General features: G+C 50.3%; 44 protein-coding genes and 2 rRNA genes (2 of these 46 running past the window's edge). 25 read left to right on the top strand and 21 right to left on the bottom strand.

Translation table 11 applies throughout. The features are described 5' to 3' along the window. The 3 genes from ACJJIE_RS15890 to ACJJIE_RS15880 form a co-directional block, all read left to right on the top strand. Nucleotides 1–1,076: ribosomal RNA gene (locus ACJJIE_RS15890) — 23S ribosomal RNA — on the top strand (it extends 1,806 nt beyond the left edge of the window). Nucleotides 1,077–1,283: 207 nt separating this feature from the next. Beyond that, nucleotides 1,284–1,399 (top strand): 5S ribosomal RNA (rrf, locus tag ACJJIE_RS15885). 809 nt (nucleotides 1,400–2,208) lie between these two features. After that, nucleotides 2,209–3,201 (top strand): YncE family protein, encoded by a 993-nt coding sequence (locus tag ACJJIE_RS15880; protein ID WP_444892301.1) that lies wholly within the window; start codon nucleotides 2,209–2,211, stop codon nucleotides 3,199–3,201. 32 nt (nucleotides 3,202–3,233) lie between these two features. On the opposite strand, the gene ACJJIE_RS15875 is transcribed toward ACJJIE_RS15880, so the two are convergent. Next, complete coding sequence (locus ACJJIE_RS15875; protein ID WP_444892300.1) at nucleotides 3,234–3,764, bottom strand: GNAT family N-acetyltransferase; 531 nt, start codon at nucleotides 3,762–3,764, stop codon at nucleotides 3,234–3,236. A gap of 109 nt (nucleotides 3,765–3,873) precedes the next feature. After that, entirely contained in the window at nucleotides 3,874–4,311 is a 438-nt protein-coding gene (gene dtd, locus ACJJIE_RS15870; RefSeq protein WP_413663730.1) for a D-aminoacyl-tRNA deacylase, read from the bottom strand. Between the two features lie 87 nt (nucleotides 4,312–4,398). Between dtd and ACJJIE_RS15865 the strand changes: the two genes are divergently transcribed. The 5 genes from ACJJIE_RS15865 (at nucleotide 4,399) to ACJJIE_RS15845 (ending at nucleotide 11,361) form a co-directional block, all read left to right on the top strand. After that, nucleotides 4,399–6,507, top strand: coding sequence for a prolyl oligopeptidase family serine peptidase (locus ACJJIE_RS15865; protein WP_444892299.1), 2,109 nt, complete (start codon nucleotides 4,399–4,401; stop codon nucleotides 6,505–6,507). Nucleotides 6,508–6,736: 229 nt separating this feature from the next. Then, nucleotides 6,737–7,726: an SDR family oxidoreductase gene (locus ACJJIE_RS15860; RefSeq protein WP_282930799.1), complete on the top strand. Its 990-nt coding sequence runs from the start codon at nucleotides 6,737–6,739 to the stop codon at nucleotides 7,724–7,726. A gap of 107 nt (nucleotides 7,727–7,833) precedes the next feature. Next, nucleotides 7,834–8,427, top strand: a complete 594-nt coding sequence (locus ACJJIE_RS15855; RefSeq protein ID WP_444892298.1) for a DNA-3-methyladenine glycosylase I — start codon at nucleotides 7,834–7,836, stop codon at nucleotides 8,425–8,427. Nucleotides 8,428–8,458: 31 nt separating this feature from the next. After that, entirely contained in the window at nucleotides 8,459–9,280 is an 822-nt protein-coding gene (locus ACJJIE_RS15850) for a mechanosensitive ion channel family protein (RefSeq protein WP_444892297.1), read from the top strand. A gap of 188 nt (nucleotides 9,281–9,468) precedes the next feature. Continuing rightward, nucleotides 9,469–11,361, top strand: coding sequence for a DUF885 domain-containing protein (locus ACJJIE_RS15845; protein WP_444892296.1), 1,893 nt, complete (start codon nucleotides 9,469–9,471; stop codon nucleotides 11,359–11,361). 140 nt (nucleotides 11,362–11,501) lie between these two features. Here the strand turns inward: ACJJIE_RS15845 and ACJJIE_RS15840 are convergent, their stop codons facing one another. Continuing rightward, a complete protein-coding gene (locus tag ACJJIE_RS15840) occupies nucleotides 11,502–12,719 on the bottom strand; it encodes a patatin-like phospholipase family protein (protein WP_444892295.1) in 1,218 nt (405 codons plus the stop codon). A 218-nt stretch (nucleotides 12,720–12,937) separates the two neighbouring features. Between ACJJIE_RS15840 and ACJJIE_RS15835 the strand changes: the two genes are divergently transcribed. Genes ACJJIE_RS15835 through ACJJIE_RS15825 form a run of 3 tightly spaced genes read left to right on the top strand, consistent with a single transcriptional unit; the run spans nucleotide 12,938 to nucleotide 15,017 of the window. Then, the gene (locus ACJJIE_RS15835; protein WP_282930804.1) at nucleotides 12,938–13,717 is read left to right on the top strand and encodes a hypothetical protein; all 780 of its coding nucleotides are present in this window, start codon (nucleotides 12,938–12,940) and stop codon (nucleotides 13,715–13,717) included. Nucleotides 13,718–13,752: 35 nt separating this feature from the next. After that, nucleotides 13,753–14,235, top strand: coding sequence for a GNAT family N-acetyltransferase (locus ACJJIE_RS15830; protein ID WP_282930805.1), 483 nt, complete (start codon nucleotides 13,753–13,755; stop codon nucleotides 14,233–14,235). Between the two features lie 11 nt (nucleotides 14,236–14,246). Further along, nucleotides 14,247–15,017, top strand: a complete 771-nt coding sequence (locus tag ACJJIE_RS15825) for a VIT1/CCC1 transporter family protein (RefSeq protein ID WP_282930806.1) — start codon at nucleotides 14,247–14,249, stop codon at nucleotides 15,015–15,017. A gap of 3 nt (nucleotides 15,018–15,020) precedes the next feature. On the opposite strand, the gene ACJJIE_RS15820 is transcribed toward ACJJIE_RS15825, so the two are convergent. Beyond that, a complete protein-coding gene (locus tag ACJJIE_RS15820; protein WP_444892294.1) occupies nucleotides 15,021–16,103 on the bottom strand; it encodes a GGDEF domain-containing protein in 1,083 nt (360 codons plus the stop codon). 178 nt (nucleotides 16,104–16,281) lie between these two features. On the opposite strand from ACJJIE_RS15820, the gene ACJJIE_RS15815 reads away from it, so the two are divergent. After that, the gene (locus ACJJIE_RS15815; protein WP_444892293.1) at nucleotides 16,282–16,803 is read left to right on the top strand and encodes a macro domain-containing protein; all 522 of its coding nucleotides are present in this window, start codon (nucleotides 16,282–16,284) and stop codon (nucleotides 16,801–16,803) included. A gap of 535 nt (nucleotides 16,804–17,338) precedes the next feature. Beyond that, entirely contained in the window at nucleotides 17,339–18,100 is a 762-nt protein-coding gene (locus ACJJIE_RS15810) for a hypothetical protein (RefSeq protein ID WP_444892292.1), read from the top strand. Nucleotides 18,101–18,213: 113 nt separating this feature from the next. On the opposite strand, the gene ACJJIE_RS15805 is transcribed toward ACJJIE_RS15810, so the two are convergent. The 3 genes from ACJJIE_RS15805 to thiI form a co-directional block, all read right to left on the bottom strand. Beyond that, a complete protein-coding gene (locus tag ACJJIE_RS15805; RefSeq protein WP_444892291.1) occupies nucleotides 18,214–20,166 on the bottom strand; it encodes a glycosyl hydrolase family 18 protein in 1,953 nt (650 codons plus the stop codon). Between the two features lie 534 nt (nucleotides 20,167–20,700). Continuing rightward, on the bottom strand, nucleotides 20,701–22,509 hold the full coding sequence (gene typA, locus ACJJIE_RS15800) for a translational GTPase TypA (RefSeq protein ID WP_282930811.1): 1,809 nt from the start codon (nucleotides 22,507–22,509) through the stop codon (nucleotides 20,701–20,703). 200 nt (nucleotides 22,510–22,709) lie between these two features. Continuing rightward, complete coding sequence (gene thiI / locus ACJJIE_RS15795; RefSeq protein WP_282930812.1) at nucleotides 22,710–24,191, bottom strand: tRNA uracil 4-sulfurtransferase ThiI; 1,482 nt, start codon at nucleotides 24,189–24,191, stop codon at nucleotides 22,710–22,712. Between the two features lie 325 nt (nucleotides 24,192–24,516). Here thiI and glnA point away from each other — a divergent pair, with 325 nt between their 5' ends. The 5 genes from glnA (at nucleotide 24,517) to ACJJIE_RS15770 (ending at nucleotide 30,075) form a co-directional block, all read left to right on the top strand. Continuing rightward, complete coding sequence (gene glnA, locus ACJJIE_RS15790) at nucleotides 24,517–25,923, top strand: glutamate--ammonia ligase (RefSeq protein ID WP_108734896.1); 1,407 nt, start codon at nucleotides 24,517–24,519, stop codon at nucleotides 25,921–25,923. Between the two features lie 184 nt (nucleotides 25,924–26,107). Further along, nucleotides 26,108–26,668, top strand: coding sequence for a DUF4124 domain-containing protein (locus ACJJIE_RS15785; protein WP_282930814.1), 561 nt, complete (start codon nucleotides 26,108–26,110; stop codon nucleotides 26,666–26,668). Nucleotides 26,669–26,998: 330 nt separating this feature from the next. Further along, complete coding sequence (gene glnL / locus ACJJIE_RS15780) at nucleotides 26,999–28,081, top strand: nitrogen regulation protein NR(II) (RefSeq protein ID WP_282930815.1); 1,083 nt, start codon at nucleotides 26,999–27,001, stop codon at nucleotides 28,079–28,081. A gap of 3 nt (nucleotides 28,082–28,084) precedes the next feature. Beyond that, complete coding sequence (gene ntrC, locus ACJJIE_RS15775; protein ID WP_444892290.1) at nucleotides 28,085–29,491, top strand: nitrogen regulation protein NR(I); 1,407 nt, start codon at nucleotides 28,085–28,087, stop codon at nucleotides 29,489–29,491. 245 nt (nucleotides 29,492–29,736) lie between these two features. Continuing rightward, nucleotides 29,737–30,075 carry a PAS domain-containing protein gene (locus tag ACJJIE_RS15770; RefSeq protein WP_282930817.1) on the top strand — a complete coding sequence of 113 codons (339 nt, stop codon included), beginning with the start codon at nucleotides 29,737–29,739 and terminating at the stop codon, nucleotides 30,073–30,075. A gap of 68 nt (nucleotides 30,076–30,143) precedes the next feature. On the opposite strand, the gene ACJJIE_RS15765 is transcribed toward ACJJIE_RS15770, so the two are convergent. Continuing rightward, nucleotides 30,144–30,665 carry a peroxiredoxin family protein gene (locus tag ACJJIE_RS15765; RefSeq protein WP_282930818.1) on the bottom strand — a complete coding sequence of 174 codons (522 nt, stop codon included), beginning with the start codon at nucleotides 30,663–30,665 and terminating at the stop codon, nucleotides 30,144–30,146. Between the two features lie 155 nt (nucleotides 30,666–30,820). On the opposite strand from ACJJIE_RS15765, the gene ACJJIE_RS15760 reads away from it, so the two are divergent. Together ACJJIE_RS15760 and ACJJIE_RS15755 are read left to right on the top strand one after the other, a co-directional pair. After that, entirely contained in the window at nucleotides 30,821–31,024 is a 204-nt protein-coding gene (locus ACJJIE_RS15760; RefSeq protein WP_444892289.1) for a hypothetical protein, read from the top strand. Between the two features lie 267 nt (nucleotides 31,025–31,291). Next, on the top strand, nucleotides 31,292–31,882 hold the full coding sequence (locus ACJJIE_RS15755; RefSeq protein ID WP_282930820.1) for a bestrophin-like domain: 591 nt from the start codon (nucleotides 31,292–31,294) through the stop codon (nucleotides 31,880–31,882). A 73-nt stretch (nucleotides 31,883–31,955) separates the two neighbouring features. Here ACJJIE_RS15755 and ACJJIE_RS15750 read toward each other — a convergent pair whose 3' ends face one another. The 10 genes from ACJJIE_RS15750 to ACJJIE_RS15705 form a co-directional block, all read right to left on the bottom strand. Next, nucleotides 31,956–33,035: an AI-2E family transporter gene (locus ACJJIE_RS15750; RefSeq protein ID WP_282930821.1), complete on the bottom strand. Its 1,080-nt coding sequence runs from the start codon at nucleotides 33,033–33,035 to the stop codon at nucleotides 31,956–31,958. Between the two features lie 82 nt (nucleotides 33,036–33,117). After that, complete coding sequence (locus tag ACJJIE_RS15745) at nucleotides 33,118–33,828, bottom strand: D-Ala-D-Ala carboxypeptidase family metallohydrolase (RefSeq protein WP_282930822.1); 711 nt, start codon at nucleotides 33,826–33,828, stop codon at nucleotides 33,118–33,120. A gap of 16 nt (nucleotides 33,829–33,844) precedes the next feature. After that, nucleotides 33,845–34,525, bottom strand: coding sequence for a hypothetical protein (locus tag ACJJIE_RS15740; RefSeq protein WP_444892288.1), 681 nt, complete (start codon nucleotides 34,523–34,525; stop codon nucleotides 33,845–33,847). Between the two features lie 186 nt (nucleotides 34,526–34,711). After that, the gene (locus tag ACJJIE_RS15735; protein WP_282930824.1) at nucleotides 34,712–36,259 is read right to left on the bottom strand and encodes a phosphoenolpyruvate carboxykinase; all 1,548 of its coding nucleotides are present in this window, start codon (nucleotides 36,257–36,259) and stop codon (nucleotides 34,712–34,714) included. A 279-nt stretch (nucleotides 36,260–36,538) separates the two neighbouring features. After that, complete coding sequence (gene hslO / locus ACJJIE_RS15730) at nucleotides 36,539–37,417, bottom strand: Hsp33 family molecular chaperone HslO (protein ID WP_282930825.1); 879 nt, start codon at nucleotides 37,415–37,417, stop codon at nucleotides 36,539–36,541. 110 nt (nucleotides 37,418–37,527) lie between these two features. After that, a complete protein-coding gene (locus tag ACJJIE_RS15725) occupies nucleotides 37,528–37,968 on the bottom strand; it encodes a DUF4124 domain-containing protein (RefSeq protein ID WP_282930826.1) in 441 nt (146 codons plus the stop codon). A 25-nt stretch (nucleotides 37,969–37,993) separates the two neighbouring features. After that, nucleotides 37,994–39,487: a S1C family serine protease gene (locus tag ACJJIE_RS15720; RefSeq protein ID WP_282930827.1), complete on the bottom strand. Its 1,494-nt coding sequence runs from the start codon at nucleotides 39,485–39,487 to the stop codon at nucleotides 37,994–37,996. Nucleotides 39,488–39,572: 85 nt separating this feature from the next. Continuing rightward, nucleotides 39,573–39,950: an Hsp15 family ribosome-associated heat shock protein gene (locus tag ACJJIE_RS15715; protein WP_282930828.1), complete on the bottom strand. Its 378-nt coding sequence runs from the start codon at nucleotides 39,948–39,950 to the stop codon at nucleotides 39,573–39,575. Between the two features lie 15 nt (nucleotides 39,951–39,965). Further along, nucleotides 39,966–40,649: a GMP/IMP nucleotidase gene (gene yrfG / locus ACJJIE_RS15710; RefSeq protein ID WP_282930829.1), complete on the bottom strand. Its 684-nt coding sequence runs from the start codon at nucleotides 40,647–40,649 to the stop codon at nucleotides 39,966–39,968. A gap of 78 nt (nucleotides 40,650–40,727) precedes the next feature. Continuing rightward, nucleotides 40,728–41,393, bottom strand: coding sequence for a lysoplasmalogenase (locus tag ACJJIE_RS15705; RefSeq protein WP_444892287.1), 666 nt, complete (start codon nucleotides 41,391–41,393; stop codon nucleotides 40,728–40,730). Between the two features lie 202 nt (nucleotides 41,394–41,595). Between ACJJIE_RS15705 and cysK the strand changes: the two genes are divergently transcribed. The 5 genes from cysK (at nucleotide 41,596) to ACJJIE_RS15680 (ending at nucleotide 44,826) form a co-directional block, all read left to right on the top strand. Continuing rightward, nucleotides 41,596–42,513 carry a cysteine synthase A gene (cysK, locus tag ACJJIE_RS15700; RefSeq protein WP_282930832.1) on the top strand — a complete coding sequence of 306 codons (918 nt, stop codon included), beginning with the start codon at nucleotides 41,596–41,598 and terminating at the stop codon, nucleotides 42,511–42,513. A 38-nt stretch (nucleotides 42,514–42,551) separates the two neighbouring features. Further along, nucleotides 42,552–43,388 (top strand): 3'(2'),5'-bisphosphate nucleotidase CysQ, encoded by an 837-nt coding sequence (cysQ, locus tag ACJJIE_RS15695; protein WP_282930833.1) that lies wholly within the window; start codon nucleotides 42,552–42,554, stop codon nucleotides 43,386–43,388. 104 nt (nucleotides 43,389–43,492) lie between these two features. Next, nucleotides 43,493–43,696 (top strand): hypothetical protein, encoded by a 204-nt coding sequence (locus ACJJIE_RS15690; protein ID WP_282930834.1) that lies wholly within the window; start codon nucleotides 43,493–43,495, stop codon nucleotides 43,694–43,696. Between the two features lie 219 nt (nucleotides 43,697–43,915). Continuing rightward, a complete protein-coding gene (locus ACJJIE_RS15685; protein WP_282930835.1) occupies nucleotides 43,916–44,173 on the top strand; it encodes a type II toxin-antitoxin system HicB family antitoxin in 258 nt (85 codons plus the stop codon). Nucleotides 44,174–44,220: 47 nt separating this feature from the next. Further along, nucleotides 44,221–44,826: an outer membrane beta-barrel protein gene (locus ACJJIE_RS15680; protein ID WP_413663699.1), complete on the top strand. Its 606-nt coding sequence runs from the start codon at nucleotides 44,221–44,223 to the stop codon at nucleotides 44,824–44,826. Between the two features lie 113 nt (nucleotides 44,827–44,939). On the opposite strand, the gene ACJJIE_RS15675 is transcribed toward ACJJIE_RS15680, so the two are convergent. The 3 genes from ACJJIE_RS15675 to ACJJIE_RS15665 form a co-directional block, all read right to left on the bottom strand. Next, nucleotides 44,940–47,174 (bottom strand): TonB-dependent copper receptor, encoded by a 2,235-nt coding sequence (locus ACJJIE_RS15675; protein WP_444892286.1) that lies wholly within the window; start codon nucleotides 47,172–47,174, stop codon nucleotides 44,940–44,942. A gap of 122 nt (nucleotides 47,175–47,296) precedes the next feature. After that, nucleotides 47,297–47,764 carry a hypothetical protein gene (locus ACJJIE_RS15670; RefSeq protein ID WP_444892285.1) on the bottom strand — a complete coding sequence of 156 codons (468 nt, stop codon included), beginning with the start codon at nucleotides 47,762–47,764 and terminating at the stop codon, nucleotides 47,297–47,299. A gap of 328 nt (nucleotides 47,765–48,092) precedes the next feature. Then, nucleotides 48,093–48,501, bottom strand: partial view of a DUF58 domain-containing protein gene (locus ACJJIE_RS15665; protein ID WP_444892284.1) — the end only. Its footprint extends 989 nt past the window's final position; the window shows 409 of its 1,398 coding nt (coding positions 990–1,398); its start codon lies off the right edge, out of view; it ends in the stop codon at nucleotides 48,093–48,095.

Below are 48,501 nucleotides of genomic sequence, written 5' to 3'. Positions count from 1 at the left end.
ACGCCTGCCCGGTGCCGGAAGGTTAATTGATGGGGTTAGCTTCGGCGAAGCTCTTGATCGAAGCCCCGGTAAACGGCGGCCGTAACTATAACGGTCCTAAGGTAGCGAAATTCCTTGTCGGGTAAGTTCCGACCTGCACGAATGGCGTAACGATGGCCACGCTGTCTCCACCAGAGACTCAGTGAAATTGAAATCGCTGTTAAGATGCAGTGTACCCGCGGCTAGACGGAAAGACCCCGTGAACCTTTACTACAGCTTTGCACTGAACTTTGAGCCTATTTGTGTAGGATAGGTGGGAGGCTTTGAAGCAATGACGCTAGTTGTTGTGGAGCCGTCCTTGAAATACCACCCTGGTATGTTTGAGGTTCTAACTCTGGTCCGTTATCCGGATCGAGGACAGTGTATGGTGGGTAGTTTGACTGGGGCGGTCTCCTCCCAAAGAGTAACGGAGGAGTACGAAGGTGCACTCAGCATGGTCGGAAATCATGCAATGAGCATAATGGTATAAGTGCGCTTGACTGCGAGACAGACATGTCGAGCAGGTACGAAAGTAGGTCATAGTGATCCGGTGGTTCTGTATGGAAGGGCCATCGCTCAACGGATAAAAGGTACTCCGGGGATAACAGGCTGATACCGCCCAAGAGTTCACATCGACGGCGGTGTTTGGCACCTCGATGTCGGCTCATCACATCCTGGGGCTGAAGCCGGTCCCAAGGGTATGGCTGTTCGCCATTTAAAGTGGTACGCGAGCTGGGTTTAGAACGTCGTGAGACAGTTCGGTCCCTATCTGCCGTGGGCGTTGGAGATTTGAGAAGAGTTGCTCCTAGTACGAGAGGACCGGAGTGAACGAACCTCTGGTGTTCCGGTTGTCACGCCAGTGGCATTGCCGGGTAGCTATGTTCGGACGGGATAACCGCTGAAAGCATCTAAGCGGGAAGCCTCCTTCAAGATAAGATCTCCCTGAGGCCTTGAGCCTCCTGAAGGGCCGTGGAAGACTACCACGTTGATAGGCTGGGTGTGGAAGCGTTGTGAGGCGTTGAGCTAACCAGTACTAATTGCCCGTGCGGCTTGACCATACAACAGAGATGGTTACTAACGACTAGCTAAGCTAGCGGATTGTGGAATGAAAGACACACAATGATCGCTTGCGGTGTATTACTACAGATTATTTTACCGACTTATTTGGGGTTATCGCCGGTCAATAATATGACCGAGGCAAACAGCGATAACGCGGCAGGCCAAGCACTTTGCTTATAAGACCAACGCCAACCCAAGCCAGTTTGCCTGACGACAATAGAGTTGTGGAACCACCTGATCCCTTGCCGAACTCAGAAGTGAAACGCAACATCGCCGATGGTAGTGTGGGGCTTCCCCATGTGAGAGTAGGTCATCGTCAGGCTTCTAATCCGAAAAGGGCCACCCAACAGGGTGGCCCTTTTTTTTTATGGCTGAAAAAATATTTTAAAAAAACAAAAATAAAAAAACTAAGAAAGGGAAGAGAGAGCAGAAAGTACTTGGCAAAAATTAAATAGAAAAAATAAAAGTAATTCTGAAAAACTTTAATGCTCAACTTTCTATTTAAAAAATCAGTCAGTAATTAAAAAAAAGAAAAACCTAAAACTACCTGAGCACCTTAAACAGACGCTCTCCTAAAAAGCCTATAAAAATAGGTCTTTACCGACCTCCGTAGCAAACGCCTTTGCGTTCACTCAAAAAATAATCCAACAAAAATAACTCGCGTAAAAACCAGAAAAGTACCCATGCCACTCCCGCCAAAAATTAAATTTAGCCGGTAAAAATATCGGTGATTTTTTAGTCTCTGCAGTAACCCCCTGTAACCACGGGGCTTGTAGCCCGTTTATTAAAGTTATGCACAACTCTATCCAGACTTTCTGTTAGTAACGTTCTGATCCTACTTTTAGTGGATAACCTGACACTTTTTCCGTTGGTTTTTTAATCGAATTATTTCATTGCACGAAATTAAAGGCTTCCAGACCTCTATCCAAAAGTTATGCACAGTACTATCCAAGAATTCTGTTAGTAACATCCCTGTAATGAAGAAAACATCTAAAAAGTTCCATTTTTACGATCTATTATCCAGTGTTGCAGTGTATAACCAGGACTGACTTTTCAGTTCTAAAAAGCTCGCTGGGGTGTGCTGTTAAGGAAGCATTCTATTAGCGACAAATTCGTCCGGGAGGCTTGCTAATGAGAGTTCTACTTTTAATTTCCATGTCATTAGTACTTTTAGCTGCTGGATTGCTAAGGGCGCAGACGTTGGTAGTAGGAAATAAATATGAGGGCACGGTGAGTTTTATTGACCTGGCTTCCGGCCAAGAGGTTAAGAAACCGGAAACTGGAGGTTCGCCCCATGAATTAATAGTGTCGCCGGATAAATCTAAAGTTGTGGTAGTTTCTTACCTTGAAGATGGCTACGTGGGAGAAGAGCTGAATGTATTCGATATCGCGAGCGGTAAGCGCCTGAAAAGAATTGATATCAGTCCACACAAAGGCCCTCACGGTATCGCTTGGCTGGGCGATAGCAATAATGTGATTGTTACGACAGAAGAAACCAGCGACGTGATAAAGGTGGATGTGGCTGAAGGAAAAGTATTGGGCGTTGCCCGTACTGATCAGGTAGGTAGCCATATGCTTGCACTATCACCTGATCTGAAGACCGCCTACGTTACTAGCCGGGGGTCGGATACGTTCAGTGTAATTGATACAGAGACTATGGAGTTGAAATCTACAATACCGGCAGGGGACGGGCCGGAGGCGGTGTGGGTAAGCCCCGATAATAGCGAGCTATGGATAGGAAATAATCAGTCAGAAAATATCTTTATTTTTGATACTGAGACGTTAAAGCAAAAAGAAACGATAGATGTTGGTTTTCTGCCTATCCGAATTAGGTTTCACCCTGATGGCGAAGTGGTAGCTGTAGCAGACTTAAATGGTAATCGTATACTCGTGTATGACGCCAAGACCCGTAAACAGTTACATGAGATTGATATCGGCAGCGCAGGGGCCAGACAGCCAGCATCGCTATTTTTCTCTCCGGACGGAAAGTTTTTATTTGCCGGTTCTCAGAGAGACGGAAAAGTTGTTGAAATAGATACCGCAACTTGGAAAGTTAAGCGTATATTTAATGCGGGACAAGGGTCAGATGGTATTGAGTGGAGCCCAGTAAATATTCAGAAATAAATATTCCTAAACTCCACAATTAAAATAATGAATCAGGTAGGAACTGTGTAGATTTTTAAGTCCTGAAATATTCCATCAATTGAATAATAATTTGGAATAGTTTCACTATGCACTCCACCTACGCGTTCTGCTACGGCTATGCTGGCCCTGTTTTCAGATAAGCAGTGAATTTTCAACGTTTGAATATCGTGCAGATCTTTCAAGTAGCTAGATATTTTATTTATGATTCGAGTCACGATTCCATTGCCATGGCAGCTTTTACATAACCAATACCCTATTTCTGCATTTTGTTTTTTAAGGTCAATTTCCTTGATACCAAAGATCCCGACTACCTTGTCTGAATAGTGGATCTTGTACCAGGATGCTCCGAAACTATTGCTAAATACTCTGTCGGCAATATATTTTTCTGTGGTTGGGAGGTCGACAACAAGCTTTGCCCAATAGAGATATTTCTCTAGTAGTGGTCTGTTATTTTCAATTAAGGTGAAGATGATTTGTGTGTCACTATCCAAAAGTGGATCGAGTTTGATATCTCTGTTTACTACTATAGGCTTCTTAGTCATCCTTTTGCCTCTCCATTTTTTAGCGATATTTTTTAGTCATTAGCAACCTAACCAACTGGTAGAGTTTTCCTGATTAGGTGAAACAACAGAAAGAGCCTGTGGAATGTCTCTAGGTTTCCAGCATAAAAGTTACCGGGCCGTCATTGACTAGTGAAACCTGCATATCCGCTGCAAATATTCCAGTGGCCACTGGCGTAAATTGGGCTTTGGAACTTTTAACGAAATAGTTGTAGAGCTCCTCCGCGTATTCTGGTGATGCGCCGCGACTAAAGCTCGGGCGTAAACCTCTATCAGTTTCGGCAACTAGTGTGAACTGACTGACAATCAGGAGGCCACCTCCGGCCTTCTGGAGGTTGAGATTCATACGCCCTTTATCATCGGGAAAAATACGGTAATTCAGGACTTTGTGCAGCAGCTTATCTGCACTATCGGTAGTGTCCTGGGCTTCGATACCTAGCAGCAGGAGGATACCTTTATCTATGGCCCCAACGGCCTCTCCCGCTACATTAACCTGGGCATGGCTTACCCTTTGGATCAATCCTTTCATCTCACTTCTCTCTGCTGCTCTGGAACCGATCGTCTAAATCGCCTAGATTAGCGGACTGTTCCCAGTAGAGAAACCGAGAATAACGGTATGAAGAGACAGCTAGTGGCACTGGTTGCCGGTGCACTTGCTGCGGTGAGTGTTCACGCAGCTGATAGCTATCCGGATAGTAAGCCGGGTGCTCAAATTGATGAATATTTTGGTCAAAAGGTGGCTGACCCCTATCGTTGGATGGAAAAAATGTCCAGTGATGAGGTAAAGAGTTGGGTGGCCAAACAGAATGACCATTCATTACCGCGTTTGAAGGAGCTGCCCGGGTGGCAGAAAATCAATGACCGGCTTGCAGAACTATGGCGCTACGAGCGCTACGGTGTTCCGTACAAGAAGGGCGATAGCTATTACTACAGCTACAACACCGGTGATTGGGATCAGAGTGTTTTCTATAAGGCCTCTAGCCTGTCTGCTGAAGGCGATACGGTTTTAGATCCACGCACCCTAAGTGAAGATGGCACTATTGCTGCCAAGCGCCTCAAAGTCAGTCCAAAGGGCCGCTATCTGGCTTACGGTATCTCGGATGGTGGCACTGACTGGACCGACTATCGTATTCGCGACCTAAAGACAGGCAAGGATCTGAAGGAACAACTGACCGGTATCAAGTTTAGTGATGCCAGTTGGGCGCCGGATGAGTCCGGTTTTTACTATAGCCGGTACCCGTTTAACAGAGATGGCACGGCGGATGATAGCAAACAGGTAGCCGTATATTTTCACCGACTGGGAGATGCCCAGGAGAGTGATCAACTGGTCTATGAAATTACTGATCATCTCACCCGTAATCCAGGCGCGACGGTGAGTGACGATGGCAACTATCTCCTGTTTGGCATCTTCGACGGCTATGACTCGAACGGCTTTTACTATCGCGATTTACGCGATGAAAGCGGCAAGGTAGTTAAGCTTCTGGATGACTGGGATGGCCTATACCAGTATCTCGGAAATAAGGGGAGCACCTTTTACTTTGAGACCAGTGCAGGGGCGCCGCTGGGCCGTGTAATCGCTATTGATCTGAATAAGCCGCAACGCAAACACTGGCGCGATCTGGTGCCGGAGACGACTAGTGCCCTGCAGAGTGCCAGTTATATCGGTGATCGCTTTGTGCTTCACTACCTGGAGGATGCGAAATCGCGAGTGCTGGTGACCGATACTAACGGTAAGAAACAGTACGAGCTGAAGCTGCCAGGGGTGGGCTCAGTGAAGGGGTTTTATGGTGAGCCGAATGAAGTTGAGACCTTCTACGCTTTCTCTAATTTTATTACCCCGCCGAGTATCTACCACCTGAATGTACAGACTGGTGAAACCAAACTGTTCAAGCAGCCAAAATATGCAGCAGACTTTTCCGATCTGACGGTGAGTCAGCATTTCTATAAGAGTAAGGACGGTACCCGGGTACCTCTATTCCTCGTGCATAAGAAGGGAATGAAGCGAGATGGCTCCAACCCCACGCTGCTTTATGGATATGGTGGTTTTAACTCCGCTCAGTTACCGCGATTCTACAACCGCTTTGTCGGTTGGTTGGATATGGGCGGCACCCTGGCACTGGCCAACTTGCGCGGTGGTAGCGAGTACGGCAATGCTTGGCACCAGGCGGGTACCAAGACGCAAAAGCAAAATGTCTTCGATGATTTTATCGCTGCAGCTGAGTGGCTGATCGAGGAGAAAGTCACTTCTCCTGAAAAGCTTGCTATTAGTGGTCGCTCCAATGGTGGACTCTTGGCAGGGGCAACGCTGGTACAACGACCGGATTTGTTTGCGGCGGCATTACCGGTAGTCGGTGTCCTGGATATGCTGCGATATCATACCGCTTCCGCTAATGCCCGGCAGTGGTCGAGCGATTATGGGCTTAGTGAAAATCGCGATGAGTTCAAAGCGCTGCATGCCTATTCTCCGGTCCACAACACCCGTGAGGGCACCTGCTATCCGGCCACGCTGATCACCACTGCCGATCGCGATGATCGAGTGGTTCCCTGGCACAGCTACAAATTTGCGGCAGCCCTACAAAAAGATCAGGGCTGTGACAAACCAGTCTGGCTTGCCGTAGAGACTCGGGCTGGGCACGGTGCAGGCAAGCCGGTATGGATGCAGGTGGAAGACTTCGCCAATCAGTGGAGCTTCCTTGCCTACCAGCTGGGCATGAAAATCGAGTAGCCTTTCCAGCTAACCCAACAAAAGTAATAGCGGGAATAATCAATAAAACTCCCGGTAGGACGATTGCAAAGGGGTTTAGTTTTGCGGCGGTGTCACTAATGAAGTTAGTGTGCCGCCCACTCTGTCGGAGTGGTGGTATCACCAACCGGTCTGCCCTTCCGGAAGGAGGTGGCTTCGATAGAGCTAATCACTGGGTATGAATAATGATAACAACTCATCCGGTGGATTTATGAAACACGCATTTGTAACCGGGGGAACCGGTTTTCTCGGCGCTAATTTGGTAGAGCAATTGGTTGGTGATGGATGGAAAGTTACCGCCATGCATCGGCGCACCTCCAATACCGATATGTTGCGCTCTCTGGGCGTCAACCTGGTTGAGGCCTCTCTGAATGACCCTCAGTCCCTTCAAGCTGCAATCCCAGATAATGTCGATGCGCTTTTCCATATGGCGGCTAATACCAGTATGTGGCGCGGCGGTAATGCCCAGCAATGGAAAGATAATGTTGAGGGGGCGGCGAATATTGCCAAAGTTGCCAGGGAGAAAAATGTAGGGCGTATGGTGGTGACCAGCTCAATTTCTGCTTATGGCTACCATAAGGAAAGAATTACTGAAGAAAGTGATAAGCTGGCAGATGACCCTCATCATCACTATCTGTACACGAAAAAAAGAGAGGAAATTGCAGTTCGCAAGGAAATTGAGCGGGGCCTGGATGCGGTATTTCTTAACCCTTGCGCAATTGTGGGTAAATACGATACCACCAGCTGGGCGCAGACCTTTTTTCTGATTGAGAAAAATCAATTACCAGGTGTTCCACCGGGCTGGGGTTCTTTTTGCCATGCCGGTGCAGTAGCGCGAGCCCATATCGATGCGGTTGAAAAGGGGCGGTGCGGCGAAAATTATATCTTGGCCGGAACGGATGCCAGTTTTTTAGAATTCTTTGGAAAGATCGCTGAGTTATTGCATAAACCTGTACCAAAACGCACCACACCGGCATTCCTAATTCAATCTATCGCCTGGTGTTCCGACCTCTGGTCTCGTGTGAGTGGGCAAGAGCCGGTTATTACTCCTGAAAAGGCCACGTTGGTAACGAGGAGAGTCGTTGCTAGTAGTGCGAAAGCTGAACGTGAACTCGGATATCAATCGGGTGTGGCTTTGGATATTATGTTGTGCGAATGTCGCGATTGGTTAGTACAGAACAATTTATTGGAGTCGAAGTGAACCGTAATAATATTATTTTTGGGTTGGTTGCTTTACTTTTGGTTTTACAAATTATTCAGCACTACTTTTTTTCCGGCGCAAACTAGTCATTAATTTGAGAGATAAATATGGCAGAAAAGCGTTGTGATTGGTGCCTGTCTACACCGCTTTATCAAAGTTACCACGATGAAGAGTGGGGTAGGCCGGTTACCGATGATCAAACCCTGTTTGAGTTTTTGTTGTTGGAGGGGGCCCAGGCGGGCTTATCTTGGATTACAGTGCTCAATAAGCGGGAGAATTACCGTAAATTGTTTAATAATTTTGATGCTGAAAAAATTGCTCGGTATACCCCTAAAAAGGTAGAGAAACTACTTCTCAACCCGGGAATTATTCGCAACCGGCTCAAGGTTGAATCGGCCATCAAGAATGCACGGGCAACCCTCGAATTGCGCGATCGCGGTATATCCTTAAGGGATTTTCTCTGGCAGTTCACCGGTGGAAGAGTGATTGTTAATCGCCCCCGCTCCATGAAGCAGGTGCCGGCCACTACAGCAGAATCTGATGCGATGAGTAAGGCGTTAAAGAAAGCGGGTTTTAGTTTTGTGGGATCAACCATTATGTACGCGCATATGCAGGCAACTGGAATGGTCAATGATCACTTGGAAACTTGTCCGGCTCATCAGCGTTGTGTCGATGAGGCGCAGAATTTAGGTTTGGCTTGAATTTAAAATAGGGATTTATTTTCGGGGATCGATGAATATTAATAGCTTACTCAATGAGTATTGGCCCCAAGTAACTGCATTATCCCTAAAGTTGGCGGCCGCACTACTGATAGTTTTGGTGACGCTGTTTGTGGCCCATCTTGCTCGGCGAGCGGTTGATCGTATGCCGGACCGGTTTGATATTACCTTGCGCCCGGTACTGCGCAGTATTTCGAGCTGGGCGGTTTATATTGTTGGCGCACTGCTGGTATTGGATGTCTTTGGTATTAACACTACCAGCTTAATTGCTCTACTCGGCGCTACTGGTGTGGCAGTAGCCTTAGCGTTGAAAGATACCCTGCAAAATATTGCTTCGGGGTTCCTATTGCTGGGATTGCGGCCGTTCCGCGTTGGGGATGTGATTCAGTTCGGTACCATAATGGGCACTGTTCGCGAGGTAGGGCTATTTACTACGGAGCTGGATACCACGGATGGGCTGCGTATTACCGCACCCAACAGTGCTATCTGGGGGCAAGTGCTCACCAATTTCAGTCGCAATAAGACTCGCCGTATCGAGATTGTGGCGAGTATTGCCTATGGCGATGACATTGATCGCGGTCTAACAGTATTACGTCGCTTGGTAGAACAGGAACCCCGTATTCTCGCTGAGCCGGAGCCAAGTTTCGCTGTTAAGGCGCTTGCTGACAGCGCGGTCAATTTACAGTTGCGGGCCTGGGCTGCCAATGATCAGTACTGGGATGTTTATTGGTCCCTGATGCAAAAGCTTAAGCCTGCACTGGAGGCAGAAGGCTTGACGGTACCCTTTCCCCAGCGAGAGCTACATATCGTGGACCGGGTCACAAGCCGGCGTTAGTCCATTACCACAGGGTCACTTGTGGCAATATCCTGCTCCAGGTATTGGGCCCACCTAGTCCAAAATCTCCGATTTGCCTCAACTCAACGCAAACATATGGCGTTCTGGGGGGCATGAATCGACACCTCACCGAATTCGTGTCAAAGTTAGCGGCGTTTTTTTGTACAACTTTTGATCGAGATAGGAAGATGCCGATAAAGCTGAACAACCCACTGATCCCCAGCCTGCTGGCTGTCGCTATCCTTGCGGGCTGTCAGGGTGACAAGAGTACCCAGACTGTAGCCAACGCAGATAAGCCCCAAAATGCGGTTGCCGAGGCCTCAGTAACTGTAGATGCGGTTGCCGAAACCAAGCGCCTGACTGAGTGGCTGGATGAGCGTTATGAGGAACAGCTGCAGTTCAGCCCGATTCAGCTGTCCTACCTGGGCCGTAAAGACCACTACGACCAAATCGACGATATGAGTGAGGCCGCAGAGGCTCGCCGCTTGGTTTGGCAAGAGAAAAGTGTTGAAGAGCTCAAGAAGAATTTCGACTACAGCAAGCTGACTCAGGAAGGGAAAACCTCCTACGATATCTGGATTTATCAGTTTGAACAGGCCAAGGCCGCTGCGCCGTTTATCCGTCACGGCTACATCTTTGAGCAGATGGGAGGTGCACAATCGCAGTTGCCCAACTTCCTGCTGAACTTCCACAAGGTCGACAACGTTGAAGATATGCAGGCGTATATCACCCGTATCGGTGGTATCTCGCGCGCGATCAACCAGTTGCTTGACCGCGCCAAGCTGTCGTCCAAAGAAGGTATCCGACCCCCGCGCTTTGCCTATGAGGGTGCGATTGATCAGTCCAGTAAATTGATTGAAGGCGCGCCGTTTACCGATGGTGAAGACGCGCCTCTGTGGGCCGGTGCCAAAGGGAAAATCGCTGAGCTGCTCGAAGCCGGTACTATTGATCAGAAGCAGGCAGACAAGCTGACTGCGGAAGCGCGCAAGGCATTAGAGACTGAGTTCTTCCCCGCATATCAAGGGCTGGTTACCTGGCTCAAAGCGGATATGCAGAAGGCCTCAGCAGAGCCTCAAGGTGCTAGTAGCCTGCCCAATGGTATGGCCTACTACAATCAGCGCCTGGCCAACACCACAACTACGGACCTGACTGCCGACCAGATCCACAATATCGGCCTGGAAGAAGTGGCGCGTATCCGTGGTGAGATGGAAACTATCAAGAAGCAGGTTGGTTTCGAAGGTAGCCTGCAGGACTTCTTCAAGTTTATTCGCGAAGATGGTCAATTCTACTATCCGAATACCGATGAAGGTCGCCAGGGCTACCTGGATGACTCAACCGCGTTCCTGGACAACATTACCAAGAAATTGCCGGAATACTTTGGCCTTCTGCCGAAAGCTGAGTTGGTCGTAAAGCGGGTTGAGTCCTTCCGCGAGCAGGATGGCGGTGCCCAGCATTACTACCCCGGCACACCCGACGGTTCCCGCCCGGGTATTTACTATGCGCACCTGTCCGATATGAGTGCCTATTCCACGACTGATATGGAAACTGTGGCCTACCATGAAGGTAACCCCGGTCACCATATGCAGATCTCAATTGCTCAGGAATTGGAAGGTATCCCGCAGTTCCGCACTCAAGCTCACTTTACTGTCTATGTAGAGGGCTGGGCGCTGTACTCTGAGAAGCTTGCTAAAGAAATGGGGGCCTTCGAAGATCCCTATAACCTGTTTGGCCACCTGACGGCTGAAATGTGGCGAGCCATTCGCCTCGTTGTTGATACCGGCTTGCACGCCAAAGGCTGGAGTGAAGAGCAAGCGGTGGAGTATTTCCTGCAAAACTCCGCAATTCCCGAGACTGCAGTTCGTTCCGAAGTGCGTCGTTACCTGGCGTGGCCGGGCCAGGCGACCGCTTACAAGATCGGTATGCTGAAGATTCAGGAGCTGCGTAAGCAGGCTGAAGATCAGTTGGGTGATAAATTCGATATTCGCGGATTCCACGATACCGTACTGGGTGGCGGTGCTTTGCCAGTGCCTGTATTGGAGAGCCGCGTAGCCTCTTGGGTGGAAACAGTTAAACAGTCTTAAGTAATCCTGTTGATTCTATTAAATTAGCCGGGCATAGTCCGGCTAATTTTTTACCTTTACTCCTTGCGAAGAGCAGAAGATTTTAAAAATCTGATCATGCTACTTTGAGAGCGTAGTACGCAATAAAATCTATATTATATCTAGTCTAAATCATGTAGGTGTTTAATTATCTTTGCCAGGCTTTTCTCGTTGTCCTTAATGAGCTTGTTAGAGTAATTCTTAAGATGATGTAATAAGTCGTGGTCAAATATTCCTACAAAAGGTTTATTGATATCAACGTTTAGAAAATCGTATTCAATTCGTCCTTTCTCTGAAATGATTTTAGCAACTTCCAGCATATAAAGTTGATTTTTGTCCATTGATCTTTGAATATTAGCCATGGCATCACGGGCCCAGTGAATACGTCCCCATTTCCTTAAAGAGTGATATTTCATACTCGAGCTCAATAATCTTGGGTAACCTGAGCACAAGACCAGAACATAATATTTCTTATCGGGAAAGTCTTGAATAATATCCCTTAATATCAAGCTAGCTGGATTGTTTAGGGCGATTGCTGCATCAGCAAATACACTGCCAAAAATATTTTCTTGTGGCGCTGCGATATCTAAGTGGGATGACTGAAAGTTGGCATTCATTTCTTCAAATGCCACAGGGGGGAATGCGGTTTCTGCACTTGCTGCCGCTGTCATTAACTGATAAAGACTGTTTGTCGGTAAGTTGTATACATTTTCCCCTCTATTTTTAAATAGACATACTTCCCCGCTTTCAATATTGAGAGCGGGGATGATCACGTAATTATCTAGGTCGGTAAAATTTAATTCCTTTGTGTAGTACTTTTCCATGATTTCATGCAAACGTTTTCCAAAGTAAGAGGGTGAAAAAAGCCCCGCACCTGTTAATACTATGTGGTACCACGGAGACTTGAATAGGTAGCCAGTTACACTCTTATATATATTTATTAAATAGTCTAAATGGGATATTTTTTCACCAAAATGATTAGGTATAGCATTACCCGGTATATTAATTCCGGTTACAATAACTGCTCCAGTAGAAACACCTGTGAAAATATCAAATACCTCATTAATGGGCTTTTTAGAATGTTTCTCGATATGCTTTAGTACATATAAGGGGATGAGGCCGCGGACACCACCTCCAGTCACAATAAGAATTTTTATCGTTTCTTTGTTTTTTAGATAATCTAGATTTTTTGTTGATCGTCTTGAGGCCGGGTTCCTACTGAAGGTTACTGATTGAGGAAATTGGGTGTTGTATATATAAGAAATTAGGGCGTAAGCGCCAGATGCTGCGGCCAGGATTAAAACCACTTTTTTCGTTAGTTTGGTGGCCAGTTTTAGCATGCGTACGGCCCTGTTTACTAATGTGGCATGTATTTGGCTGGTAACTAATACCTATGCGTTATTGTAATGTGAGATGTAAAAATCACTTGCTTTAATTTTTGCCGGTGAAGGGAAGAGTAAACCTCTCTGAGGGATTAAAAAGAACTATAGAGTTGCATTTGCAAGGTTAAGAGAATTATAGTTATTTTCAGAATTATTTAAATTTAGTAGAAATATAAATGAAAAATATTATTTTTTACCTATGCCTCTTGATTGCGCAAATAGTCACAATGCCGATTTGCGCTAAAGCTCTCTCTGAGGGCACGCCCACCAATATTACTATCCGCGCCAAGGCCATGGATGCCAAGTTTATTGGCTCCTCCATCGGTGGTGCCATGGTTATTATTCGCGATGCAGATTCAGGGGAAATTCTTGCCAAGGGGCTAACCCAAGGGAGCACCGGTGATACCACCAAAATAATGAAAACGCCCCGAGAGAGATTCCAATCTATCGCCGATGGCGCTGCACATTTTACCGCTACACTGAATATCAGTGAGCCGGTGTTCCTGACGGTGGAAGTTCTTGCACCGTATATTAAAAAACAGGCTCGAGTGATGGCGCAGACACAGACTTGGCTGGTTCCGGGAAAGCCTATTTCTGATGATGGGCTGATTGTGGAAATTCCGGGGATGTTGGTAGATTTACTTAGCCCACAGACCCATCTCTATACAGGTTTGGACCAGAGTCCCTTTGAGATTCGCGCTAATGTGGTAATGATGTGCGGATGCTCTCTTACCGATGGTGGTCTTTGGGATGGCAGTAAGATTGAAGTTGTGGCATTGGTTAAAAGAGATGGCAAATCATTTGCTCAAGTGCCGCTGGAGATACAGGAGGCTATGAATACCTTTAGTGCGCCCTTTGCGACGGATTTACCAGGTGTTTATGAAATTGTGCTATATGCCTATGATCCCATGACTGGAAATACCGGTGTGGATCGGGGGAGCTTTATTGTGCGTTAGGCAAGTGCAGCAAGACATCTGAGATATGGATTTCTATGGATATTCGGCAGGCTATAGAGAGTGACCTTGAAGGCATGTGGAGCCTCTTTTTTGTTGTGAGAAACAGAGGGGATCTGCCTTTCTCGAATAAGATCAGTCGAGAAATATTTTCTGCTCAATGGCTTAATGACGACTTACAGACTTATGTTGCCGAAGAGTTACCTCACTTGCTGGGGGTGTATAAACTAGGAGTTAATTTTCCAGGTATTCATAGCCATGTCGCGACAGCTAACTTTCTGGTGCACACAAATGTGCGCGATCGCGATGTAGATCGTGCATTGATCCAGCATGCAATCGCCAGGGCCCAGGACGCCGGCTATTTGGAAATGCAGTTCAACTACGTTCCCAGTGACAATGAGACCGCAATTTCCCTTTATACCGAGCTGGGCTTCACTATTATCACGACGCTTAACAAAGCATTTACTGATCCTTTGGGAAGGTTGCGAGATGCTTATGTTATGCAGCGATTTTTACAGTAGCTCGCCGGATTATGGACCGGCAAAACTCCAAACGCGTACAAGAAAGCCGGGAAGCCCTGATTGAGGAGCATCGACCAGAGCGTATTGAGGCGCGCCTGCGGAGTCGTCCACAATCACAGTGGCTCTCTGATTTTGTTTTGGGGGCGATAGATGGCTGCGTTACTACCTTTGCTATTGTTGCAGGTGCTTTTGGTGCAGGTTTTTCTGAAGCGGTTGTGCTTGTGATGGGCTTTGCCAATCTTATTGCGGATGGCTTTAGCATGGCAGTAAGTAATTATGAGGCTGCCAGTGTGGAGCGCGAGCAACGGGCCGCGGCTATGCGTACAGAGCGTCAGCATATTGCTTTAATTCCCGAGGGAGAACGGGAAGAGATCAGGCAGATTTTCTATCGAAAGGGATTTCGAGGTGAAGTTCTGGATAACATTGTTGCTACTATCACCACGAACCAAAAGTTGTGGATAGAGACAATGCTGGCGGAAGAGTACGGTATAAGTAGTGCAGAGCATAAGCCTCTGGGGGCGGCACTGATAACCTTCGCCGCTTTTTTGTGTGTAGGTGCTATTCCCTTGTTGCCCTACCTATTCCACAGCCTTAACCCCGCTGAACAATTTTATGCAAGCGCCGTCCTATCGGTTTGCACATTTTTTGCGATTGGTTTGTGCAAAGGTCTGGTGTTTTCCCATCACTTGCTAATGGCGGGCCTAAAAACTCTGATATTTGGCAGTGGAGCAGCGGCCTTGGCTCTCGCCGTTGGTTATCTACTGCGCCACTTGGTGAGCTAACGTTTAAGCTGCTACCACCTTATTGCGCCCGCCGTTTTTAGCTCGATACATACGTTTATCTGCTTCAGCTAATAGCTGATTGAGTGGCTTGCCACTGGTGTTGCCTTCGACGACTCCCAGGCTGATTGATATTTTAGCCGGGCGCGTATAGCGGCGGCTCAGAGCCGAAACTCTACGACGCAGTTTTTCCGCAAGGACACTACCGCCTTTCAAGTCAGTATTCGGCAGTAGTAACAAAAATTCTTCACCGCCCCAGCGCGCCACAATATCTTCGGACCGGGTGTTACTTTTCAAAACTTTCGCAACATCTTGCAATACCCGGTCTCCAAAGGAGTGTCCGTAGGTATCGTTGATTGTTTTGAAGTTATCCAAGTCTCCGATAAGAATGACATATTGATTCTGGAGCTCGCCATTGCGGCGTTCGAGTTCGCCAATTGCGCGAAAAGCCTCTCGGCGGTTGGCTAACCCTGTTAGCGTATCCGTCGCCGCGTAACTTTCCAGTTCACCAGTCAATCGCTGCAGCAATTGTTGGGTTTGGTGACGGCTGCTATCCAGTAAGGCTGTCAGGGCTGTGAGAGCGCCAAATACGGCAATAAAACGAGCACGATAGGCCGTATCGTATTTGGCCGTAAGCCCTGGGAAGTCCGGATAAAACAGGATTGCTGCGGTGGCTAAGCCTATGCCCAATAAGGCCGTTGTCCCGGTTTTATAGCCGTACAAGTTGATAAAGCCAGGGACCAGCATAACCGCCCACATTAAGCCGGTATTGTTTACGCCACCGGTCAGCAGTAAGTAGAAATAAAGTACCAACAAGAGAATGCCAACTAGCATCGGCGTTTTTTCGGTGGGGCCAATGACATTGACGGTAATATATGCGAATAAAATAACCACAGCGACGATGAAGAGTGTCGATGCTTGTAGGATATTAGTGGCGGTGAGGGCAATAATTGCCATAGCCCCGGTGATAGCCATAGCGAATATCAGCATATAAGAGGAGGCCAATATCCGTCTGCGCAGATCTATGCGCTGTACCTCATCAATAGAAGTGGATATTGCGGGGTTTTGATTGTTATACCCTGAGCTCATAGTCATTCCCGTTGCTATACCGACTGCAACCTTCCGCTTGCTCGGGACCGTCCTGCATCATACAACTATGCTGGTAGTCACTGCCGGAGTGAAGCAATGCTGAGTATAGGGGGAATCTGTCACCGACCAAAGTAGCAAGCTACAGTATCAGTAACTCAAACTTTAGAACTGAGAAATCGTGACACAAATTCAGCTGACTTGTGGTGATATTTTGACGATGCGTGGAGATGCGCTGGTATGCCCGGCCCACAAGCACCTAATTCGGGGGCGGGGGCTCTCGGCACAGATTTATGCCCATTGTGGGACTCGATTACCCCCCCAGTGTGCCAATCAAAGAGCCTGCCCAGTAGGTGAAGCTCGTTTGACTCGAGCCTATGATTTACCGGTCGATTACCTATTGCATACTGTTACGCCCCAATGGAGCAGTGGCGATCAATGGGGGAGCCAGGCCATAGTGCTGTTGAAGCACTGCTATGAGAGCGTTTTGGAGTTGGCGAAAGAGCGCGGCTGCAAAACGATACTGTTTCCGGCATTGGGAGCTGGCACTAACCGCTTTCCTCATGAGATTGCGGCACATCAGGGATTGGCCGTTTTACGCGCTTATGCTCCAGTATTCGAGAGACTTACAGTTTGTTTGCACTCACAAACTGCATTGGCTCAGTGGCAGAAAGTTGAGCAGCGCTTTTATGGTCATCATTGATGTGTTGCGGGTGATTGAATGGGCAAAAGCCTTTTGAGTTTATCACCTAGTAAATCACTATTGATACTACAGTTAATGGTTCCTTCAATAACCTAATGTCGCGTATATAAGATAGTTCTGCTGTGCAGGCATATTGAGCCATGGCATTTCAGTCTAACAAGTAACAACTTACCAAGTTATCTTCTGATCTCATGAATTGAGATGTATTCATATGTTATACAGCCTTTTCTAATTCTTCCGTTGATTATTAAGTGCTATACCACCATCTAATTATTTAGCTCTAATGTACTAAATGTTACTTTCGTTGGTTGTAAAGAGCCATCTATTCGCTAAAGGTAGTTATTAATGATTTAATAAATACGTCCGGTTTCTATGTGTATTTTTTAAATCTAATAAATTTTTAGTAGCTATGAATTATTGTAAAGTCTGCATACAGGAGCAAGAAATCTATGAAGATTTAGGGCATAGATGTGCTTTGTGTCTAGGGTGGGAGTCCCCTAAAGTAAAAAATAGATCCTCTTTTTTACAGTTCCCAATGCCGTTGCTGAATAGAAAGCGCGTTATTATTCGCTGCAAGTGGGACTGGTTTGTCATCGTGCTTTCCCTTTTATTAGTGGCTATTATAGCTATTTCTTACTTTAAGTTTTTAGTATCTCGGCGAGTAGAGTCTTTATCTGAGGGCGCTATCTTGGCAGACCTTACTAATGAGGGATATATTTTATCAATACTGACAGTAATGTTTATTTCTATAATATTATTTGCGACCCTCTCTAAGCTGATTTCATACTTAATCCCTGCGGCAAGAGTAGAACTTGATAGGGAACTCAGTCTAAGATATTTTGAGGGCTATGGGTTAAAGCAGTCAATTCGTAACAATTTAAGAATTCTCTCGTTTTTTTTGGCTTGTTTTTTACCTTTGATGGTTTTGGGGCTAAATAGTTATTATGTTGTCAGCTCCAACGAGGTGAAATTTAATTCATTATTTTCCCTTTTTCCTAAAGAGTATAATTGGAGCCAAATTCAGGCGGTTGAAACAGTTACTGGTACTGGCGCGGCACGTAGCCGTTGGGTTCCAAAATACATTTTAAGAATGGATGATAATATAAAAATTAATTTAATTAATTATAAGTTGCAGAGATTTATTGCCTCTTACCCCAGTCTCAGAATTTATCTGCGAGATCAAAAGCACATTAAGTACGAGCAAAATTTGACAGATAATGGTATTCGTTGGCTGAGATATAATTTGTCAAAGGATGACTTTGGTGAAGTGATGCATATCTTACAAGATACGCCGTAATAATTAATTTAAACGCAGACTAAATAATAAATAGAAAGGACCCGATAAGGGCCCTTTTATTAGAAGAAACATTCAGCCGCCTTCCTTGAGATGGCGGCCAAAGTGTATCCAGATTACTGGCAGGAACTCGCTTCCCAGTACTGGGGGGCGTTAGCCGGGGACCACCAGTTGGGTCCAAAGGTAGACACGTAAACCTGGCCTTCAAAGGTTACTAGGTCGCCAACTTGATAGCCTTCGTCACCAGCATATGGCTGCTGGAATTCGGGGCAGGAAGCGGTCTCACCTGAACCTTGATCGCTGTCGGTGTTGTCATCGGAACCGTTATCGGCGTTGTCGTCAGAACCGCTATCGGAGCTATTGTCGTTGCTATCGCCAGAGCCGCTGTCGGAGCCTTCGCCCTCAGTTTGACAGGTGGTTTCGGTCCACAGCGATGGCGCGGAACCTGGAGACCACCAGTTTGGCTCGTGGGTGGACTCGTAGGCGACTCCTTCAAAGACAACAACGTCACCGACTGAATAACCTGGGTCGCCGGCATAGGGCTGTTCAAACGCGACGCAGGCGCTGCTTCCGCCATTATTATTGCCACCGCCACTTCCGGTGTCGCCAGTATCTCCAGTGTCTCCAGTGTCTCCGGTATCTCCGGTGTCTCCGGTGTCTCCGGTGTCTCCGGTGTCTCCGGTATCGCTATCACTGGAGCCACCCTGTCCGAAAACTTCGAGTGCGGCATCGAGTAGTGGATACTGGTATTCATTGTTCTCCAATAACATTCCGCCGCGTAGCTGCCAGATCATCACGCCACCAAGGCCCTGGTCGAGCACATATTGGGCGCGTTCGGCAATAGAGGTGGTATCTTCGAACGAGATAAAGCCGCCATCTTCGAACCAACCGTAGTGGGTGACAGCCTCCGCATCGTAAGCGGTCTGGAATGAAGAGTCGCTCTGCATTTTCTCGACGATCTGGTAGTAGCGCGTCTCGGTGTCAGAGCCCCAGTGCGCCACGTCTTGTCCGGATGCAGCTTCACCGATTGCGGTGGCGCCAGCCACGCTGCGGCCGTAGTGGGACATACCCAGGGTGATCTTCTCAGCAGGAATATTGCCCTCAGTCATCCACATATTGCGGCAGCTGTCTGCGTCGAAGCCTTCGTTGACCTGGCCTTCATAGGGGTACAGCGGCGAGGTGTGCTGGGCTACGGTATCCCAGTCGCCACCAAAGTCATAAGTCATCAGGTTGACATAATCGAGGACTTCGCCCACAGCAGCAAAATCATAACCCTCTTCTGCAATCGAGGGGCCACAGGCCACGGCAGCGGTCAGTTCCAGATTTTTGCCGGTCTCCGCTTCAACCTCATCGAAGCGCGCGCGCAGCTCTTGCAGCAGGGTGGTGAAGTTTTCTTTGTCGATCGAGCGGCCGCCGTTCGGCTCATAGCCGGGGTATTCAAAATCGAGATCGAGGCCATCGAAATCCCAGTCAGTAAGCAGTGTCACTGCATTTTCGATAAAGGCTGCACGCGCGGTGTCGCTCTCCATCATCTCGGAGACTTTATGGGAGAGGGTCCAGCCGCCCATGGATAGGATTGCCTTGGCGCCGTCGTCGTGTACCGATTTTACGAAACCTGACTCGTGGTCATTCCAGCCTTGGCAGACCGCAGGCTGAATACTGGAATCGTATTGGCTGTAGGGGTGCCAGAATTGCGGCGAGCATTTTACGGGACCATCACCGGCGCCGCCGGAAAATGATTGGGCGCCCAGGCCGTAGAAAACGTAGGGATCGGTAAAGTAGATGTTGCCGTTTTCGTCATTCCAGGCAAAGGCGTACTGAACGTGAGTGAGCTTGGAGAAATCCACGTTGTCATGGGTGAAGGACGAGTCGGCCCAATATTCCCAATCGGCCCAATAGGCAGATACACGTTTTTCAGTTTCTTGTGCGCTGACATTTCCGCTGATGGCGATTGCTGCTGCGAGAGCTGCTGCTGCTTTTAATTTAAACCCAAGTTTATTAAATCCGCGCTCACTGCGGCTGCCCTTCAACATCCCTGTTCGATCCTGGGATTGCAGGAAAGAAAACATTAGATTGACCTCCCATAGGTCTTATTTATGTATGAAGAGATTTGTCGTTATATTTGAAAAAATTGGAATAAATAGCGGGGTAAAAGTTCCGCGGGAAAATGTGAAATAAATGTGCAAGCCACGGAGAACAGTGGCTGAGTGGCTATATTTATTTCTGCTGTAATTTTGTGAAGGGGACAATAAAAAGTGCGTGCATAAATTTAATTGCACCTTCCGGGAATAAATATTTGAGCAGGTAAGCGATAAAAATGGTCGATTATTTAATATAAAAATAAAATAAATTTCCCATTCATGTTTATTTGCGGGGAAAAAATAGCGAATGCTGACGAGTGCTATTTGAGGCCTCTTGCAGGCAGTCTCCCCCGCAGTTTAGTACAGCACGGTCGCTGTCGAGTTAATCAATCACCTCTTCACTATGTAATGTTTTCATGGAGCAGTTCTTGATTGTCTCTCTTCGGGGTTCGAAAATGTCATGAAATGGTAAAACAAAAAAAGGGCCCAGAGGGCCCTTTTTAAAGTTGAAGAAAATACTAATTATTTCTTCGCGCGCTTGCGCATATTTTCCTGCAAAATTTTCTTGCGCAGGCGGATAAAGTTAGGAGTCACTTCTACCAATTCATCGTCTTCGATAAATTCCAGAGCCTGCTCAAGGGTGTGACGAATGGGTGGTGACAGAGTTAGTGCATCGTCGGTACCTGACGCGCGCACGTTGGTGAGCTGTTTGGCCTTGGTAGGGTTTACTACCAGGTCGTTGCCACGGGAGTGAATACCGACGATTTGGCCTTCGTAGACCTCTTCGCCGTGGCCCAGGAACAGGCGACCACGATCCTGCAGTGCGAACAGACCATAGGCGAGGGTTTTGCCCTTGACCATGGAAACCAGTACACCGTTGATGCGCTTGGCCACCTCACCCTGCTTCACCGGACCGTAGTGGTCGAAGATACTGGTCATAATTCCAGAACCACTGGTGATGGTAAGGAATTGGGAGCGGAAGCCGATCATGCCGCGCGAGGGCACGATAAAGGTTAGGCGCACGCGACCTTTGCCGTCGGGCTCCATATTGGTGAGATCGGCCTTGCGCAGACCCAGCTCTTCCATAATGGGCCCCTGGTGGGGTTCCTCAACATCGATAACCACTTCTTCATAAGGCTCGTGGATTTCTCCGTCGACCTCTCTCTGCACCACTTCGGGGCGGGAAACGCCCAGCTCGAAACCTTCTCGGCGCATGGATTCGATCAGGACAGACAAGTGCAATTCGCCTCGGCCGGAAACCTTGAACTTATCAGGAGAGTCGCCTTGCTCTACACGCAGGGCCACGTTGTGAATTAGCTCCTGGTCAAGACGCTCTTTGATGTTGCGCGAGGTAACGAACTTGCCATCCTGGCCGGCAAAGGGAGAGTCGTTGACCTGGAAGGTCATGCTCACGGTGGGCTCGTCCACGCTCAGGGCGGGCAGGGCCTCTGGAGTATCCAGGTCGCACAGGGTATCGGAGATATTTAGCTCACCCACACCGGTGATACACACGATATCGCCAGCACTGGCTTGCTCCACTTCTACACGCTCCAGGCCGAGGTAACCCATAACCTGCAGGACCTTGGCTTTGCGCGAGTTGCCCTCGCGATCGAGAACCACCACTTGCTGGTTCGGCTTCAGGGTACCGCGAGTGATACGGCCAACGCCGATTACGCCTACGTAGCTGGAGTAGTCCAGAGCGGAAACCTGCATCTGGAAGGCGCCGGTGGGGTCAACCTTCGGGGGCTCAACCTTGTCCACAATCATCTGGAACAGCGGCGTCATATCGTCGGCCAGGTCGGTGTCGTCGAGACCGGCGATGCCGTTCAGGGCGGAGGCGTAGACAACCGGGAAGTCCAACTGCTCGTCGGTGGCGCCGAGGCTGTCGAACAGGTCGAATACCTGGTCCATCACCCAGTCGGGGCGAGCGCCGGGGCGGTCGATCTTGTTAATCACCACGATCGGGTTGAGGCCCTGCTCAAACGCCTTCTGGGTTACGAAGCGGGTCTGCGGCATGGGGCCATCTACTGCGTCTACGAGCAGCAGAACTGAATCCACCATGGACAGTACGCGCTCTACCTCGCCGCCGAAGTCGGCGTGCCCTGGGGTGTCGACAATATTGATGCGGTAGTCATTCCAGCGGATAGCGGTGTTTTTCGCCAGGATGGTGATGCCACGCTCACGCTCTTGATCGTTGGAGTCCATGACGCGCTCGGCGCCTTCGTCGCGGCGGTCGAGAGTGCCGGACTGGGACAACAGCTTGTCCACAAGGGTGGTTTTGCCATGGTCTACGTGGGCGATAATCGCAATATTGCGCAGATTCTCTATCACTGGGGGCCTCTGGGCGTTAAATCTTGGTAAGTCGGGGCGGGGGCCTGCGGGGTTTCTACAGCAGCATTCCGGCCAAAGGCGGCGATTATAGGGGGGCCGCATGACAATTGGGAGTGATTTTGAGTAAAAAATCACCGCCCCGGGGCGGTGATCGCTTTAAAACCCGCGCGGGCGGTGGTTGCCTGCGCCTTGAGCAGAAGTTACTTCTTAATGGTTTCCGGTCTGTGGGGAATCAGCGGGCGCAGCACGCCCACATTGCGAAAACCTTCATCCAGCAGGTGTGAGGCGTGCAGGCGGCTCATAACGCCTTTGGAGCAATACAGGAGGTACTCACGTTCCTGGTCCAGGTGGGCGAAGCTGTTGTTGAGGCGGTAGAAGGGAATAGTCTGCACCTCACAGCCTAGCTCCAGTGGGTCCAGCTCCTCTTCATCCGGGTGGCGGATATCGATTACCACGGCGCTGCCCGGCTCCTCGCGGATCTCCACATCCGGCGCTTCGCCATCGACTTCTTCGATCACCTGATCAATATTCTGCATCACCCGATTGCTGATAGCGCGATCGAGGACAGTGAAATCGAAGCGGTTTTCCTCGGACTCCACCTTTTCAATCTTGGCGCGGGTGGTGGGTTTAACCGAGATAACGCCGCAGTACTCCGGCATATTTGCGGCGAACTCTTCAGTGCCGATGGCCCGGGAGGTGCGGATAATATCGGTCTTGTCGGTGGTGATCAGTGGGCGCAATACCAGGGTATTGGTAACACTGTCGATCACCGACAGATTTTTCAGGGTCTGGCTGGAAACCTGGGCGATGGCTTCACCGGTGACTACGGCGTCCACCTCCAGTTCCTTGGCGATTACATCGGCGGCGCGCAGCATCATGCGTTTCAAAATGACGCCCATATGGGAGTCGTCGACCCGCTCGAGAATCTCTGCCACTACTTCGTCAAACGGCACGGTGATAAAGCGCACCCGATGGGAAGCGCCGTATTTGTTCCACAGGTAGTAGGCGACTTCTTTCACGCCCAGTTCGTGCTGGCGTCCGCCCAGGTTGAAGAACAGGAAGTGGGTGCGGATACCGCGCTTCATGGTCATGTAACTGGCCACGGTAGAGTCGAAGCCACCGGATACCAGTGACAAAACCGGGTCTTGCGTGCCCAGGGGGAAGCCGCCAAGGCCGGGATGTTGCTCTTCGATCACGTTGAGCTTGTCGTGGCGGATCTCCAGTTTAACGGTGATGTCGGGGTTTTTCAGTTTGACTCCGGATGCCTCGGTATTCTTGTTGAGGCCGCCGCCCACATACTGTTCCACATCCAGGGACTGGAAGTCGTGTTTGCCGGTGCGTTTAACCCGTACACAGAAAGTCTTGTCTTTCAGGGCTGCGCCCCAAACCGACAGGGTTTTCTCGTACATGTCGTGCAGGTCACCCAGGGGGAACTGGCGCACGCGGGAGAAGTTGGCGATGCCGGGGGTGTGAGAGAGCACCTCCTCGATACGTCCACCCAGGTGGGACACAGCATCGGGCGCGATCACATCGATCTTTTCCCAATCCTTGCGCACCTGGATACGGTCGTCCAGCTGGCGCAGCAGGCGCTGCAGGTTGTCCTTGAGCTGGCGCGACATGCGCTTGCGCACAGGGTTGCTCTTGATGGTGATCTCTGGAAAAAACTTGACGACAAAGTGCATGGGAATCCGTGGGGTACCGCATGTTGATAGAAGGTGCGGCATTATAAACTAGCCGGAGCCAAGTTGGTTGTGCACTGTTTGCGGGCGAAGCGAGAGCAAATATGATCTATTTTGGTGCGTATTTATGTGGCTGCTCGGCCACAATACATCTATCCTGGCTGCGTCAGCACTTTGCTGGGGCTCGCACCGGCGCCAACCGGGACTATGAGGCGATTGCCCTAATTTGGCACACTCCTTGCTTTATTTCACGCCAGGTAGAGAGTGAATGCCGGCAGCGACAGCAAGGCATAGCGACCAATTACTTTTCAAGACCTGGAGGACTGCAATGTCAGCGAAAACGCTCGGTTTGATTAATGAAAGTGAAGCGAAATGGATAGACCTGCGCTTTACCGATACCAAGGGTAAAGAACAACACGTTTCCATCCCTGCGTCGGAAGTTGACGGTGAGTTCTTTGAAGAAGGCAAAATGTTCGATGGTTCTTCCATCGCCGGTTGGAAGGGCATCAACGAATCCGACATGATCTTGATGCCGGACGACGAGACAGCTTTCCTCGACCCCTTCACCGATGAGAGCACTGTTATCATTCGCTGTAACATCGTCGACCCAATTACTGGTCAGGGTTACGAGCGCGATCCTCGCTCCATCGCATTGCGCGCTGAGGAATACCTGAAGTCCACTGGTCTGGGTGACACCGCTCTGTTCGGTCCCGAGCCCGAGTTCTTCGTATTCGACGATATTACCTGGGGTGCCGAAATGGGTGGCGCCTTCTACAAGATCAACTCCGAAGAAGCAGCCTGGTCCTCTGGTCACAACTTTGCCGAAGGCAATATTGGTCACCGCCCCGGCGTTAAAGGTGGTTACTTCCCGGTTCCTCCGGTGGATTCCCTGCACGACGTTCGCGCCGCTATGTGTTCTGCGATGGAGCAAATGGGCCTGCGCGTAGAAGTGCATCACCACGAAGTGGGTACTGCTGGCCAGTGTGAGATCGGCGTTGCCGCCAACACCCTGACCAAGAAAGCGGACGAAGTACAGATTCTCAAGTACGCTGTACACAACGTTGCCCACGCCTACGGCAAGACCGCGACCTTTATGCCCAAGCCGTTGGTTGGCGATAACGGTTCCGGTATGCACGTTCACCAGTCCTTTAGCAAGGATGGCGTAAACCAGTTTGCCGGTGACGCCTACGCTGGTCTGTCCGAAGCTGCTCTGTACTACATCGGCGGTATCGTTAAGCACGCTCGCGCCCTGAACGCGCTGTGTAACGCTTCCACCAACTCTTACAAGCGTCTGGTACCTGGCTTCGAAGCGCCGGTAATCCTGGCTTACTCTGCGCGCAACCGCTCTGCGTCTATCCGTATTCCTTTCGTGCCCTCCCCGAAAGGCAAGCGCATCGAGACTCGCTTCCCGGACCCGACCGCCAACCCATACCTGTCTTTCGCCGCACTGCTGATGGCGGGTCTCGACGGTATCAAGAACAAGATCCACCCTGGCGATGCTGCGGACAAGGATCTGTACGATCTGCCGCCGGAAGAGCTGGCTGAGTACCCGACTGTCGCTTCCAGCCTGGAAGGCGCCCTGGATGCTCTGGACCAGGATCGTGAGTTCCTGACAGCCGGTGGTGTATTCACTAACGATGCTATCGATGCCTACATCGAGCTGAAGCGTGAAGAAGTAGAGCGTCTGAACATGACCACTCACCCGGTCGAGTTCGATATGTACTACTCTGTGTAATGGCGACCGGCATCTCTGTGATGCCGTCGAGCCGTTCTCGAAAAGCCCGCGCCACTCTGGTGCGGGCTTTTTTATTGCGGGTACACTGTCAGCTGGGACTTAAAGGCGCAGTATTTTGTATCTGTAAAAAACGGTGCCGATAGTATGAAAATCTCTATGACTGGCGTAGGAGAGGAGTTAAAGGATGGCCAATAGCATGTTGGGAGTGCAAACACTACTGAGAGCTGTTTTATTGATTTTGCTCCTAGTGGCTGTGGTAGCCTCCGCAGAAAGTGGCGCTATTTATAAAATAGTGGGTCCTGACGGCCAGATAACCTTTAGCGATACACCGCCACCAAACGGCAGCTCGGAAGAGGTTGAATTAACCCCGCTCAATGTCCAGCCGATCGCCTTGCCGAGGCAACTACCCTCCCGAAAATTGTCTCCGAACACCAAAGGTGAAAGTTCTGAGCCTGTTTCTATCCAGATTGTGAGCCCAATCAATGAGGCCACGATCCCCCCTGGGCAAACCCTGATCGCGCTACAGATACAAGTAACTCCAGCCTACCCAGAGGGTTCGAGTTTTTATGCGATTATTGATGGCCAACGTTGGCAGGGGAGTGCGTACGGTAATGCCTTGGATATTTCGGCCCTTGAGAGAGGAACTCATACCTTACAGGCCGTCTTGGTGGGCTCGAATGGGCAGGTGCTGGCTCAGTCCAAAGTGGTCACCATTTATGTGAAGCGCCCCATAGCTCGGGGTTGATTAACGGGAAGCGAAAGCTCCCGCAAATCCTGCAGCCCCCTCACTTCCTGTTTACGTCTAACCCCAACTGTCTGTTTTTTGACCTTTGCACCGTTGTGGTGCATTCTCCTGGTGGCTGGCGGCATCGTATTTTTTGAGCTCGGTAACTCGCTATGTCACTACAGCTAGCTGCGCACTGAATGTGTCCGGTTGTAGCTACGCCGGCCGGTAAATGCCAGCTTATGCGCCATTTTGGTTTGCTTTTTGCACTGACTGGATACAGCACTTGTCTGCTGGGGGTGACTAAATGGAGTTTGGTCAGAGCCTCGGAATGAACCGGAAATTTTGTGAATGCTGAATGATCGCCAGTTGCGCCAATTACTCGATAGCCTGACTTCCGCAGTGTTGGTATTGGATGAAAACTTATCGCTTTGCTACTTGAACAATGCCGCTGAGGACTTGTTGGCCGCTTCCAGTACCCGAGTCAAAGGCTCGATGTTGGAGGAGGTGGTGAAAGAGTCTCCGGCTGCCTACGAGGCGATGCGGGAAGCGCTGCGAAAAAATGAGAAGTACACAGTCCGCCGCGCCAGTTGGCGACTGAATAATCTTGAAACCCGAACTGTGGATTACTCAGTCAGCCCGGTCCCCGAGTTTTCCGTGTTGCTTGTGGAAGTGCAGCCGATGGATCGCCTGTTGCGGATTGCCAGGGAAGACGCGCTGCTCAGCGCCCAGGAAACGACACGAAACCTGGTTCGCGGTATGGCCCATGAGGTCAAGAACCCCCTCGGTGGTATCCGTGGGGCTGCACAACTATTGCAGCGCGAGTTGCCGGACCGGGAATTAGACGAATATACACAGATTATCATTGAGGAAGTGGATCGCCTGCGCAATCTGGTTGACCGTTTATTGGGACCACGTCAGCCGGTAGTACTACAACCGGTTAATGTGCACGAGGTTCTGGAGCGGGTTGCCCAGTTGCTGGATGCAGAGTGTATCGGTGAGCTTCAAATTCGCAGGGACTACGATCCGTCTATTCCCGATGTCCCCGCAGATAGCGAACAATTGATTCAGGCGCTGCTCAATATTGCCCGCAATGCCATGCAAGCCATCGATGAAAGTATTGGTCTCAGCAGTGGGGAGATGGTACTGCGCACGCGTATCCAGCGCCAATTCACCATTGGCCGCCGCAATTGCCCATTGGTCTGCCGTATTGAAATTGAAGATAACGGCCCGGGCATACCGGAGGAAATTCGCGAGCGGATATTCTTCCCGATGATCTCCGGCCGCGCCGAGGGTTCAGGTCTTGGACTTTCGATTTCCCAGAACATTATCAATCAGCACAAGGGGTTGATTAAGTGTGACAGCCAACCCGGCCGTAGCATTTTCCAAATTTATCTCCCCCTGACTACCGAATTAGCAAATACAGGAACCTAGAGAATGAGTAATCGCGTTTGGATTATTGACGACGACAGATCAATCCGCTGGGTGCTGGAAAGAGCGCTATCGCGTGAGGGGATTGATACCCAGTGCTACGAAAGTGGAGATCGCGCCCTGGATGATTTTTACAGTGATTCACCGGATGTGGTAATTAGCGATATTCGTATGCCGGGTTCCGATGGTTTTAAATTGTTACAGCGCTTCCAGGCTGAACGACCGAGCTTGCCGATAATTATTATGACTGCGCACTCGGACCTGGATAGCGCTGTAGCCGCTTATCAAGGGGGCGCCTTTGAATACCTGCCCAAGCCATTTGATATTGATGAGGCCGTAGCGGTAACCCGACGCGCCTTGATGCACGCTAGTGAGCAACGTGCTGAAGAGCAGGTTGAGCCAGAGAATGGCCAGGGTAATAAAGAAATTATTGGTGAAGCGCCGGCGATGCAGGAGGTGTTTCGCGCGATTGGTCGTCTGTCGCACTCCAATATCACCGTCTTAATCAATGGTGAATCCGGCACCGGTAAGGAGCTGGTGGCACAGGCACTGCACAATCACAGTCCGCGCAGGGATAAACCATTTATTGCATTGAATATGGCGGCTATACCCAAGGACCTGATGGAGTCCGAATTATTCGGCCATGAAAAGGGGGCCTTTACCGGTGCCAGCTCTCAACGTGCCGGGCGTTTTGAGCAGGCCAATGGTGGCACCCTCTTTTTAGATGAAATTGGTGATATGCCTGCGGATACGCAGACGCGGTTATTGCGCGTCTTGGCTGATGGTGAATTTTATCGGGTCGGAGGCCATACCCCGGTTAAGGTGGACGTGCGTATTATCGCGGCGACTCACCAGGACCTGGAAGAATTGGTATGCCAGCATAAATTCCGCGAGGATCTGTTTCACCGCCTGAATGTTATTCGTATCCATATACCGAGGCTGGCAGATCGTCGTGAGGATATCCCGCGATTGGTAAGACATTTCTTTAATGCTGCAGCAAAAGATTTAGGAGTAGAAGCCAAAATCCTAACCAAGGAGACCGAGGTGTATCTCGCTGGGTTGGATTGGCCCGGTAATGTACGACAACTGGAAAATACCTGTCGCTGGATTACCGTGATGGCCTCCGGGCGCGAGGTGCATATTGAAGATTTACCACAGGAGTTACACCAACAGGGAGTGGCGACAGAAACACCGGCGGATTGGCAAAAAGCTCTGCGCCTATGGGCCGACCAGGCCCTGTCTTCCGGCCAGCGTGAAATTTTAAATGAGGCTGTTCCTGCATTCGAACGTGCACTGATAGAAATTGCTCTAAAGCATACGGCGGGGCGCAAACGCGATGCAGCTGATCTGTTGGGATGGGGTAGAAATACCTTGACGCGAAAATTAAAAGAGCTGGAGATAGGCGGAGAATAAATAACGCATAAGGTCTTTCTGGATAAGATAGGAAGACCTATCTAAGACGTCTCTGAATAAGTCTGTAGGCCAGAGGTATCACGGAGTTATTCAGAGGCTCTCTAATTTAATTTATTTTTCTCCTTATAGGTTTTTATTCAATGAAATAAGCCCCTGAATTTAGCTATTTGGAGATAGCCTGAACGATATGCTAATTGCCTGCTAAAATCAGACTTAATTGATAATGTCTGGGTGGTATAGGCGATATGACTGCTGATGAATTGCGAGTAGTTGCCGAGGTTCCATTTTTATTTTGGGTAAAAGATCAAACAGGCGTATATCTATGGGGTAATCGCCAAATATGTCAATTGGCTGGTGGTGAAGTCATTGGTAAGACAGACCGGGAACTTCCCTGGTCAAATAATGCTGATGCATTAAAAGCTGCGGATGATCGGGTTTTTTCCTCAGGGAAACCCGAGCACCTGCAAGAGTATGTCGATAAATCCAGCCGTGGAGAGGTTACGTTAAATGTCTGCAAGTGGTTGGATGAATTTGAAGGGCGGGATTGCTGTTTTGGGATATCTTTTGTCATTGATTCCCAATAGCCCAATAGAGCATTGGGCTATTTCATCGTATATTCAGAGGCTTCTTAGTCGCTCCGGACTATTTATTATCAGGCTGACTCCTTTTTAACACCCAATTCACCAAGCGTTCGCGCTATATCTTCTGCGCTGGTAGCCGGCTTAATATCCTTGTCAATTTTTTTAATTCGTCCATCTTTACCGATATAAATGGTAACGCGACGGGCGATATTCATTACGGGAACAAGTACATCGTACGCTTTAGCCGTTTCACCGGTGGGGTCACTGAGTAACGGGAAGTCCGCTTCGCTTTCTTCAGCAAACCGGGTGTTATCGTTAAGATCATCTGTACTGGCCATAAAGTAGGTGACTTCATAGGCTTTAATTTTATGACCGTTTTGGGCGAGCGATTTACACTCTATGGTGCAGCCACGGGTGAATGCCTTGGGAAACCAGGCGATCACAACAGCGCTTTTGCCTTGGAGGTCCGCCAATGTGTGGGTTTGGCCATCAGACCCCTGCAGAGTAAAATTTGGCGCCATTTCACCAACTTCCAGAGCGAGGCTGGGAAGGCTGATAAACGCCGTAATTAAGAAAGTCAGCAGATATTTCACGAATATTTCCCTTGTAGTTTACCGATACGCCTATGCTACTGCCCTAAGGTCTAACTGGCCAATAGCTCTTCTATAACTGCTATGCTTTATGCGCCAAAGTAAGAAAATTGGTGCGTCAATGCACTGTTTGGACTTGCCGTTTTGCAGGGGCTTAAATGCGCTTTGACAGCCTTTTCTATACTCTGCCACTTCCACTGATCTATACCATTTCAGTTGCCGTAGTGCTTTGCGCTTTAGCTGTGGGAATTTATCTGGGGCAGCGGCGGGTATCGAAAGCCAGTATCAAGGAGGACGCTTCTCTCGGTAGTGCGGTAGCTGCCACTTTGGGCCTGGTCGCATTCGTTTTGGCATTTACCTAAGGAACCTCTGAATAACCCCGTAATGCCTCTGCGGGTCTTGAAGGCTGCAGATGTTAGGCGCAGCTCGCCGCGAATGGCTCAGTCCTTTGCAAGAGCTGCAACGCAGCAGCTGTGGCCTTCAAGGCCCGCCCTTCGGGGCTTGCAGAGCGATTCACACTCCGCGTTGCGACTTCTTGCAAGGTCTGGACATTCCTGCGAAGCCGCGCCTTGATTGTGAACCGCTCTGCATGCCAGAGGTATCACGGAGTTATTCAGAGATTCCTTGATATGACAGCCGACCGATTTAATGAACGCAAGGCATTGCTGTTGCAGGAGGTAAATACCATTCAGGCCGCATATTTGAATGCGAGCTTTCTGCAATTGGATAAGCGGAATAAGGCGCGAGACTTAATAGCTGAATATGTAAATCTCAGGGATATTGACCCATCAATCGCCGTCACTCCGGAAGATGTAGCTCGCAGTGAGGAAATTCACAAAGCTCTTTGGCGTTTGATCGAGGCGCATATCGCACAGGATTACAACGCCGATTATTTACGCCAGTTTGCCGAGCAGGTTAACGGGATGGTAGATCTGCACCGTGCCAGGGTTGTGGTTGGGCTGCAATATCGTATACCGGGTCCACTCTGGCTATCCCTGTACTTCATGACCATTTTGGCGATGCTGGCAATTGGATACCAGTTGGGTATAAGTCGCGGGGGATCTGCCCAGGTAGTTGTAGCTTTAGCCCTGACTTTCTCAACAGTGATTTTACTGGTGGCGGACTTGGATCGGGCAAACGAGGGAGCACTGCTGGTTGATCAGTCGCCGATGAGCGATCTCAATTTGCAGCTAAAAGAGCTACAGGAGGCTGCCCCCTGAGCTGTTGTGTGAACTGACTTTGCATATTAATAGGATGGGGCGGAATTAAGGCTTTTCCGCCCCGGGGAACAGGTTAAAGATCTTCAGGTTTTTGTGGCATTAAGACATCTTCGGGATGCACAAACTCACGCATAAAAATCTCCCAGAAGGCGAGGAATAATGCAGCGAGCAGAGGCCCTATCGCAAAGCCACTGATTCCAAACATAAACAGACCGCCGACAGTGGAGAAAAGCACTAAATAGTCAGGGAGTTTTGTGTCTCGACCGACCAATATTGGGCGCAACAGGTTATCTACCAGGCTGATCACGGTGAAACCATAGGCGAGTAAAATCGTTGCCTTCATAGGTTCGCCAATAGCATAGAGGTAGATAGAAGCGGGGAACCAGATCAATGCGGCACCGACGGCGGGCAATAATGACAACAGGGTCATTAAAACACCCCAAAGCACCGGTGCCGGTAAGCCCAGCACCCAGAAAATAATTCCGCCTAAGCCGCCCTGGGTAATAGCGACTACCAGATTTCCTTTGATGGTTGCGCGAGTGACTTCAGCAAACTTTGCCAGCAAAAGGTGCTCGCGCTCATCACCCAGTGGCAGGGCGTGGATAATCAGGTTTACCAGCCTTTCACCATCGCGAATCAGGAAGAAGGTGAGGTAGAGCATTAAGCCCAACATAACGAAAAAGTTAACAGTATTCTGTCCGACTTCAATCGCATTTTTTGCGACGAAGCTACCGGCATTCATCACACCACCCATCAGGCGCTGCTTGGCTTCCTCGACATCCACGCCAATATTTTCGAGTGTGCTGTTAACCCTGGGGAAAGCACTGCGAATCTGCTCAAAGGATTTAGAAACATCAATTTGTCCTTCCTGAATCCGGTGATAAAGAGTTACCGCTTCATTAATAAAAGAGGTGGCCACTACCAATACGGGTATCACCAATAGAACGATACACATAAACAGGGTTAGCAGAGCCATTAAATTAGGCGAATTGGGAAAGCGCTGCATCAGCAGACGGTAAACGGGATAGAAAATCAGTGCGGTGGCACAAGCCCAAAAAATAGGGGTAAAGAAGGGTTTTATTAGGAGTAAAAAAGCTACGCTGACCAATAACAAGGTCAATATAAATGAGCGCCTTTCCAGTTTTTCTTGCACTGCGACTTCCTCTGCTTCTCTTTCGGCAGCCCAGTGGTAGGGCGCCTAATTTTTGCTCTATCTAAGCAGATGCAGTGGGGTTTTACCAGCGTCTATATCCGCACGTATCCACGTGAAATCGAATGCCCCGATAAATTCCCAGGCCCATTTGCCACTCGCGGCCGTTGCGCTTGTGGATATCCCTCAGTACGGGCACCAATTGCTCTCGGGAGAACTTCTTTTTCGGAACTATATCCAGCCCGCAGAAATGCAGGTGTTTACTTCCCTTGGAACCTCCGGCCTTACGGTTGTAATCTACCGTACGCCACCCGGAGACCACAGTTACCGGGCCGACGCGGGGCACTATTTCCCGCTCGATTACCCGCAGAGTATTTACGATGCCCCACCAGAGCTCCTTGGGAGGGATGGCGAATGCGGGTTCGTCCAAATCCTGCCAGTCACTGCCCTGACGCAATAGCTCATAGGGTTGCACAACCTGTTCAACCCGGTTGGAGCGCAGGAATTTTTTGAGTTGAGTAAAGCGTGCATGGTTATTGCCTTTGCTCAGGAAGCGGCTGAATACCCTCTCGGAAGCTGCCGGATAGCCCTGGATATCGTAAACCTCCGGGATCATTAGCAGCGGTAGGATATCGATAGGGGATTTCACCCGGTCATCAGCCTCGCGCGCTCGTTCGTAAGTAAAAACAAATAGACCGGTGAGAATCGCCAGTGCGATTGCCCCAATGATGATGATCCGCCGGCGCAGTTGACGCTGGCCGATTTCTACGCACTCTTTGTTACTTTGCATAACCATCGGGCAGCTCCCTCAATTACCAGGTGCGATAGCCACAGGTATCGACATGAAACAGGACATCGTCAATCAGGCCCATCCCGACATTGCTGTCGGGACCGAGGCGTGCGTGCAGTGTGCTTAGCTCTTCAGCGAGTTCGTTTTTACCGATATTGGAATTCGGAATTAAGTCCAGCCCGCAAAAGTCACGGTGGCGGGGCTGGTCTTCGGTCGCAAGTTTTCGGTTGTAGGCATCAGTGCGGTAGGCGGAAACCACAGTGACAGGGCCAATTAGCGGTATTACCTGGTCTCGCACCAGGGTGAGGGTTTTCACAATATTGGACCACTGGTCCCTGGGCGGAATGGCGAATGGGGGCTCCCCCAGTTCCAGCCAGTCCCCCCCCTGTCGCAGAAGATCACGAATAGGAAAAACCTCGGCGACACCCCGGTCCCGAAGCAATTGATTGAGTGCTTGTACGCTGGAGCGGTTACTGCCCTCTCGCAGGAATTTGTTAAAGGTCTCCTCGTTGGCGATGCGATAGCCACGCTGCTCGACATAGGACTTCTCTTGCGAGGAGAGGAATAGGTAGAGCCAGAGGGTAAACAGGATGGCACTGAGTATTAAAGTGAGGGCACTGACGACCACCCGATTGACTCTTTGTCCGGGCGGCTTGTGTGGGAACAGAGTTTCGAAGCGAGTAAACGAGTTACCTGCGGACATAGTGCTCGCGATTGCTGCTGAGAGAGTTATTCCACCGACGCTAAAATCGTCGGCGCCTGTTTACTCACTATAGCCGCAAAAATCGACGGGCTGCGGGCTTGGGATCAGCCACAAAAAAAGCCGCTGGTCCCGGGGGAGCAGCGGCTTTTGGGTCACGGACAGCGCACTGTGCCCGACAACCTCTACTTAGGCTTTAGGGCCTGCATTTTTAACGTCTTCGCTGACATTGAACTTCTCAATGTTCTCGGCGAACAGCTTGGCCAGCTTGCCTGCCTGATCGTCGTAAGCAGCTTTGTCAGCCCAGGCTTCACGAGGGTTCAGGTAAGACTTGTCCACGCCGGGCACTTCCATCGGGATATCCAGGTTCAGGGCATCCAGGTGCTCAGTGGCAACGCCTTCCAGGGCGCCGCTCTGGATAGCGGCAACGACAGCGCGGGTTACCGGAATCGGGAAGCGCTTGCCGTTGTCGCCGGAGCCGCCGGTCCAACCGGTGTTTACCAGGTAGACCTTGGAGCCGAACTCTTCTATGCGCTTCATCAGCAGGTCTGCGTATTCGCGCGGTGCACGGGGCATAAACGGCGCGCCAAAGCAGGTGGAGAAAGTCGGGTGGATACCGGCCTCTGCGCCCAGCTCGGTGGAGCCTACGCGGGCGGTGTAGCCAGACAGGAAGTGGTAAGCCGCAGCCTCTTTGGAGAGGATGGATACCGGTGGCAGTACGCCGGATACATCGCAAGTCAGGAAGATAACGTTCTTCGGCTCGCCAGCGCGGTTTTCCAGCTGACGCATTTCGACGTGCTCCAGCGGGTAGGAGCAGCGACCGTTTTCAGTCAGGCTGGTGTCGCAGTAGTCAGCAGTGCCGTGATCGTTGGTTACCACGTTTTCAACGATGGCGCCGAAACGAATGGCATCCCAGATTACCGGCTCATTTTTCTGGCTCAGGTCGATGGTTTTAGCGTAGCAGCCACCTTCCATATTGAAGACGGCACCCTTGGTCCAGCCGTGCTCATCGTCACCGATCAGGTAGCGCTCGGGATCTGCGGACAGGGTGGTCTTGCCGGTACCTGACAGGCCGAAGAACAGGCAGGTATCGCCATCTTCGCCGACGTTAGCCGCGCAGTGCATGGGCATTACGTCTTTTTCCGGCAGCAGGAAGTTCTGTACGGAGAACATTGCCTTTTTCATTTCGCCGGCGTAGCGCATACCGGCCAGCAGTACTTTGCGCTGACCGAAGTTGATAATTACGCAGCCTTCGGAGTTGGTGCCATCGCGCTCGGGCTCACAGACAAAGTGAGGAGCGTGCAGGATTTGCCACTCTTCCTTGGACTTGGGGTTGTACTTTTCGGCGCGGATAAACATGTTGCGGCCGAACAGGTTGTGCCATGCAGTTTGGGTGGTCACTACCACTGGCAGGTAGTGGTCTTCATCCTGGCCCACATGCAGGTGCTGAACAAAAGTATCGTGACCGGCAACAAAAGCCTCTACACGATCCCACAGGGCGTCAAACTTATCCTGCGGGAAAGGACGGTTGACGTTGCCCCAGGCGATGCTGTCGGCAGTGGAGGGCTCTTCTACAACAAAGCGGTCAGCCGGGGAGCGACCGGTGCGTGCGCCGGTTTCAGTCACCAGAGCGCCTGTATCTGACAGCTTGCCCTCGCCGCGCGTCAGAGCCTGCTCTACCAATTGTGCCGGTGATAGGTTCTTGAAGACCATCGCGGAGTCGTCGATCTGTGCCATTCGTGGAATACCCGTGAAAGTTGGACAGTAAATAAAATGGGGCTGCCCAAGGTTTAGACAGCCGTAGAAAATTTTGGGGGCGCATTATTGCAAAATTCAAAATATGCGGATACCAACTATGGCTATTTTGTAGTCAATGACAGCGCTGTCATGGAAAATAATGTCGACTTAAATTCATGATATTAATGGCCTAGTTCTTGATTATTCTTTTTCTGAATTTAACAGGGGCAGGTGGCAGGGCTGCGCTGAGGATTTGGCGGTTGCGCAGCCCTGCGCGGATTAGTGAAGAGTGTGGGGGGGAGCGTTGAGGAGTGACTCAATTTGGTCCCGGTCAAAGCGGTACTGGGTGTTACAGAATTGGCAGTCCGCGATAATCTCACCCTGTTGCTCTTCCAGCAGGCGGTAGACATCCTCTGCACCCAGGGAAACCAGCGCGCGGGCGCTGCGCTCTCTCGAGCAGCTGCACTTGAAGCGAATAGTGTCGGTACCCAGGGTTGCCGGCTCCAATTGGTGGAATAGGCGGTGAATCAGCTCTGGGTGGGGAACGGTAAATAACTCCTCGTCAGTTACGGTCTCCGCCAAGTGAATCGCTGTTTCCCAGGCGTCCTGATTTTCCTCTTCCGTGGCGGCATTATTGCCCGGCAGAATCTGTAACATAAGACCGGCGACGGTATTGTCACTGCTTTCCAGCCATACGCGGGTAGCCAGCTGTTCCGATTGCTTAAAGTAGTCTTCCAGGCAGCCGGCCAGGTTGTCTTGCTCCATGGGAACCACACCTTGATAGCGCTCACCGCGCTTTGGCTCAAGGGTAATGGCCAGGGCTCCACGGGGGCCGATCATATCGCGCAGGGTGGCGTTTTCGTCGATTTGTGCACCCTCGGCAACTCGGGCGATGCCGCGCAGGTCGCTGTGGTGAGTGCACTCCGCCATAATCATCGGCACATCGCCTTCGCCACGGGCCTGGAGGCTCAGGACACCTTCGAACTTCAGTGTGGTTGAAAGCAGGCTGGCTGCAGTGAGGAACTCCCCCAGCAGGCGGGCTACTGGTGTAGGCAGTGGATTGTGTTCCAGTACATCGCGGTAGGAATCAGTAAGTGTCACCACCTGTCCGCGAATATCGTGTTTGGAGAAAATAAAGCGTTCCAGCTGATCGGACATAGGTCGGGGGCTCTCGGTATTAAAACCGCAGGATTTTAGAGGTGGATATGCCTAAATGGTAGCTGTCGCTGATCAACGGGGGATAGTCGCGTCTGTGGAGACGGGTAAAGTTAGCCGCAATATAGATTTACCTGGCGTTGATAGTCCTCTGCCATCTGTTCCCGCTCCCTCTCGGTGCGGCGTATTTCCTTGCCGTTATCATCTAAAAATATTACTCGCCCCCTTAAAATCTCAAGGTCTTTGCGGGCTTCGCTACACGCCTTATCCACTTGTTGGCGTCTTTCTTGTGCTTCGCGATTCAGGCGCTCCTGATATTGCTGTTCGATATTCCGAGGTTGTTTTGACTGGCTGCGCTGCGGGGCTGTGGTGGCATCGGCAGAGTTGATGGGGGTCAGGTTACCAGAGACATTCTTGGCATCGGCATGTGCTGGGGGGCGGTCCCCAAAATGTACTCGGCCATCCTCATCGACCCAACGATATAGTTCCCCGGCACTAACATTGGCGGCCAGAAGCAGGCCGCCGAAAATACTGGATAAGTACTGTAACTTCACGGCTGTCCTTCGCCCTTTGTAGTTTCTACTCTTCTTTGTTAGCCAATTGGCTGAACAGCCCCTGTGAATGGCGCTGAGGGATATGGTAGGTCTGGAGAATCAGCGGTTGCTGCTCCTGGGACTCTGCTGCATCCAGTACCATCCGGTAGCCGGAGCGATCGCGCAAATCCACAAAGTCCTGTTTATTGCCCTCCATCAATTGAGCGAACTCGTCGAAGTCTTTGACGCTGTGCCCATTCACTGAGTCGATAATCCAATTCTTCCAGTCGTGATAACCGAGATTTACATTGGCCGGCAACACTTTCAAGGCGACAACTAATTCACGACGTTCCTCATTGCTCCACTGATTGCGGGCATAGAGATAATCAATAGGTGCTTTGGAGTGCCAGTTCTTGCCCCAGCGTTTGATCAGATTCATGTTAAGGGGCACAAAGACCACTCCGCCATAGATATAGTAGCGGGGCTGGCGGTCAAATTGCTCTCCCAGCACCATAGCGCGTGAGGGAGGTGTTGCGGCCAGCGTGACCTCAGCGGTCTGCTCTTTACCATCGCGGGAGAAGCGCACCGGTAAACGCTCACCGACATGGTGGCGGTCCACGGCGTAGTGGTAGTTGGTGCGCTGGTTTTCCCTCCATTCCACCGTCCGGTCCGCCGCTACTTTAAAGCCATCGACTTCTAGCAGAACATCGCCGGGTTTAAATACTTCGGCCGCAGGGGAGTTGTCGAACACTTTTACGATCATGGCGCCATCCTGGTCTTCCTCGAGACCGGCCGCCTTTTTCATCGATGGGCTTTCCAGGCTCTGGGTTACCAGCCCCATTTCGGGGAACCCTTGGTGAACATTGTCCTTGGCATCTTCTAAGACATGAGCGATTACGCTGGGCGGTACAAAGTAGCCCAGGTTTTCAGCACTTTGATTGGTTTGCATGGCCACGCCGACGATGCGGCCATTGGAGATAACCGGACCGCCGCTGTTGCCCGGGTTGATGGCCGCATCTATCTGGCCCGCCATCAGGTAACTTTCCGCATGGGCATAATATTGGTGCTCCACGCGGGAGAGTACTCCGCGGGTAATCGAAAGGGATTTGCCGCCAATTGGATAGCCGTAGACGGTGACCTCTTCCTGCAGATCGGGCAATTTGCCCAGGGTCAGGGGGCGAGTATCGTTGAAAAAGCTTTCGTCATCGACGGTCAGCAGGGCGAGGTCGGCATCGTGAGAGACAAACTTCACTCGGGCGCGGAATTTCTTGGCATCGCCGTGGCGCTGTACCTGGATAAAGCTGCCGTTGGCCACTACGTGTGCGTTGGTCAGAATTTGCTGGTTGCGGATAACGGCACCGGAGCCGGACAGCTGCTTGGGGTTGAGCAGGGCCCAGGGGTTGAAATAATCCGGGGCGGCGGCGGTGGTGTAAATCTTGATGATTGAGCGCTTGAGCTGCTCGTGTTCTCGGCTGTCTGCTAGGGCGGTTTGGGTACCGAGCAAAATCAGCAGGGAAATGGCGATCAGTCGTTTCATCATGGCTGTTTTCTATCCGGTTGAGTGGGGGCAGTTTAGCAGCTAAAGTGGGAAATGGCGGAAATTTCACCACTTTTGTCTGCCGAGTCTACTCTTGTTCCCGCAGGAAGCGGTGTATCTGGCGGCGTTGCTTTTTATTGGGTCGCTCCTGTTGCATCCCGGCATTGGCTGCCTGTCGCTCGGTTTTCTCTTTTTCCCGGCGGGCGATACTGTCTTCGGTCTCGCGGTATAAGGTGCGCGCAATCTCGGCGCCGCGCCGCTGATCCGATAGAGCGATTACTTCAACTTCCAGTAAATCCCAGCCCTGGCGGATGCTCAGTTTGACACCGGTAGTGACTTCCTTGCTGGCTTTGACCCGCTGGCCATCGGCGTGGACTTTTCCACCTTCGATCGCTTGCTTGGCAATACTGCGAGTCTTAAAGAAGCGCGCGGCCCAGAGCCACTTATCGATACGTACTTTTTCCATGGTTTCCTTGTGAAATCAGGCGGACCCGGTGTCCAGTCTGCTGCGGTTAAAAGCCATGATCTCATCAAAATGATGGATCGCCGGGAAGTTGGTGATTTCCCGTTTGGGCCCGCGGCTATCCGGTTGACGAATACACAATAGGTGGGCGATACCGTAGTCCTGGGCCGCGCTCAGAACAGATTGGTTATCGTCGACAAACAGGGTGTTTTCCGGATCAAATTCCAGGTTATCTCGCAGGGAGTCCCAGAAATTGGCACTCTCCTTGGCATGCCCATAATCATGGGAGGAGATGATGCCGTCAAACCAGCGGTCGATACCGGTGATCTCCAGCTTGTGATCCAGCCCTTGACGGTGCGCATTGGTCACAAGGTAGGTGGGCTTTTGCAGTTGTTGCAGGCCGCTCAGAAACGCCTCAGCGTGAGGGCGCAGGGCGATGCGGGTCTCGATCTCGCGCAATATGCTGAGGATATCCAGCTCCAGTTTTTCCGCCCAGAAGTCCAGGCAGTACCACTCCAGAGTGCCGCGGCGGGCATTGATCTCAGCCTCGAGCTTCAGCTGGGCTTCCTGTGGGTCAAAGCCGTGGACTTCAGCGTAGCGCTTGGGCAGGTGCGTGAGCCAAAAATGATTGTCGTAATGCAAATCCAATAGGGTGCCGTCCATGTCCAGCAATACGGTATCGATACTTCGCCAATCGAGCATGGGAGCTATGTACCTCTTTGAAATGGGGCGGGAAGACAAGTTTAGTTGGCTTGCCACTGCCTTCCCGGATCGTTTGCATTATGCCTGGGCGCGGCGGATTCCGTACAGGATACACAGTTGCGCACTGTAGTAGGTGAGCATGATAGCGGCATCGGCTAGCGGTAGAGGGGTGATGAACTTGTTAATAGCAATCAATGTATCTGAAGTCATAAAGATGACAGCCCCGGCAAATAGCAGGGTGGAGTCGCCCTTGTGCATTGCGGCTGCGACCGCCATGGCGAGGATAGCCAACAGGTACGCTAATACCGGCGGGGCTAAATCCCCAGCAGCAGGGAGGATAATTTGTGCCAAAAGCAGTGCGGCAATCACTACTGGCAGTGTCCGAATAAGAGTGCGCCGATTGGGGGGCTCCGCAAAACGCAGGAAGCCCAGCGCGTAGATTAGCTGGGCAATAAGAAAAGCACCCAGTCCAAACACAAAGTGTTGGGGGAATTGCATTTCGAGGAGTACATCCCCGATGGCGGAGAAACTGAGGGCTAGGAAAGTGAAAAGTAGGGTTTTGCCCCGCAGCTCTAGTCTGGCAATCACCATTAGACACAGTATTGGCAGTGCTTTCAGCGCGGGCATCCACAAGTTATCCAATTTCCAGGTATCCAGAAAGATGAATAAAGTGGCACTGACCAGGAACATCGGTAACAGGTAATTACGAAAGTTGTGCTGGGGTGCGGAATTTTCTACGGGCATAGGTACTTACCTTATTTTTATTTTGTATACCTACCCATCAATTTAACGGTTTTCCTCCGCATCATCGATAGCTTGTACTCTCTAATTCCAATTGAGTTTTCTCCAGTGCCGGTTGCGGGACATTTCTGGGGTAATATGGAGCATCGAACATACATGCCCGGCAGTTGTTTGCCTTGAGCACTAGTCATGGAGAGCCTCACCGATGAAAGCGGCCAATATTCTGGAAACAATCGGCAATACCCCCCACGTAAGAATCAATCACCTCTTCCGCCCCGATATAGAGGTTTGGATGAAGGTAGAACGCTTTAATCCGGGCAGCAGCATTAAGGACCGAATTGCCTTGGCGATGATTGAGGATGCGGAGCGTCGTGGGGCCCTGCAGCCCGGCGGGGTAATAATCGAGCCGACCTCTGGTAACACGGGTATTGGGTTGGCGATGGTTGCTGCCGTGAAGGGTTATCGCCTGATCCTGACCATGCCGGAGTCTATGTCGGTAGAGCGTCGCCAGGTCATGAAAGCAATGGGCGCAGAATTGGTCCTTACACCTAAAGAGCGCGGTATGGGTGGCGCTATTGCTAAGGCGGAGGAGTTATTGGCCTCACATGCGAATAGCTGGATGCCCCAACAATTTAATAACCGCGCCAATGCCCAGGTGCACCGGGATATTACCTCCAAGGAAATCTTGGCAGATTTTCCTGAGGGACTGGATTATATGATTACCGGAGTGGGGACTGGCGGGCATATCACGGGTTGTGGTGAAGTGTTAAAAGAGCACTTTCCTAAATTACAGGTCTATGCGGTAGAGCCGGAGAAATCACCGGTGATTAGCGGTGGAGAGAAAGGCCTGCATCGTTTGCAGGGTATCGGCGCTGGCTTTGTACCCCAGGTGCTCAATACGGAAGTACTCGACGGTACTGTATTGGTGAGTGAGGAAGATAGTTTTGAAATGGCGCGTCGCTGCGCACTAAAAGAGGGAATTTTTGTGGGTATCTCCTCCGGTGCCAGCCTTGCGGCCCTGAAAAAGCGCGAGGGTGAGATGGATGCGGGCAGCCGGGTACTGGTGTTCAGCTATGACACTGGTGAGCGCTACTTGTCCGTACAGGACCTTTTCTCCGCCTAAGACTTTATAATGATGAGTTCACAGAGTATGGAGTTGTAATGGATAAAGCACTTTTAGAACAGGTGATAGAAATCTGTAAACGCGCGGGAGAAGCGATTCTCGAGGTGTATCACAACAGCGCTGAGTTGGAAGTCGAGACGAAGAAAGATGATTCCCCAGTAACTGCTGCAGATCTGGCCGCTCACAAAGTACTGGAGCCGGCGTTGGCACAGCTTATCGAGGGAGTACCGGTTTTATCAGAAGAGCAGGAAATGCCCTCGTTCGAAGAGCGCAGTCAGTGGCAGCGTTACTGGATTGTCGATCCGCTCGATGGCACCAAAGAATTTATCCGACGCAACGGTGAATTTACCGTAAATGTCGCGTTAATCGAAAATGGCGAGCCCGTTTTGGGGGTGGTGTACGTACCGGTACTGAATATCACTTATGCCGGCTGCAAGGGCGAAGGGGCCTTTAAACGCGATGCCAATGGCGAAACTGAAATTCGGGTGCGCCCACTGAAGCCGCGCCTGGATAATAGTGAAGTTGTTGAACTTGTGGCCAGCCGCAGCCATGGAACCGGCACCGTCGACCAGTTGGTACAACGTATCGAGTCTGAACTGGGAGCTGTTGAGTGCAAAAATATGGGCTCCTCGCTGAAATTATGCCTGGTTGCTGAGGGTGCAGCAGATCTGTACCCGCGTCTCGCACCTACTTGCGAGTGGGATACTGCGGCAGCTCAGGCTGTAGTTGAAGCAGCAGGTGGTATTGTTGTGGACGAAGAGTTTAATTTGTTGCGCTACAACACCAAAGACTCTCTGCTAAATCCCTTTTTCTATGTAATTGGCGACTCTTCTTTTGATTGGCAATCCCTACTGCTGGATAAGTCCGCTGCTTAGGGTGTGACGCCAATAAACATATAGAGAGTATTTTTGTGCCTCCACCACCACTGGTGGAGGCTTTAAAGGGGATCTGGATATTTCCAAATTCAGGAGACTCACTGATGTCTGGACCCGATCTGCGCTTTAACCAGGATAAAGGTGAAATTCGCTGTTTGCGTCGGGAACTGGAGGAGGAAATAAGCTGGTTACAGCGGCATTTTGAAGCCCTCTCCAATGCAGTCGATGCAAATGATATTGCGTTGCGGCGCACCTATAACAGCATGCTATTTTCCCGCCGGGCCCTATTAGGTAGGATGCCCCGTTAACTAAATTCCAAATATTTTCTTGTGTGAAAAACTGTAGTGCTGCAGGTTTTAATTTGAATGCGGCAGTTCTTCCTACTTAATGCTGTCACTTATAGTGTTTAATCTGTACCAGCGCGAAATATTATTTCCTGGCTAATTAGCTAATTTCTTTGCCAAATTCCCCCGTAAAATGCAAAGCAGTCTACGCTTTGGAAAGCTAATACATAAGAGTATTTTTCAATGCGCTACCCGGTTGTGGTGCACAATATTGAGTATGCCGGATTCGGTGCCATTGCGCCGGATCTACCCCATTGCCACTGCCATGCCGATACCCTTGAGGGAACTCTGCAAAAAATGGCTGAAACTATTTTCCTGCGTCTTGAAGAGCTTCGCCAGGCAGGACAACCAATGCCGCAGGCTGGCGATGTAGATGACCTGAAGAAAAATCCGGCTTTCGTGGGAGGCGTCTGGGCAATTATTGATGTAGAGACAACTTGAAATAATTCATAGGCTTTATGATGACTGGTTTTCAGATGTGAGTGGCGATGATAAAGCTATCCGTCTACCTGCTTTCCTTTTTTATAGCTGCGACCAGTTATGGATTCGAGGCGAATAATCCTTTTGATGGTGTCGCTACAGGAGAGTACCGGATTATCGGTACTGTTGGTTTTGGGAGTGGCGAGCAGCAGTTAAATAAGCAGCGGGATTCTTTTGGCTATGTCAGCCTTGGAATTACGCCGGCGGTAGGAGTCTGGCAAGTTGAGCTGCGGGCGTCACATTTTGATGACAATCATGTCACAGTAGATCAGGTAGGTTTAAATTTTAAAATTGATTTTACCCTGAATTGTCACGTTCAATGTCTCTATTGGATGGTAGGATATAATTATGCCGATGTGGATTTGAACAATGTTATAAGAAGAGGCTATTGGTATCGAGAATACCCACCATTTTATCCGGATGATCGATATATCTATATTATTGATGCCAGTGGCAGTGATACCTTTTGGAACGCCGGAGTGGGTTACCGAATTATGTGGACTCAGGATTTCGATACTTCATTAGAGTATAACTACAATAATATTGGCAAAATAGAACGTGTTAACCTCGGGCATCTGCGTACCCTGAGTTTGAATTTTTCCTACCGCTTTTAGTATGCCCTCCGCCTTTTAACCTATTTTTCTCAATAATTTATTCGTAGAAATTTCTTAATTAAATACTGATTTTTTTATAGAATGGAAAAGGGGCCCTGGGGCCCCAATAGCTTTTAAATTCGATAAATGGCTTTCAGCCAGAAGGTGCGTCCCGGTTCGTTAACCCGGGTCAACTGATCGAAACCAATAATATTGGCTCCAGAGCGACTGATATGTTCAGCGTAAGTCTCATCGAATAGGTTATCGATACCGGTAGTTACCAATACACTTTTACTGGGTTTCCAGCCGGCATTGATAGAAATGACGTTGGCAGAGTCGGTTGCACCAATATCCTGGCCAACAATATTGCCTTTACCGATATCCACCCGGTCCTGGCTTGCGATAGCGCGCCATAAAACACCTGCTGACCACTGGGTCTGTTCATAGTAGAGTCCCAGGCGGCCCTCCAGAGGCGGCAGTTGTGCCAAGGTAGTGCCATCGGTTTCGTTGGCACCGCGAACAGATGTTACGGTGAATTCAGTGCGCCACTGCTCGTTGAGCTGATATGAGGAGTCAAACTCCAAACCCCAGGAGCGCGCCTGGATGTTTCTGACAATGGAGGTGGTGCGAGTATCGGAGGAGTCCATACTATCCATACTCATACTGCTCATAGAGTCCATGCTACTCATTACTGCTGCTTTTTCGTAATCCGTCTCAACCATCAGGTAGTCATCGATCTGGTTGACGAACCCGGAGACACTGGCGGAGAGTTTTTCACCGCGATAGATATAGCCGATATCCAGCTGGGTGGTCTTTTCTGATTCGATATCCAGTGCGCTGTAGGAGTCTGCTGTCTCGTAGGAGAAAATTTCCCAATAATCGGGGAAGCGCTCGGTGTAGCCGAGACCGGCAAAGAGTGTGGCAGAACTATTGGGGCCGCTCTCGAGACCATATTCATAGCGAAGGAAGCCGCTGCTCAATAGCTCTGAGCGAGTTTCTCCCGCAGTTGGGTTATCCACTGAGGACATCATGGATAGAGCAACTTCATCGCGAAGATCCTTTACTTCCCAATCATCCACTCGTGCACCGGCGATCCAGCGCTGATTGGCTGCGACCTGCCAGCTGACCTCAGAAAATAACCCCAGCTGGCTAAATTCGGCATCGGCCTCTCGCTTCATATTCCGGTAGTCCATGGTGGACTGATTCATGGTTGAACGGCCGGTGTGGCGGTTTTCCCGGGCATCAATGCCACTGGTCAGCTCTACGTCGTCCATAGGCGTAAACACCAGAGCCATCTTGAAGCCTGTGGTCTCACTATCGAGATTCATGACCATGGGGGTAGCGGTGCTGGATAGCTCGCGCAGGCTGTAGTTATCCATGATGTGGTCGATATAGTTGTAGTAGGCCTGGAGCTCAATTGAATCGAGCCAGCTGCTGATATTGCTGCGGACATATTTCGCTTTGTGGCTCTCACGGGCAAACTTGGAACCGTCGACTCCCCGATCTGCATAGGCAGCTTCACCATCGCTAAATGCAGTATCAAACTCGACCCGTGTATCGTCGCTGGGTGTCCAGGCCAAATTGACCTGGCTGCTCCAGCGCTCATAACTGGAATTTACCTCATTGCCATCCCCGTCTTCGTAGTCGTCCGCAGATGCCGAGGTCGAGGAGCTGCGGATAGAAAACTGCGGCGAACTATAGGAGATATCGAATAGACCATCGCGACGCTCGGCACTGGCGCCGAGCAGGCTCGCATGCATATTCCAGTCGCTTTCAGTGGGGCGCTCCTGCTGCTGATTAAATACAACTACGCCGGCGGAATTTCCCGGGCCATAGAGGACGCTCTGTGGCCCTTTAATAACTTCAATTTCGTCCATTGCCTCGGGAAAAATATAGGCTGTAGGTGGGTCCATTCGGCTGGGACAACCACCCGCCATTGTTTCTCCATCCACAACCATTCCCAGGCGAGAGCCCCCCATTCCGCGAAGCATCGGATCGCCACTGGTGCCGCCTTTACGCACTACGGAAAATCCCGGAATTGTTTTCAGGTAGTCGGCGCCGTCATTGGCAGGTAATGGCTGACGGGGTTTTTTCGGGTCGGTTACCAGGTTGAGGGGGAGTTCAGTCTTTACCCCAGTAACCACCATTTGTTCCATTCCACTATCTTTTAATGGTTCTGACTCTTCGGATTCTTCCGCTGCGAGATGTGCTGAAAAGGTACAGCAGGCAGCAAGTGCCAGGCTGAGAGGTTTTTTCAGAAAAATTTTTGCGTTGATGCTCTGATGCATGGTTTTCAATCCTTTTCGCTGGCGTTTCGAACACGCAGCAGTGAGCGCGCAGGCCTGAGTAATATTTGGCGCACGCGACATATCCCCACCTGAAAAAGTGGTCGTATTTTGGCAAGACCCAAAGCGCTGAAAATGTTAAGACAGCAATGAGACTTGCGGTCCACAGCGAACTGCGGAGTGATGATGTTGGAATAAAAAAGGAATTAAACCGGGGGGGCGCGAATTAGTGGGCGGCTGTAAGCGTTAGAGATAACGTGGAAAAAAGCCGGATAAGAGGGCGGTTGAGTAAAACCGGGTAGGACTATTTCCAGTTCTGTAGTTGGTGCGCTGGCAATACTGGCAGCGGCGGAAAAATTACAATGGTTATCGGCAAATGAGTGAGCGGTAAGCGTATCGTGGTTGTGGCTTGAAGAGTGGTCGCCGTGATGATCGCTGTGGGAATTCGCTTTGAGGGCATTGAGCAATAAAGCGCTGCGGCTATCGCCATGGCAGAGCCCATAGGGCGTTCCCGCTGCAAAATCTGCCGGCATAAAACCTGCAGGAACCAAGCCTCGCGCGCTGAGAAATACCAGCAATAGCAATAGCGCCTGCCACTGGGACAGACGGGAACAGTATTGGGTGGTGCGCTTACCGCTCATAAATAAGAAGGTCTGTACTTTGCCCGGGCCCATTTTAAATACCCGGAGATGAGTAACAAGAGGTTAACGGGTGATACAGCAAAGTGCCACTGCCCCAAGTTAACTTTTGCGAACTAATACGAGGTAAATTGAGCTTTATCAGGTTTTGTTGGAATTTAATTTCTTTTCTTCCGCGCATTCTAAAAATAAATCTAACTTTGCTGGAAGCTAAAGGTTCCAGGAGGTAGCGCGCTCAATAAGAGATTCCCGGGATTGGGGAGAGTTCCCGGACAGCCCTGGATTATTGCGGGTAGTGGGAAGGTTATAGAGAAGGTTTAAATAGTGGGGGCTTGGAGAGTCCCCACTCGGTGAATTTGACGATTCAGATTCTGCCGCTGCGCTTTAGGCGCCAATAGGCCTCTACCAGAGACTGGTGCAAAAGCTCCGGCCTCGAGTCAACCACTATGACATTGTGTGCCTGTAAATGCTGAAGTAATTGCTCCCTGCGGCGCAGGAAGTTCCTCGCTGCTGCGCTGTTTACTGCACTATCAAAGTTCTGAATCGGCTGTTGCAGCAATTTGTCCACAGAAGTCTCCCGCAGACTGGCAATCATCATCAGGTGATTGCGCGACAGCAATTTGACTGCTGCTAGGAGTTCGTCACTATCTTCATCGCGCAAGTTGGTAATCAGGATTACCAGGGCACGTCGCTTGTGGTGGGCCATCAGCTGTTGTGCGGCGCTCGTGTAATCTGCGCTACTGGTGCCAGAGTGGAGGTCGTAGACATTATTC

It is taken from the genome of Microbulbifer maximicatervae (SeqCode), from assembly GCF_052467325.1.
The sequence above is the reverse complement of the archived record's forward strand: the minus strand, read 5'-3'. Positions and strand labels throughout refer to the sequence as shown.

Excerpts from the sequence above, each read along its gene's own strand:
- glnA (WP_108734896.1), top strand. The coding sequence starts at position 24,517 with ATGTCAGCGAAAACGCTCGGTTTGATTAATGAAAGTGAAGCGAAATGG.
- ACJJIE_RS15745 (WP_282930822.1), bottom strand. The coding sequence starts at position 33,828 with ATGGTTATGCAAAGTAACAAAGAGTGCGTAGAAATCGGCCAGCGTCAA.
- ACJJIE_RS15785 (WP_282930814.1), top strand. The coding sequence starts at position 26,108 with ATGGCCAATAGCATGTTGGGAGTGCAAACACTACTGAGAGCTGTTTTA.
- glnL (WP_282930815.1), top strand. The coding sequence starts at position 26,999 with ATGCTGAATGATCGCCAGTTGCGCCAATTACTCGATAGCCTGACTTCC.
- cysQ (WP_282930833.1), top strand. The coding sequence starts at position 42,552 with ATGGATAAAGCACTTTTAGAACAGGTGATAGAAATCTGTAAACGCGCG.
- ACJJIE_RS15845 (WP_444892296.1), top strand. The coding sequence starts at position 9,469 with ATGCCGATAAAGCTGAACAACCCACTGATCCCCAGCCTGCTGGCTGTC.
- ACJJIE_RS15705 (WP_444892287.1), bottom strand. The coding sequence starts at position 41,393 with ATGCCCGTAGAAAATTCCGCACCCCAGCACAACTTTCGTAATTACCTG.
- ACJJIE_RS15715 (WP_282930828.1), bottom strand. The coding sequence starts at position 39,950 with ATGGAAAAAGTACGTATCGATAAGTGGCTCTGGGCCGCGCGCTTCTTT.
- ACJJIE_RS15670 (WP_444892285.1), bottom strand. The coding sequence starts at position 47,764 with ATGGGCCCGGGCAAAGTACAGACCTTCTTATTTATGAGCGGTAAGCGC.
- ACJJIE_RS15675 (WP_444892286.1), bottom strand. The coding sequence starts at position 47,174 with ATGTCGCGTGCGCCAAATATTACTCAGGCCTGCGCGCTCACTGCTGCG.
- ACJJIE_RS15830 (WP_282930805.1), top strand. The coding sequence starts at position 13,753 with ATGGATATTCGGCAGGCTATAGAGAGTGACCTTGAAGGCATGTGGAGC.
- ACJJIE_RS15760 (WP_444892289.1), top strand. The coding sequence starts at position 30,821 with ATGCGCTTTGACAGCCTTTTCTATACTCTGCCACTTCCACTGATCTAT.
- cysK (WP_282930832.1), top strand. The coding sequence starts at position 41,596 with ATGAAAGCGGCCAATATTCTGGAAACAATCGGCAATACCCCCCACGTA.
- hslO (WP_282930825.1), bottom strand. The coding sequence starts at position 37,417 with ATGTCCGATCAGCTGGAACGCTTTATTTTCTCCAAACACGATATTCGC.
- dtd (WP_413663730.1), bottom strand. The coding sequence starts at position 4,311 with ATGAAAGGATTGATCCAAAGGGTAAGCCATGCCCAGGTTAATGTAGCG.
- ACJJIE_RS15735 (WP_282930824.1), bottom strand. The coding sequence starts at position 36,259 with ATGGCACAGATCGACGACTCCGCGATGGTCTTCAAGAACCTATCACCG.
- ACJJIE_RS15810 (WP_444892292.1), top strand. The coding sequence starts at position 17,339 with ATGCCGTTGCTGAATAGAAAGCGCGTTATTATTCGCTGCAAGTGGGAC.
- ACJJIE_RS15840 (WP_444892295.1), bottom strand. The coding sequence starts at position 12,719 with ATGCTAAAACTGGCCACCAAACTAACGAAAAAAGTGGTTTTAATCCTG.
- ACJJIE_RS15680 (WP_413663699.1), top strand. The coding sequence starts at position 44,221 with ATGATAAAGCTATCCGTCTACCTGCTTTCCTTTTTTATAGCTGCGACC.
- ACJJIE_RS15880 (WP_444892301.1), top strand. The coding sequence starts at position 2,209 with ATGAGAGTTCTACTTTTAATTTCCATGTCATTAGTACTTTTAGCTGCT.
- ACJJIE_RS15875 (WP_444892300.1), bottom strand. The coding sequence starts at position 3,764 with ATGACTAAGAAGCCTATAGTAGTAAACAGAGATATCAAACTCGATCCA.
- ACJJIE_RS15755 (WP_282930820.1), top strand. The coding sequence starts at position 31,292 with ATGACAGCCGACCGATTTAATGAACGCAAGGCATTGCTGTTGCAGGAG.
- ACJJIE_RS15865 (WP_444892299.1), top strand. The coding sequence starts at position 4,399 with ATGAAGAGACAGCTAGTGGCACTGGTTGCCGGTGCACTTGCTGCGGTG.
- ntrC (WP_444892290.1), top strand. The coding sequence starts at position 28,085 with ATGAGTAATCGCGTTTGGATTATTGACGACGACAGATCAATCCGCTGG.
- ACJJIE_RS15835 (WP_282930804.1), top strand. The coding sequence starts at position 12,938 with ATGAAAAATATTATTTTTTACCTATGCCTCTTGATTGCGCAAATAGTC.
- ACJJIE_RS15825 (WP_282930806.1), top strand. The coding sequence starts at position 14,247 with ATGGACCGGCAAAACTCCAAACGCGTACAAGAAAGCCGGGAAGCCCTG.
- thiI (WP_282930812.1), bottom strand. The coding sequence starts at position 24,191 with ATGCACTTTGTCGTCAAGTTTTTTCCAGAGATCACCATCAAGAGCAAC.
- ACJJIE_RS15850 (WP_444892297.1), top strand. The coding sequence starts at position 8,459 with ATGAATATTAATAGCTTACTCAATGAGTATTGGCCCCAAGTAACTGCA.
- ACJJIE_RS15860 (WP_282930799.1), top strand. The coding sequence starts at position 6,737 with ATGAAACACGCATTTGTAACCGGGGGAACCGGTTTTCTCGGCGCTAAT.
- ACJJIE_RS15685 (WP_282930835.1), top strand. The coding sequence starts at position 43,916 with ATGCGCTACCCGGTTGTGGTGCACAATATTGAGTATGCCGGATTCGGT.
- ACJJIE_RS15770 (WP_282930817.1), top strand. The coding sequence starts at position 29,737 with ATGACTGCTGATGAATTGCGAGTAGTTGCCGAGGTTCCATTTTTATTT.
- yrfG (WP_282930829.1), bottom strand. The coding sequence starts at position 40,649 with ATGCTCGATTGGCGAAGTATCGATACCGTATTGCTGGACATGGACGGC.
- ACJJIE_RS15740 (WP_444892288.1), bottom strand. The coding sequence starts at position 34,525 with ATGTCCGCAGGTAACTCGTTTACTCGCTTCGAAACTCTGTTCCCACAC.
- ACJJIE_RS15855 (WP_444892298.1), top strand. The coding sequence starts at position 7,834 with ATGGCAGAAAAGCGTTGTGATTGGTGCCTGTCTACACCGCTTTATCAA.
- ACJJIE_RS15690 (WP_282930834.1), top strand. The coding sequence starts at position 43,493 with ATGTCTGGACCCGATCTGCGCTTTAACCAGGATAAAGGTGAAATTCGC.
- ACJJIE_RS15820 (WP_444892294.1), bottom strand. The coding sequence starts at position 16,103 with ATGAGCTCAGGGTATAACAATCAAAACCCCGCAATATCCACTTCTATT.
- ACJJIE_RS15720 (WP_282930827.1), bottom strand. The coding sequence starts at position 39,487 with ATGATGAAACGACTGATCGCCATTTCCCTGCTGATTTTGCTCGGTACC.
- ACJJIE_RS15805 (WP_444892291.1), bottom strand. The coding sequence starts at position 20,166 with ATGTTTTCTTTCCTGCAATCCCAGGATCGAACAGGGATGTTGAAGGGC.